Annotated in this window: 57 protein-coding genes, 2 tRNA genes, 1 other RNA gene and 3 pseudogenes (1 of these 63 running past the window's edge); 53 read left to right on the forward strand and 10 right to left on the reverse strand. The window is 27.2% G+C overall.

The annotated features are described in order from the left end of the window. The first annotated feature begins 235 nt into the window (after positions 1-235). From ASHG_RS01255 to ASHG_RS08825, 3 genes are all read left to right on the forward strand, one after another. Positions 236-2,041 carry a C40 family peptidase gene (locus tag ASHG_RS01255; protein ID WP_040396975.1) on the forward strand — a complete coding sequence of 602 codons (1,806 nt, stop codon included), beginning with the start codon at positions 236-238 and terminating at the stop codon, positions 2,039-2,041. Positions 2,042-2,089: 48 nt separating this feature from the next. Continuing rightward, on the forward strand, positions 2,090-2,890 hold the full coding sequence (locus ASHG_RS01260; protein ID WP_040396976.1) for a bifunctional 5,10-methylenetetrahydrofolate dehydrogenase/5,10-methenyltetrahydrofolate cyclohydrolase: 801 nt from the start codon (positions 2,090-2,092) through the stop codon (positions 2,888-2,890). A gap of 68 nt (positions 2,891-2,958) precedes the next feature. After that, on the forward strand, positions 2,959-3,954 hold the full coding sequence (locus tag ASHG_RS08825; RefSeq protein WP_084689270.1) for a lipid II:glycine glycyltransferase FemX: 996 nt from the start codon (positions 2,959-2,961) through the stop codon (positions 3,952-3,954). A 119-nt stretch (positions 3,955-4,073) separates the two neighbouring features. Here the strand turns inward: ASHG_RS08825 and tpx are convergent, their stop codons facing one another. Beyond that, positions 4,074-4,586, reverse strand: coding sequence for a thiol peroxidase (gene tpx, locus ASHG_RS01270; protein WP_040396978.1), 513 nt, complete (start codon positions 4,584-4,586; stop codon positions 4,074-4,076). A gap of 154 nt (positions 4,587-4,740) precedes the next feature. Here tpx and ASHG_RS01275 point away from each other — a divergent pair, with 154 nt between their 5' ends. The 12 genes and pseudogenes from ASHG_RS01275 to ASHG_RS01325 all read left to right on the forward strand — a co-directional run bounded on the left by ASHG_RS01275 (position 4,741) and on the right by ASHG_RS01325 (position 11,277). Further along, the gene (locus ASHG_RS01275) at positions 4,741-5,385 is read left to right on the forward strand and encodes a 50S ribosomal protein L25 (protein ID WP_040396980.1); all 645 of its coding nucleotides are present in this window, start codon (positions 4,741-4,743) and stop codon (positions 5,383-5,385) included. 94 nt (positions 5,386-5,479) lie between these two features. Then, the gene (gene tmk / locus ASHG_RS01280) at positions 5,480-6,109 is read left to right on the forward strand and encodes a dTMP kinase (RefSeq protein ID WP_040398346.1); all 630 of its coding nucleotides are present in this window, start codon (positions 5,480-5,482) and stop codon (positions 6,107-6,109) included. Further along, entirely contained in the window at positions 6,106-6,435 is a 330-nt protein-coding gene (locus tag ASHG_RS01285; RefSeq protein WP_040396981.1) for a cyclic-di-AMP receptor, read from the forward strand. Before tmk ends, ASHG_RS01285 begins: the two co-directional genes overlap by 4 nt. Position 6,436: 1 nt before the next feature. Continuing rightward, the gene (locus ASHG_RS01290) at positions 6,437-7,264 is read left to right on the forward strand and encodes a DNA polymerase III subunit delta' (RefSeq protein ID WP_040396982.1); all 828 of its coding nucleotides are present in this window, start codon (positions 6,437-6,439) and stop codon (positions 7,262-7,264) included. Beyond that, a pseudogene (locus ASHG_RS01295) lies at positions 7,239-8,055 on the forward strand (PSP1 domain-containing protein). Before ASHG_RS01290 ends, ASHG_RS01295 begins: the two are co-directional and overlap by 26 nt. A gap of 98 nt (positions 8,056-8,153) precedes the next feature. Then, positions 8,154-8,330 (forward strand): indolepyruvate ferredoxin oxidoreductase subunit alpha, encoded by a 177-nt coding sequence (locus ASHG_RS01300; protein WP_040396984.1) that lies wholly within the window; start codon positions 8,154-8,156, stop codon positions 8,328-8,330. A gap of 149 nt (positions 8,331-8,479) precedes the next feature. Next, positions 8,480-9,745, forward strand: a complete 1,266-nt coding sequence (gene uraA, locus ASHG_RS01305; protein ID WP_040396985.1) for a uracil permease — start codon at positions 8,480-8,482, stop codon at positions 9,743-9,745. 90 nt (positions 9,746-9,835) lie between these two features. Further along, positions 9,836-9,982: pseudogene (locus ASHG_RS08960) on the forward strand (ADP-ribosyltransferase); the annotation flags it as partial. An 8-nt stretch (positions 9,983-9,990) separates the two neighbouring features. Beyond that, a complete protein-coding gene (locus tag ASHG_RS01310; protein WP_040396987.1) occupies positions 9,991-10,218 on the forward strand; it encodes a hypothetical protein in 228 nt (75 codons plus the stop codon). Beyond that, positions 10,218-10,421: a hypothetical protein gene (locus tag ASHG_RS01315; RefSeq protein WP_040396989.1), complete on the forward strand. Its 204-nt coding sequence runs from the start codon at positions 10,218-10,220 to the stop codon at positions 10,419-10,421. The genes ASHG_RS01310 and ASHG_RS01315 overlap by 1 nt, the downstream gene beginning before the upstream one ends. A 125-nt stretch (positions 10,422-10,546) precedes the next feature. Beyond that, positions 10,547-10,939, forward strand: coding sequence for a type II toxin-antitoxin system HicB family antitoxin (locus ASHG_RS01320; protein WP_040396991.1), 393 nt, complete (start codon positions 10,547-10,549; stop codon positions 10,937-10,939). Positions 10,940-11,061: 122 nt separating this feature from the next. Beyond that, the gene (locus ASHG_RS01325) at positions 11,062-11,277 is read left to right on the forward strand and encodes a DUF6275 family protein (protein WP_051145858.1); all 216 of its coding nucleotides are present in this window, start codon (positions 11,062-11,064) and stop codon (positions 11,275-11,277) included. A 106-nt stretch (positions 11,278-11,383) separates the two neighbouring features. Here ASHG_RS01325 and ASHG_RS01330 read toward each other — a convergent pair. Further along, positions 11,384-11,459, reverse strand: a tRNA-Thr gene (locus ASHG_RS01330). A 137-nt stretch (positions 11,460-11,596) separates the two neighbouring features. Between ASHG_RS01330 and tuf the strand changes: the two genes are divergently transcribed. The 3 genes from tuf to ASHG_RS01345 all read left to right on the forward strand — a co-directional run bounded on the left by tuf (position 11,597) and on the right by ASHG_RS01345 (position 14,771). Next, the gene (gene tuf, locus ASHG_RS01335) at positions 11,597-12,793 is read left to right on the forward strand and encodes an elongation factor Tu (protein ID WP_040396993.1); all 1,197 of its coding nucleotides are present in this window, start codon (positions 11,597-11,599) and stop codon (positions 12,791-12,793) included. 63 nt (positions 12,794-12,856) lie between these two features. Continuing rightward, positions 12,857-14,128 (forward strand): putative glycoside hydrolase, encoded by a 1,272-nt coding sequence (locus ASHG_RS01340; protein WP_040396994.1) that lies wholly within the window; start codon positions 12,857-12,859, stop codon positions 14,126-14,128. Between the two features lie 13 nt (positions 14,129-14,141). Beyond that, the gene (locus tag ASHG_RS01345) at positions 14,142-14,771 is read left to right on the forward strand and encodes a transporter associated domain-containing protein (protein WP_040396996.1); all 630 of its coding nucleotides are present in this window, start codon (positions 14,142-14,144) and stop codon (positions 14,769-14,771) included. A gap of 53 nt (positions 14,772-14,824) precedes the next feature. On the opposite strand, the gene ASHG_RS01350 is transcribed toward ASHG_RS01345, so the two are convergent. Beyond that, the gene (locus ASHG_RS01350; RefSeq protein WP_040396997.1) at positions 14,825-15,670 is read right to left on the reverse strand and encodes an AraC family transcriptional regulator; all 846 of its coding nucleotides are present in this window, start codon (positions 15,668-15,670) and stop codon (positions 14,825-14,827) included. Between the two features lie 170 nt (positions 15,671-15,840). On the opposite strand from ASHG_RS01350, the gene ASHG_RS01355 reads away from it, so the two are divergent. Further along, a complete protein-coding gene (locus ASHG_RS01355) occupies positions 15,841-17,481 on the forward strand; it encodes a GlgB N-terminal domain-containing protein (RefSeq protein WP_040396998.1) in 1,641 nt (546 codons plus the stop codon). 19 nt (positions 17,482-17,500) lie between these two features. Here the strand turns inward: ASHG_RS01355 and cbpB are convergent, their stop codons facing one another. The 3 genes from cbpB to ASHG_RS01365 form a co-directional block, all read right to left on the reverse strand. Further along, complete coding sequence (gene cbpB / locus ASHG_RS01360) at positions 17,501-17,968, reverse strand: cyclic-di-AMP-binding protein CbpB (RefSeq protein WP_040396999.1); 468 nt, start codon at positions 17,966-17,968, stop codon at positions 17,501-17,503. Positions 17,969-18,039: 71 nt separating this feature from the next. Then, an RNA gene (gene ffs / locus ASHG_RS08830) (signal recognition particle sRNA large type) lies at positions 18,040-18,306 on the reverse strand. Continuing rightward, positions 18,306-18,396: transfer RNA gene (locus ASHG_RS01365), tRNA-Ser, on the reverse strand. The genes ffs and ASHG_RS01365 overlap by 1 nt, the downstream gene beginning before the upstream one ends. Positions 18,397-18,502: 106 nt before the next feature. Here ASHG_RS01365 and dnaX point away from each other — a divergent pair. The 5 genes from dnaX to hydF all read left to right on the forward strand — a co-directional run bounded on the left by dnaX (position 18,503) and on the right by hydF (position 23,939). Continuing rightward, complete coding sequence (gene dnaX, locus ASHG_RS01370) at positions 18,503-20,239, forward strand: DNA polymerase III subunit gamma/tau (RefSeq protein WP_040397000.1); 1,737 nt, start codon at positions 18,503-18,505, stop codon at positions 20,237-20,239. A gap of 12 nt (positions 20,240-20,251) precedes the next feature. Continuing rightward, positions 20,252-20,587 (forward strand): YbaB/EbfC family nucleoid-associated protein, encoded by a 336-nt coding sequence (locus tag ASHG_RS01375; protein WP_040397002.1) that lies wholly within the window; start codon positions 20,252-20,254, stop codon positions 20,585-20,587. Then, entirely contained in the window at positions 20,587-21,186 is a 600-nt protein-coding gene (gene recR, locus ASHG_RS01380; protein ID WP_040397003.1) for a recombination mediator RecR, read from the forward strand. The genes ASHG_RS01375 and recR overlap by 1 nt, the downstream gene beginning before the upstream one ends. A 189-nt stretch (positions 21,187-21,375) precedes the next feature. Then, a complete protein-coding gene (hydG, locus tag ASHG_RS01385) occupies positions 21,376-22,800 on the forward strand; it encodes a [FeFe] hydrogenase H-cluster radical SAM maturase HydG (protein WP_040397006.1) in 1,425 nt (474 codons plus the stop codon). Beyond that, positions 22,797-23,939: a [FeFe] hydrogenase H-cluster maturation GTPase HydF gene (gene hydF, locus ASHG_RS01390; RefSeq protein WP_040397007.1), complete on the forward strand. Its 1,143-nt coding sequence runs from the start codon at positions 22,797-22,799 to the stop codon at positions 23,937-23,939. Before hydG ends, hydF begins: the two co-directional genes overlap by 4 nt. A 25-nt stretch (positions 23,940-23,964) precedes the next feature. On the opposite strand, the gene ASHG_RS01395 is transcribed toward hydF, so the two are convergent. Then, complete coding sequence (locus ASHG_RS01395; RefSeq protein ID WP_040397008.1) at positions 23,965-25,761, reverse strand: ATP-dependent helicase; 1,797 nt, start codon at positions 25,759-25,761, stop codon at positions 23,965-23,967. 108 nt (positions 25,762-25,869) lie between these two features. On the opposite strand from ASHG_RS01395, the gene ASHG_RS01400 reads away from it, so the two are divergent. From ASHG_RS01400 to ASHG_RS01415, 4 genes are all read left to right on the forward strand, one after another. Next, positions 25,870-26,667, forward strand: coding sequence for a nitroreductase family protein (locus tag ASHG_RS01400; RefSeq protein ID WP_040397009.1), 798 nt, complete (start codon positions 25,870-25,872; stop codon positions 26,665-26,667). Positions 26,668-26,682: 15 nt separating this feature from the next. Further along, entirely contained in the window at positions 26,683-27,483 is an 801-nt protein-coding gene (gene map / locus ASHG_RS01405; RefSeq protein ID WP_040397010.1) for a type I methionyl aminopeptidase, read from the forward strand. Positions 27,484-27,744: 261 nt separating this feature from the next. Next, entirely contained in the window at positions 27,745-29,055 is a 1,311-nt protein-coding gene (gene brnQ / locus ASHG_RS01410) for a branched-chain amino acid transport system II carrier protein (protein WP_040397011.1), read from the forward strand. A gap of 258 nt (positions 29,056-29,313) precedes the next feature. Continuing rightward, positions 29,314-30,495, forward strand: coding sequence for an acetyl-CoA C-acetyltransferase (locus tag ASHG_RS01415; RefSeq protein ID WP_040397013.1), 1,182 nt, complete (start codon positions 29,314-29,316; stop codon positions 30,493-30,495). Between the two features lie 100 nt (positions 30,496-30,595). On the opposite strand, the gene ASHG_RS01420 is transcribed toward ASHG_RS01415, so the two are convergent. Both ASHG_RS01420 and ychF read right to left on the reverse strand, forming a co-directional pair. Then, positions 30,596-31,201, reverse strand: coding sequence for a thymidine kinase (locus tag ASHG_RS01420; RefSeq protein WP_040397015.1), 606 nt, complete (start codon positions 31,199-31,201; stop codon positions 30,596-30,598). A 7-nt stretch (positions 31,202-31,208) separates the two neighbouring features. After that, on the reverse strand, positions 31,209-32,306 hold the full coding sequence (gene ychF / locus ASHG_RS01425; protein WP_040397016.1) for a redox-regulated ATPase YchF: 1,098 nt from the start codon (positions 32,304-32,306) through the stop codon (positions 31,209-31,211). Between the two features lie 140 nt (positions 32,307-32,446). On the opposite strand from ychF, the gene ASHG_RS01430 reads away from it, so the two are divergent. The 10 genes from ASHG_RS01430 (at position 32,447) to ASHG_RS01475 (ending at position 46,232) form a co-directional block, all read left to right on the forward strand. Then, a complete protein-coding gene (locus tag ASHG_RS01430; RefSeq protein ID WP_040397018.1) occupies positions 32,447-34,216 on the forward strand; it encodes an aminopeptidase P family protein in 1,770 nt (589 codons plus the stop codon). Beyond that, on the forward strand, positions 34,216-36,063 hold the full coding sequence (uvrC, locus tag ASHG_RS01435) for an excinuclease ABC subunit UvrC (RefSeq protein ID WP_040397020.1): 1,848 nt from the start codon (positions 34,216-34,218) through the stop codon (positions 36,061-36,063). Before ASHG_RS01430 ends, uvrC begins: the two co-directional genes overlap by 1 nt. Before the next feature lie 10 nt (positions 36,064-36,073). After that, positions 36,074-37,006 (forward strand): HPr(Ser) kinase/phosphatase, encoded by a 933-nt coding sequence (gene hprK / locus ASHG_RS01440; protein WP_040397021.1) that lies wholly within the window; start codon positions 36,074-36,076, stop codon positions 37,004-37,006. 104 nt (positions 37,007-37,110) lie between these two features. Further along, a complete protein-coding gene (gene nifJ / locus ASHG_RS01445) occupies positions 37,111-40,641 on the forward strand; it encodes a pyruvate:ferredoxin (flavodoxin) oxidoreductase (protein WP_040397022.1) in 3,531 nt (1,176 codons plus the stop codon). Positions 40,642-40,802: 161 nt separating this feature from the next. Next, entirely contained in the window at positions 40,803-41,156 is a 354-nt protein-coding gene (locus ASHG_RS01450; RefSeq protein WP_040397024.1) for an Asp23/Gls24 family envelope stress response protein, read from the forward strand. Positions 41,157-41,163: 7 nt separating this feature from the next. Further along, positions 41,164-42,735 carry a DAK2 domain-containing protein gene (locus tag ASHG_RS01455; RefSeq protein ID WP_040397025.1) on the forward strand — a complete coding sequence of 524 codons (1,572 nt, stop codon included), beginning with the start codon at positions 41,164-41,166 and terminating at the stop codon, positions 42,733-42,735. A 5-nt stretch (positions 42,736-42,740) separates the two neighbouring features. After that, positions 42,741-44,720 carry an ATP-dependent DNA helicase RecG gene (locus tag ASHG_RS01460; protein WP_040397027.1) on the forward strand — a complete coding sequence of 660 codons (1,980 nt, stop codon included), beginning with the start codon at positions 42,741-42,743 and terminating at the stop codon, positions 44,718-44,720. Continuing rightward, positions 44,720-45,244 carry a 16S rRNA (guanine(966)-N(2))-methyltransferase RsmD gene (rsmD, locus tag ASHG_RS01465; RefSeq protein WP_148334109.1) on the forward strand — a complete coding sequence of 175 codons (525 nt, stop codon included), beginning with the start codon at positions 44,720-44,722 and terminating at the stop codon, positions 45,242-45,244. Before ASHG_RS01460 ends, rsmD begins: the two co-directional genes overlap by 1 nt. 12 nt (positions 45,245-45,256) lie before the next feature. After that, positions 45,257-45,763 (forward strand): pantetheine-phosphate adenylyltransferase, encoded by a 507-nt coding sequence (gene coaD, locus ASHG_RS01470; RefSeq protein WP_040397030.1) that lies wholly within the window; start codon positions 45,257-45,259, stop codon positions 45,761-45,763. After that, positions 45,750-46,232: an ATP synthase subunit B family protein gene (locus ASHG_RS01475; protein WP_040397031.1), complete on the forward strand. Its 483-nt coding sequence runs from the start codon at positions 45,750-45,752 to the stop codon at positions 46,230-46,232. Before coaD ends, ASHG_RS01475 begins: the two co-directional genes overlap by 14 nt. 21 nt (positions 46,233-46,253) lie before the next feature. Here the strand turns inward: ASHG_RS01475 and ASHG_RS01480 are convergent, their stop codons facing one another. Then, entirely contained in the window at positions 46,254-47,432 is a 1,179-nt protein-coding gene (locus tag ASHG_RS01480; protein ID WP_040397032.1) for a tRNA(Met) cytidine acetate ligase, read from the reverse strand. 138 nt (positions 47,433-47,570) lie between these two features. On the opposite strand from ASHG_RS01480, the gene efp reads away from it, so the two are divergent. The 15 genes and pseudogenes from efp to ASHG_RS01555 all read left to right on the forward strand — a co-directional run. Next, complete coding sequence (gene efp / locus ASHG_RS01485) at positions 47,571-48,128, forward strand: elongation factor P (protein WP_040397033.1); 558 nt, start codon at positions 47,571-47,573, stop codon at positions 48,126-48,128. Positions 48,129-48,138: 10 nt separating this feature from the next. Beyond that, positions 48,139-48,453, forward strand: a complete 315-nt coding sequence (locus ASHG_RS01490; protein WP_040397035.1) for an Asp23/Gls24 family envelope stress response protein — start codon at positions 48,139-48,141, stop codon at positions 48,451-48,453. Continuing rightward, on the forward strand, positions 48,453-48,842 hold the full coding sequence (gene nusB / locus ASHG_RS01495; RefSeq protein ID WP_040397037.1) for a transcription antitermination factor NusB: 390 nt from the start codon (positions 48,453-48,455) through the stop codon (positions 48,840-48,842). The genes ASHG_RS01490 and nusB overlap by 1 nt, the downstream gene beginning before the upstream one ends. Continuing rightward, on the forward strand, positions 48,843-50,021 hold the full coding sequence (gene xseA, locus ASHG_RS01500; protein ID WP_040397039.1) for an exodeoxyribonuclease VII large subunit: 1,179 nt from the start codon (positions 48,843-48,845) through the stop codon (positions 50,019-50,021). After that, a complete protein-coding gene (gene xseB, locus ASHG_RS01505; RefSeq protein ID WP_040397041.1) occupies positions 50,014-50,199 on the forward strand; it encodes an exodeoxyribonuclease VII small subunit in 186 nt (61 codons plus the stop codon). Before xseA ends, xseB begins: the two co-directional genes overlap by 8 nt. After that, positions 50,192-51,031, forward strand: a complete 840-nt coding sequence (locus ASHG_RS01510) for a polyprenyl synthetase family protein (protein ID WP_040397042.1) — start codon at positions 50,192-50,194, stop codon at positions 51,029-51,031. Before xseB ends, ASHG_RS01510 begins: the two co-directional genes overlap by 8 nt. After that, entirely contained in the window at positions 51,028-51,480 is a 453-nt protein-coding gene (locus ASHG_RS01515) for an arginine repressor (RefSeq protein WP_040397044.1), read from the forward strand. The genes ASHG_RS01510 and ASHG_RS01515 overlap by 4 nt, the downstream gene beginning before the upstream one ends. Beyond that, the gene (gene recN, locus ASHG_RS01520) at positions 51,481-53,172 is read left to right on the forward strand and encodes a DNA repair protein RecN (RefSeq protein WP_040397046.1); all 1,692 of its coding nucleotides are present in this window, start codon (positions 51,481-51,483) and stop codon (positions 53,170-53,172) included. Position 53,173: 1 nt separating this feature from the next. Continuing rightward, positions 53,174-53,713: an NUDIX hydrolase gene (locus ASHG_RS01525; RefSeq protein ID WP_040397048.1), complete on the forward strand. Its 540-nt coding sequence runs from the start codon at positions 53,174-53,176 to the stop codon at positions 53,711-53,713. Further along, positions 53,703-54,416: a segregation and condensation protein A gene (locus ASHG_RS01530; protein WP_040397049.1), complete on the forward strand. Its 714-nt coding sequence runs from the start codon at positions 53,703-53,705 to the stop codon at positions 54,414-54,416. Before ASHG_RS01525 ends, ASHG_RS01530 begins: the two co-directional genes overlap by 11 nt. Beyond that, entirely contained in the window at positions 54,409-54,948 is a 540-nt protein-coding gene (gene scpB / locus ASHG_RS01535; RefSeq protein ID WP_040397051.1) for an SMC-Scp complex subunit ScpB, read from the forward strand. Before ASHG_RS01530 ends, scpB begins: the two co-directional genes overlap by 8 nt. Further along, entirely contained in the window at positions 54,935-55,630 is a 696-nt protein-coding gene (locus ASHG_RS01540) for a pseudouridine synthase (RefSeq protein ID WP_040397053.1), read from the forward strand. Before scpB ends, ASHG_RS01540 begins: the two co-directional genes overlap by 14 nt. Before the next feature lie 4 nt (positions 55,631-55,634). Next, positions 55,635-56,857: pseudogene (locus ASHG_RS01545) on the forward strand (BaiN/RdsA family NAD(P)/FAD-dependent oxidoreductase). Beyond that, positions 56,850-57,500 (forward strand): (d)CMP kinase, encoded by a 651-nt coding sequence (gene cmk / locus ASHG_RS01550; protein WP_040397055.1) that lies wholly within the window; start codon positions 56,850-56,852, stop codon positions 57,498-57,500. The pseudogene ASHG_RS01545 and the gene cmk overlap by 8 nt, the downstream one beginning before the upstream one ends. Beyond that, positions 57,490-57,671 carry the beginning of a lysophospholipid acyltransferase family protein gene (locus ASHG_RS01555; protein WP_040397056.1) on the forward strand. 409 nt of this gene lie beyond the right edge of the window, so 182 of the gene's 591 nt are visible here — the first part of the coding sequence; it begins with the start codon at positions 57,490-57,492; its stop codon lies off the right edge, out of view. The genes cmk and ASHG_RS01555 overlap by 11 nt, the downstream gene beginning before the upstream one ends.

Consider the following 57,671-nt stretch of genomic DNA (forward strand, 5'->3'; position numbering starts at 1 on the left):
GTTTTTTTTGTAACAATTAAAATAAATTAATAAAAAAAGTAACGATAAACTAAAAAGAAATTGAAATTTTTTTATAAAAATTGGTTTTATTTAGAAAATAAAAAAATAAAAATAAAAAAATAAAAAAAAGTGTAATTTTTTTGTAACTAATTATTGACTTTTTTGTCAAAAAGATATATTATTATTCTAGATTTCATAACAGATGTAATAATTAATTATAAAGACGGAGGAAACAATGAGTAAGAAAAATATAGGATCGACAATAGGAGTGTTAGCTGCAGTAACAATCGGAGCAACAGCTTACGCTTCTACAATCAACAATTTAGATAAAGAAGACCAATCAAAGAAAGTTTTAGATAGTAGCGTATCTTATATAGATAAAGAATACGCATCAACTGCAAAAAAAGTTAAAAAAGATTATGCTAATGAAGTTAGTAATACTAAATTTGCAGAAAAATCTAAAAATAAAAAAGGTGAAAAAATATCTAAATCTAGAAATTTGGCAGATCCTACACTTTTTGAATCATCAAGTGAACAAGCTATAGTTGAAGCTGTAGATAAAAAAATAGAATCTAATAAAGAAGAAGATAATAAACTGGAATCTAATAAAGAAGAAGATAATAATGTAGTAGAAGAAGAAAAAACTGTAAATGAAGTTTTGGAAGAAAGTCCAATAATTGAAAAATTTGTTGCGGTAGATTCTTTAAATGTTAGATCATCAAAAACAGATCAAGAAAATAATGTAGTTGAAACAATAGCTAAAAATACTAAAGTTGTTGGAAGAGTTGAAGATGGTTGGTTGAAAACTGATAATGGTTACATAAAACTAGATTTCCTATCTGACATTGCTATTGTAGATGAAAAAGAAAATACAGAAGATGTTTTAGCTAAAGAAACAAAAGAAGACGAAGAAGCTAAAAAAATTGAACAAGCTAAAGCTGATGAAGAAGCTAAAAAAATTGAACAAGCTAAAGTTGATGAAGAAGCTAAAAAGGCTGAACAAGCTAAATTAGATGCAGAAGCAAAAAAAGCTGAAGAAGCTAAGGCTCAAGAAAACCAAGCTACAAGTTTTACTGGTTGGGTTAATACCGATGCATTAAATATTAGAAGTGGAGCAGATATGAATTCTAATGTAGTTGGAGCTCTTACTAAAGGAGATAAAGTATCTGGAACTCTTCAAAATGGATGGTTGAAAATAAATAATAATGGACAAGTTTCATTTGTATCAGCACAATTTATTTCTAACACAGAAGTTAAAAAACCTGTTGTAGAAAAGAAACAAGAAATAAAAGTTCAAAATAATGAAAAATCACAAACACCTGCTCCAGCAAAACAACAAAATACAGTTCAATCTCAAGCTTACACTGGTTGGGTTAATACAGCTGCATTAAATGTTAGAAGTGGAGCATCAACATCAAATAATATTATTGGTAACTACACTATGGGTGATAAAGTTAGTGGACAATTAGCTAACGGATGGTTAAAAGTAAATTACAATGGTCAAACTGGTTACATTAGTGCTAATTTACTTTCAAATTCTAAGGTTCAAAAACCACAAGAAGTAGTACAAAATAATACTAATAATAGAAATAACAACCAACAAAATAATAATCTACAAGCTGAACAAACAGTTACACAAACTAAACAACAAACTCCAGCACCACAAGCATCTGGAAGTGGACAATCAGTAGCAAATATAGCTGCATCTATGATTGGTAATCCATATGTATGGGGTGGAACAGCACCTGGTGGATTTGACTGTTCTGGATTAGTTCAATATGCTTATAGACAAGTTGGAGTTAACATAGCTAGAACTACTTATGGTCAAGCTGGTAATGGATATTCTGTTGGTCTTGGAAATTTACAAGCAGGAGATATATTATTATTCTCATATAACGGATCAATAGACCACGTAGGAATTGTAACAGATTCAAGCGGAAACTTTGTTCATGCATCTACACCAAGTACAGGTGTTACTACAGGAAATGTATATGATCCATGGTATAAAGCTGTATGCGTAGGAGCAAGAAGAATATTTTAAGAAAAATAAATTAAAAACACCCCTAGGGGTGTTTTTTTAGGTAAAAAAATGAATATAATAAATTCGTATGAAATTAAAAATAAATTAATTAAGAAAATAAGAGACAATAGAAAGAATAAAAAAATATTAATAATTAGTCAAGGGAAAAATTTATCAGTTTCACAATATAAAAATGCAATAATTAAAAGATGTAAAGAATTTGATATCCAATATTTAGATAAAAATTTTAGTGAAAGAGAAAATCACTTTGATATTATTAACTATTGTAGAAATCTAAAAAGTATAGATGGTTTTATAATACTTCAACCATTAGCAAAAAACACAAACTTAGATTTTTTACGAAATAATATGCCATTCTATGACTTAGATGGTTTTAAGTATGATTCTTTGGGTAAAATAATGGATAAAAATTTTGGAAATTTACCACAAACTGTAAGGTCAATTATTAAATTCATTGATTATATAGATGTAGATTTAGAAGGAAAAGATATTATTATTGCAAACTCTACAAATGTTATTGGTAAGCCTTTGGCTATGTATTTAAATTATAAAAAAGCTACTGTAACTTTGTTTAATTCCAAAACTATAAATCAAAAAGATAAAATTAAAAATTCAGATATTTTCATATCAGCAATTGGAAAGGCAAATTTTTATAACTCAGATTATTTTAAAGATGGACAAATAATAATTGACGCAGGTACAAGTTTTGTTGATGGAAAAATGTATGGAGATATAGATTATGACAGTATAAAAAAATTAGATATTAAAGTAGTTACTTGTAGAAATGGAGTAGGTTCTATTACTACTTTATCTTTAATTGAAAGATTACTATATAGCACTAATATTTAAAAAATCTGATTTTCAAGTATAGTAGTAAATACAATGATTTTTAATATTAATATATTTAAGGAGAAACAATGCCAATAGTAAATTCAGAAAAAGACTATAAAAGATATATAGATTATTTAAACAAATCTCCATACACTAAATTTTATCAAGATCCTTCATGGGCAAAGGTAAAAAATAACTGGACATGTGATTTTGTTTATGTTGAAGAACAAAATAAACAAATAGTAGCTGCAATGACAATAATAGGAATAAAAAATAGTAATGGGAAACATTTTTTGTATGCACCACGAGGACCTGTGTGTGATTTTACTGATTATAAACTTGTGGATAGATTAATTAAGGAAGCTGAACCTTTGAAAGAGAAATATGATGCATTTCTTTTAAGAATCGACCCAGAGTTTAAATTTGATGAAAGGTCGGTTTATGAATATAAGAAAATGGGTTATGATTTTAGATCTGTTTGTGATCCTATACATAGTTTTACTCAACCAAGATATAATATGATTATTGATTTATCTCTTGGTGATGAAGATAAAATTTTTAATGGATTTTCTAGTAATGGTAGATATGGTATAAGGAAATCAATAAGATCAAATATTATTACAAAGATGGAAACTAATGAAAAAACATTGGATATATTCTATGAGCTAACTAAAATAATGGCTGAAAGACAAGGTATAACCTTTAGACCAAAAGAATATTTTGAAAGACTAATTAAGTATATGAATGCTGAAATATTTACTGCTTATTTCGAAGATCAAGCTCTTTCATCTTCTATAGTTGTGCCTTATAAGGATAAATTAATTTATTTATATGCTGCTAGTTCAAATGAAAAGAGAAACTTTATGCCAAATTACAATATGTTATGGGAAGAGATAAAATTTGGTATTAAAAATAATTATAAAGAACTTGATTTAGGAGGAGTATTTAAACTAAATAAAGAAGATGGTTTATACTCTTTCAAGGAAAATTTCTGTCATCCAAATAAATACACAGCCTATATTGGTGAACTTGATGTTGTTTATGATAGGGATGCTTATAATGAATTTTTGAAAACTAAATAATTTTCTAGTAATTTTAAATATAATTATTTATCAAAGCAAGCTCATCTGAGTTTGCTTTTTTTGTATGAAAAAAATAGCTAGATTTCTCTAGCTATTCGTGATTTTAAAGATTTTATTTTTTATACTAATTTTTTTGCAGCTTCAAGTGCAGCTTTATAATCAGGTAATTCTGTATTTTGTTCTAGATATTCAACATGAGCTAATTTATTTTCTTTATCTACAACAAAAACTGCTCTGTTTTGTAATTTTAATTCTTTGATTAAAGTTGCATATTTTTCAGCAAAATCTAAGAAATTATAATCAGATACTGTTTTTACTTGATCTATTCCCTTTGCTGAACAAAATCTTGATTGAGCAAAAGGTAAATCATTTGATATTGTTATTATTGATACATCTGGGCTGATATCTGCTGCAGCCTTATTAAATTTTGTAGTTTGAATTTCGCATACTGATGTGTCAAGTGAAGGAACCACTGATAATATTTTTATTTTTCCTTCTTCTTCTTTGTAAAAATCATATTCTGATAGGTCATTATTTATTGCTTTAAAATCAGGAGCTATATCTCCAACTTTAAGTTCTTCGCCAATTACTGTGATTTCTTCTTCACCAAATTTTTTCTTTCTTTCTGTCATTTATACCTCCTAAATGAAAATTCTTTCTATATTTATATACCCAATTTTTATATTTTATTTATTTTTTTCAAATTACAATATTAACATTGTCAAATCATTTGAAATAAGGTATAATTAATCAGTATGAAATGTTAGATTATATAAGGAGGAGACAATGGCAGATATAGTTTTAAAATCAGAAAAAAGAGAAGCTGTCGGAAAAAATAAAGTTAATAAACTTAGACAACAAGCTATTGTACCAGGTGTTGTATATGGTAAAGATAAAGAAAATATAAATGTACAATTTACTTCAAGAGATTTTGAAAAAGTATTATCTCAAGCAGGTACAACTACAATTATTAATTTAGATTTAGATGGTGAAAAATTACCAGTACTTATTAAAGATTATCAAATGCATCCATTTAAATCACAATTTTTCCATGTAGATTTCCAAGCAATCAATGCAAAAGAAGCTATTAGAGTTACAGTTCCAGTTTACTTAAATGGAAGAGATGACATTAGGGTTGAACCTTCAGTATTAGTTCAAAATATTGATTCAGTAGATGTTGAATGTTTACCAATGTATATACCTCAATATGCTGAAGTTGTAGTAAATGATATGCAAATAGGAGATTCTTTCACAGTAACAGATTTAGATATTGCTAAAGATGACAATATTACAATCTTACTTGAAGATGATGAAGTTGTATGTTCACTTCAAGAACCTCAAGAAGAAGTTATTGCTGATGATGAAGAATCTGAAGATGCTTCTGAAGTTCCTACAGTTGATGAAACTGAAGAAAAATCAGACGAAGAATAAGTCTAAGAAACAAAGGCCGTTATGGTCTTTTTTTTTATAAATTTTTAATTTTATGAAATTTTTATCTTTTTACAATTTATTGTATAATAAAGACATGAATGGATTATTAATTGTATTTGAAGGTCCTGATGGTTCTGGAAAAACTACCGTATTGGAAAAGGTATATAATAAACTTTCAAATGAAGGTTATGATATTTATAAGTTTAGAGAGCCAGGTGGAACCGAAATTTCAGAAAAAATTAGAGAAATTATTTTAGATAATGACAATATAAAAATGTCTGATAGGTGTGAAGCCTTACTTTATGCTGCAAGCAGAGCTCAACTAATTGAAGAAAAATTAAGGCCTCTTTTGGAAAAGGGATCTATTATTTTATGTGATAGGTTTGTTTTAAGCTCTATGCTTTATCAAGGTATTGGAAGAGGGCTTGGTGTTGATGAAGTTAAAAAAATAAATGATTTTGCAATTAGTGAAATCAATGCAGATTTAACTTTATTTTTAAATATTGACTATAAAACTGGTATAGATAGAAAAAGGAAAAATTTTGTTTCTGACCGATTGGAAAATGAAGATGATTCTTTTCACAAAAAAACTTATGAGGGCTATATAGAATTATCTAAAAGATTTAAAGATGAAATTATTTCGATTGATGCTAATAAAAGCTTAGATGAAGTCGTGGATAATTGTTTAGATACAATAAAAAGATATTTAAAGGAGAAAAAATGAAACTTTTAATTGCTATAGTTCAAGATGCAGATGCAAATTTTTTGATGGATTCACTAACTGAAAAAAGATATAGAGTTACAAAGCTTGCTACAACAGGTGGATTTTTAAGGGAAGGAAATACAACCTTATTAATTGGTATAGAAGAAGAAAATCTTGAAGAAGTCAAAAAAATTATCGAAGATAATTGTAAAAAAAGGACAACTCAATCATCTGTTATAAATCCAACAGCAGATTCACCACTTCTTGCTACAAGTGCACCTGTTGATGTAAATGTAGGAGGAGCTACTGTATTTATTTTGGATGTTGACCAATATATAAGAATTTAATATGGAGATTTTAGAAAATCAAATAAAAAATAAAAGATTATCCAATGCCTATATCTTTGAGTCAAAAAACTCAACTTACAATATGGATATGGCATTGGAATTTTCTAAAAAAGTATTTGAATCTTATGGATTAGATACAATACTATCAGAAAGTTCTGATTTTGAAATTATTAAAAAAGATGATAAGGAAAAGAATATTAGTATAAAATCAGTTAGACTTATGATAAATGATATGTATCTAAGACCTAGTAATGGGATAATTAAGATTTATGTAATTGATCAAAGTGAAAATCTAAGCATAGAAGCATCAAATGCCCTTTTAAAAAGCATAGAAGAGGCTAAAGATTATATTATAATAATTTTCACAACTACAAATTATTATAATCTATTAAAAACAATTAGGTCTAGATGTCAAATTATAAGTTTTAATAGTAAAAAAGATAATGAACTTGTAGATAAAGAAAAACTATCTTATATTTTAAGTGAGATAATTTCTGGAAATCTGTCTTTTTATTATAAAAATAAAGATTTTTTTATTAAATCCAAAGATTATAAAGAAGATCTTTTTACGGAGATTTCAAATTGTTTTAATTATTTGATAAAATTAAAATATTATAGGGAAACTAATTTAGAAAATAAGAAAATTTTATTTTACTTAAAAAAAATAGAAAAATTACCTTTTGATTCTATTGATAGGATAATTAGAAAAACAGAAGAAATAACAAAAGGATTTAAAAATAACGTAAATTATGATATGGTAATCGACAATTTCGTTTTTTTTATATATAGAGAGGGGAAGAATATTGAAAGTAGTAGGAGTAAGCTTTAAAAAAGCAGGAAAAATATATTATTTTGATCCTTTAGATTTTGAATTAAATATGGATGATAAGGTGATAGTAAATTCTAATTCATGTCTTGAAATAGGTAATGTTAAAACACCTATAAAAGAAATAAGTGAAGATGAATTTGACCATGAACTTAGTCCAATAATTAGAAAAGCTGATCAAAATGATTTAATTGAAGATGAAAAAAATAAAATAGATGCTAAAGAGGCTGTAATAATATGTCAAGAAAAAGCAGATAAATTAGGACTTAATCTTCATGCAATAGAAGCTGAATTTACTTTCGATAGAAAAAAATTAATGATATATTTTTCTTCAAATAATAGAGTTGATTTTAGAAAACTTGTAAAAGAGTTAGCTTCTATATATAGAAATAGAATCGAACTTAGACAAATTGGAGTGAGAGATCATGCAAAATTGGTTTCAAGTGTAGGTTTGTGCGGTCAAAAATGTTGTTGTGCTAGATTTTTGAATGACTTTAAACCTTTATCTATAAAAAATGGCAAAAGAACAAGATATTACACTCGATCCAAATAAAATTTCTGGATTATGTGGCAGATTAATGTGCTGTTTATCATATGAAAATGATAATTACAAAATTGCCAAAAAAGCTATGCCCAAAGTCGGTGAAAAAGTTGAAACTAATGATGGTATTGGCGTAGTTGTTGAAAATAATTATGTAAAAGAAAAATGTAAAATAAGAGTAAAAATTGAAGAGGATGATACAGAAATAGAAAAGTCCTATTGTCCAAAAGAAATTAGGCAAATAAATAGATAAAAAGAATTTATTGAAATAGAAAATTGATATTTAATATCATTTGACATTAACTAATTTAACTACTATAATAATAATATAACAAATTAGGAGGTAATATTATGGCTTATAGAATAGATGAAAATACATGTATATCATGTGGATCATGTGAAGGTGAATGTCCAGTTCAAGCAATTGAACAAGGAGACGCATCATATGTAATCGACGAAGATGCTTGCATCGATTGTGGATCATGTGCAGCTGTTTGCCCAGTAGAAGCAATCTCACCAGCAGAATAAAAAATATACATATAAAAACAAGGACCCAAGATTTTGGGTCTTTTATTTTTCTTAAATTTATATTAAATATAGAAAATTTTTTATAAATTTTAATTGACAAGATATATTTTTTTTGCTAATATATCTCTTGATGTATAGGAGGAGGCATTATGAAAAATTCTAAAAAAATATATCATGTAGAAGATAAGTTACCATTTAAATTGTTGTTACCACTTTCAATCCAACATACATTTGCAATGTTTGGAGCAAGCGTATTAGTTCCTATTTTATTTAAAATAAATCCAGGAATTGTACTTTTTATGAACGGTATAGGAACATTATTATTTATATTAATTACTAAAAAGAAAGCACCTGCTTATTTGGGATCATCATTTGCATTTTTAGCACCAGGAACAGCTATTATTGCAAGTCAAGGATTTCAATATGCTCAAGGTGCTTTTATTGTGGTCGGACTTATAGGATGCTTACTGGCATTAATAATATATAAATTTGGCATAGAATGGATTGATGTGGTCTTACCACCTGCTGCAATGGGAGCAGTAGTAGCTTTGATAGGTTTTGAACTTGCTGGAAATACGGTTACAGGCGGATCAATCGGAGCAAATTTGATGACAGATTCTGCAAATTACAAAGATTTTATTGTATTTGCCATAACACTTTTTACTGCAATTATTGGTTCAGTAGCATTTAAAGGATTCTTTTCAACAATACCAATTCTTATAGCTATAGTTGTTGGTTATATCAGTGCAATATTTTTTGACATGGTTAATTTTACTCCAGTACTAGAAGCAAAATTATTTACCTTGCCAAATTTTTCGGTACCAAAATTTTCAGCAGAAGCTATACTTTCAATGCTTCCAGTAATACTAGTGATAACAAGTGAACATATTTCTCACCAAGTAGTAACAAGTAACATTATAGGAAGAAATTTATTAGAAGAACCAGGACTTCACAGATCAATATTTGCAGATAATTTCTCATCTGCGCTATCAGGACTTATTGGAGGAGTTCCAACAACAACATATGGAGAAAATATAGGGGTAATGGCTATAACTGGAGTTTATTCAGTACAAGTTATAGGAATGGCAGCAGTAATTTCAATAATCATGGCATTTTTTGGACCACTTGCAGCATTGATTCAAACAATTCCTGGAAATGTAATAGGCGGAGTTACATTTTTATTATATGGAATGATTGGAACAAGTGGAATAAGATTATTAGTTGATCAAAAAGTAGATTACTCAAAATCAATAAACCTAATCTTAACATCAGTAATATTTATAGCAGGCCTTTCAGGATTATCAGTAAAATTTGGATCAATCCAACTACAAGGAATGGTATTGGCATCAGTAGTAGCAGTATTACTATCAGCCTTTATGACCCTACTAAAAAAATTAAATTTAATAAATCAATAATTAAAACTACCAGCTTAGCTGGTAGTTTTAATTCTATAAATGTTAATAAAGAACTGAAAAAAAGCTTTTGCTGACGAAGTAAGAGAATATTTATTGGATATAAAAATACCAAAAGGAAGTAAGGTTTTATATATAGGTGAGAATACTGATTATGGCGTTAATGAATATGAATTATTATTATCAAATAAAACTAAATATAGGATTTTAAAAATCAAGAATGATAAAATAATTTTGTAGATTATTTTATGAGAAGAAAAATAAATGATATCATAAATAGTGCCTATAATGGTGATAAAATAACAAAAGAAGAGAAGAGTGAAATGTTTACTTACTTTAGACATATCCCTAATGCAAGAAAAACAGATGAAGAATTTGAGCTATATTGTAAAATGGCTGAAGATAAAGGTATTCCAAAGTCAGATAGAAAATCTGTTATAAGACCACTACAAGAAGGTAGAAAAACATTTAAATAATGAAACTTAAAAAATATTTTAATAAAAATGTAGAAATTACATTTAATGATAATGAGGTTTTAAAAGGTTACGTAGAAACTTATACTCCTAGCTATGATTCTGACGGTAAGGAAGAAGAGATTGCAATATTAACTATTGAGAAAAAATTTCCATTAGTTGGGATAAGTGAGAGCGAAATTAAAAAAATAGAAATAATAGATTAAGACCACTATCACTTGTTAGATATGCTTTTAAGTACAAAAATATGAAATAGCTATGAAGCAAATGTTAACAAAGGTATAGGGCTTTTATAAGCCCTAAGTTCTCTATTTAAAGAAAGGGTGATAGAATGGATAAAAATTATGTTACTTATGGTGCTATCCTCACAAAAGAAGAAGATGGTGGATATTCAATAGATATACCAGATATAGAAAATTGCTTTACATGTTCAGATACATTTGAGGAAGGTATAAGCATGGCACTAGAAGTTATAGGATTAGTTCTTTATGATTATAAAGATTATCCGAAAATGAATATTATTGACAAATCTAAATTAAAAGACAATCAAAAAGTAGTATATATAAATGTTTTTCTACCATATCAATTTTCTTTAACAAAAGAAGTGTATAAAAATAAGATGTTAACTTTACCAACTTGGCTTGAAATATTAGCAAAACAAAAAAACATCAATTTTTTAAGAGTTTTACAAGAAGGGTTAAAGGAAGAATTAAATATAAAATAATATTAGCGATTACATAAGTAGTCGCTTTTTTAGTGGATAAAAAAGAGATATAATGATAAAACACGAAGAATTTTTAAGATTATGTAAAATAAGTTTTAGAATATGAAAATAAAAGAGTAGATATGATAGAAGAAATAGATACAGATGATATATTTGCTGTTTATACTAGTAAAACTTTGCAAAATAGCAAATATTTAATGAGTACGCCAATAAAAGGTGCTTATTACTATGAATTTACCTACAACAAATATAGGGGAGAAATATATATGGTAATTATAAAAAGGTCGAAAATACATTTAGATGAGAGTGAAAAAAGAATAGTAGAATGCGTTAAATAATTCAATTGAATTTAAGAGATGGGGGAATTAAGAATAAATAATTTATACATTTTTATAGAATTTAATTCATTTCAAACGTTGAAAATCCAATAAATGGGCAAAAAAATGGAGCCACTTCCCAGGATCGAACTGAGGACCTCATCCTTACCATGGATGCGCTCTACCTACTGAGCTAAAGTGGCATATTCTTTAATATACTTCATTATAATATTTTTGCAAATTATTTTTAATTATTCATAATAGACGGTATAATACTAGTAATTGTAGTAAATTTATAAAATTTATGGTATAGTAATCTTATAATATTTAGGAGGAAATAATGAGTAAAGAAACATTTGAAAGAAGTAAACCACATATTAATATTGGTACAATCGGACACGTTGACCACGGTAAAACAACAACAACAGCAGCAATCACCCAAGCATTAAACAAAAAATATGGAACAGGTGAATTCATAGACTACGATAAAATTGATAAGGCTCCAGAAGAAAGAGAAAGAGGAATCACAATCAATACATCAGTAGTAGAATATGAAACAGAAAACAGACACTACGCACACATCGATGCTCCAGGCCACGCTGACTACGTTAAAAACATGATCACAGGAGCAGCACAAATGGACGGAGCAATCTTAGTAGTATCAGCTGCAGACGGTCCAATGCCACAAACAAGAGAACACATCCTACTAGCAAGACAAGTAGGAGTACCAAAAATAGCAGTATTCCTAAACAAAGAAGACCAAGTAGACGATCCAGAACTAATCGAATTAGTAGAAATGGAAGTAAGAGATTTACTATCAGAATATGAATTTGATGGAGACAATGCACCAGTAGTAGTAGGATCTGCATTAAAATCATTACAAGAAGGTGGAGAAGGCGAATGGTCAGACAAAATATTAGACCTAATGGAACAAGTAGACGAATACTTTGATATACCAGAAAGAGACAATGACCAACCATTCCTAATGCCAGTAGAAGACGTAATGACAATCTCAGGAAGAGGAACAGTAGCAACAGGAAGAGTAGAAAGAGGAACACTAAAACTTGGATCTACAGTTGAAATAGTTGGACTAACAGAAAAAACAAGAGAAGTAGTAGTAACAGGAATCGAAATGTTCCACAAATCACTAGAAGTAACAGAATCAGGAGATAACTGTGCATTACTACTAAGAGGAGTACAAAGAAACGAAATCCAAAGAGGGCAAGTAATAGCAGAACCAGGTTCAGTACATCCACACACAGAATTTGAAGGACAAGTATACGTACTAACAAAAGAAGAAGGTGGACGTCATACACCATTCTTCTCAGGCTATAGACCACAATTCTTCTTCAGAACAACAGATGTAACAGGAGACATCCAATTAGAAGAAGGAACAGAAATGGTAATGCCAGGAGACAACGCAACATTCAAAATCAAATTACAAAAACCAATCGCTCTTGAAGAAGGATTAAGATTCGCAGTAAGAGAAGGTGGAAGAACAGTTGCTTCAGGAGTTGTTTCTAAAGTAATTCAATAATAAAATATAGAGCGGGTCTTTTAGGCTTGCTCTTTTTTTTATTTAATTGAGCTAGGAGTTTACATGAAAAATAAAAAGTTATGTATTTTGTTTATTATAATATATGCAATTACATTTACTTCTTGTTCTTTAAATAATAAGAAAGATACAAGCGAAAAGAGTTATTCTTCAAATGAAAATATCATAGGTGAAAAAAATAATAAAAAAGAAAAAAAACCTCTAGGTGAACCTTACACTGTTGGAGTTACTCCTGATGATTATAATATGGATTATGATACGTCTAGACTTAAATCTTTAAATGAAAAAAAATCTAAGTATTACCCAGAAGAAGGAGTAAAGGGAGTTTATCTTAATACTTATACAGCAGCTAATCCCAAAGCTTTTAAAAAGATTATGGATTTATTAGATAATACCAAATTAAATACAGTTGTATTGGACGTCAAAGATGATTGGGGAAATATTACTTGCAAATTTGATACTGATAATAAAGACATTAAGTATGCAACAAGTGAAGTAATAGATGCTGAAGATTTTATAAATAAAATGCATGAAAAAGGGATTTATGTAATTGGTAGAATTACAACATTTAAAGATTCTGTAATCACTGAAAAACATCCAGACTGGGGATTTAAATTAGCTGATGGATCATTGTGGACTAATGGTCATGGTGAAGCTTTTATGAATCCATTTATGGATGAGGTTAGAAATTATGATCTGCAAATTGCAGAACTTGCAGCCAATGCTGGTTTCGATGAAATTCAATTTGATTATATAAGGTTTGCTGAAGGTTTTGAAACATTTCATGACAAATTAGATTATCCAAAAGGTAAATGGGAGAAAATAAAAATGAATGAAGGTGAAAAAAGGATTGATGCAATTACAAGTTTCGTGAAAGAGGCTAGGGAAATGCTTCAAGCATATGATACACCTTGCGGAATTGATGTTTTTGGATATTCTATGCAAGTTGGAAGAGCTGAAGGAATTGGACAAGATTTTAAAGAAATGTCAAATCAAGCTGATGTTATGAGTTCAATGATTTACCCTTCTCACTGGGGTTTATATTCTTTTGATATAGAAAAACCAGATTTAGAACCTTATGAATTAGTAAAAAGATATTTAAAAGAAGAACAAGAAGTTTTTTCTGAAATTGAACACAAACCTCAATCTAGACCGTGGATTCAAGATTTTACAGCTTCTTGGATTGGGGAAGGTAATTATATGGAATATGATGCAAAAGCTGTAGAAGATCAAGTTAAAGCCATTTATGATTCTGGTCAAAAAGAATTTTTGTTATGGAATGCAAGTGGTGATTATACAACAGGTGTAGAATACTAATTAAGTAGGTTTTATGGAAAAAAAATTAAAAGAAAAAATTGATGTAGGTATAAAAATAATAGAAATTATAATTTGTATTAGTATTTTATTTTCTTTGATTTTATCTGTTCCAAATTTAGTGCGTTATGCATTGGCTATAATTAAAACAGCTGATTTAAAGCAAAATTATGAATTATTAAATGAGTTTTTGAAACATGCTCTTTTAATTGTCGTTGGAATTGAGCTTATAGAAATGATACTTACAAAATCACATGAAGCTATACTTACATTGATTTTGTTTGTAATTGCTAGGAAAATGCTTTTATACTCTGTAGATTTAATTGATATTCTTATAGGGTCAATATCAATAGGATTAATTTTTGCAATAATTAAATTTGTTGTAAAAGATGATAAGTTGATGGCTAAAATTGACAACACTTATCCAGCCTCAGTACCAGTAAAAAAAATTAAAAATGAATATAAATTAGATATACCTCAAGATATGTCAAATACTTTGGGTGGATTAGTTTATGATATTGCAAAAATTGAAGGGATTGAAGAAATAAAAGAAAATACAAGGCTTATTTATGGACCTTATAAATTTAAAGTGATAAGTATGAAAGATGGTGTTATTCAAAGGATTAGAATTGAAGAAATGAAATAAGAATAATAAAGTAAAAAAAATCATTAGCAGCGAAAGGCTTGCTAATGATTTTTTTAAATTCTGTGATTTTTTCTAAATTGTGAAGGAGTTATTCCAACTTTCTTTCTAAAAACTTGATTGAAATAGGATTGTGAATTAAATCCTACAATTGAAGATATTTCTTCCATTGAATGATTTGTACTAATTAATAAATTTTTAGTGATTTCTATTCTTTTTAAAATCAAATATTCAATAGGAGTAACTCTATATGACTGTTTAAATTCTGAGATGAGGTGAAATTTATTCATATAAGCCATCTTGGATAGACTTTCTAGTTTAATATCTTCAGAATAATTATTATCAATGAAATTTTTTATATAATCAATTTGTTTGTTTATTTTAATATCATTAGTTATCAAAAATTCATCTTTGTATTTTCTTAGTAATTTTATAATAAATTCACTTGCCTTAGCATTTGCCATAGATTTGGCATAAATATCATTTGAATTAAATTCTTGATTAATCTCATTAAAACAATCAATAAAATATTTGTTGCTATTCTTAATCTTTTTATATATGTATTTATCTTCTTCAAGTTTTTCTTTATCATTAATATTTTTTATAAAAATACTATCAATTCTGAAAGAAATATAAAGTAAATTTTCATTTTCATTTGAATATATGCTATGACCTACATTTGAATTTATTATAAAGAAATCATTTTTGCTAGTATCTATAACCTTATCTTCAATAGAAAATATCCCTTTTCCATCTAATATATAGTAAAATTCAGTGAAAGGATGGAAATGAATTCTAGAGTTGATTTTACTAGATGATGAATTTTTTTTCGAGTAAAGTACTTTAAGGTAGATACTTTGTATACTTGTGTTATCGTTTTCGTTTTTATCTAAAATATCCATAAATTATGTTCCTTTTTCTTTTTACATGTATAATCATTATACAGAAAAAAGCACTTTACTACAAGATAAATTTTTATTTTTGAATTCTTTTAATGTGTTATAATGGTTTTAAGAAATAAATATTATCAATAATTATTTAGAATTATTCAAAAATATAGAAAGGAAATATGATGAATACTAGATCATATATAGAAGGAAAATCAAATGATTCATATACATTTTTCGGAAATCATAAAAAGACAAAAGACTCTTACATTTTTAGAAATTTTGCTCCGAATGCTAAAAATGTTTATCTTATGGGTGATTTTAATGATTGGAATGAAGAAAAACTAAGAAAATATTCTACTGGTGTTTTTTCAAAAACTATCAAAAATGTAAAAGAATTTGATAAATATCTATATGTTATAGAAGAATATAATGGAAATAAATTTTATAAACTAGACCCTTTCGCAAAACTTTGTGATTTGGAAAAAGAAGCTTCTATAGTATATGATAAAAAATATAAATTTTCTTATAAATTTAAAGAAAAAGAAAATCTTAATATATACCAAGTAAATTTTGAAAATTTAGATGAGAAGATTTTTGAGAATAGGGATAAAATGGTGAAATTTATCAAATATTTAAAAGAAAATAATTTTACATATATTAATTTTATGCCAATTTTTTCCAATAGATTTAAATATAATATAGGGTTTTCTACAAGCTCTTTCTTTACTCTAAATGAAAATTTTACATCAATTGAAAAATTCAAATTATTTATTGACTTTTGTCATAAAAATGATATAGGTATTATCTTGGATTTTGATATTGGTGAGTTTGATTCTTATAATAAATCATTAATAAAATATGATGGGACAAATCTATATAATTATGATTACGATGATATTTTATACAATTATCATGGTTCAATAAATTTAGATCCTAGTAAAAAAATTACTAAATCTTTTATTTTTTCTCTAATTACCTATTGGATAAATGAATTTAATATAGATGGTATAAAATTTGTTAATTTAGAAAATATGATATTTTGGCAAGGTGATAAATCTAGAGGATATAATGAGAATTGGATAAAATTTTTAAAAGATATTAATAATCATATTAATAGTTTAGGAAAAATTTCTATAGGATCTTTCTGTAATTTATGGAAAGATGAGTTTGATGAAAATCTAGGATTTTCATATATTTATGATAGAACTTTTTCAAAAATTATAAAAATAATGCAAAAAAATCCCTATGAAAGAAACAATTATTCAAAATTTGTGGAGAATTTAATTTGTGGAAATTATGATAATTATATCTTAGGTTTTGATTTTACAGATAGCTTAAGTGAAGGTGCAAGTCTTTGTATGAAGATTAATTCTAATGACAAGAAATACCAACAATTAAAGACTGTTTTTTTGTTATTATATAGCTTAAATTCTAAAAAAATTATCTTTTTAGAAGATGAGATAGGCTCACTACAAACTTTTGATATTAATAGAAAAGTAGATTTATATAATTTAAATGATAAAGAACTAGATTTTAATCAATTTTACAAGAAAATATCTAAATTTTATCTAGAAAATAGAAATTTATGTAAAAAAGATTCTAAGACAATAATTCTTGAAATTGAAGGATATTCCCTTTACGCATTTATAAGAAAATACAAAAAAGAAAAATATTTAGTTTTAATAAATCTTACAGATTTAGATTATAAAATAGATTTGAATTATAAAGTAGAAAAAATACTAACAAGTTTTGATAGAAAATATAAAGAAGATAATAAAATAAAAATTCCAGCTTTTGGATCTGGAATTTTTAGAATAAAATAAGCTATAAAAGATAAGTCTTTTATAGCTTTTTAATTAGCTTATATTCATTTTCAATATTATGGGCAATATTTGTAAATCTTTCTAAAATTGTTTTTCTTGTAATAATTCCTACAAAATAACCATTTCTGTGAGTGATACAAATAAAATTATTATTTACTATAAGTCTTAAAATATCTTCAAGATCAGAATCATCAAATAAAATTGGAACTACTTGATCCATTACTTCCTTTACCTTTGTTTGGGTAAGAATTTCTTCATTAAAAAAGGTAACATCTTCAGAAGAAATTACAATTTTTGAAATAGAAATTAAACCACGAACCCTATCATTATCATCTAACACTGGTATAGTTTGATATCCTCTATTTGATAAAACAAGAATTGCGTGGAGAAGGGTATCATTTTCTCTTAAAACAGCAACATCACTTGCTGGAGTAATAATATTTGCAGTAGGTTGATTAAATAATTTTTTTAAATTTTCTCCAATCATAATTTATCCTTAATTATTTTTAAAAAAATAGCCTTTTGTAAAAACAAAAGGCAATATAGAGTATATTATGTAAGCACACCCAAGCTCGTATAATAAAATTTATACGTTACTCAAACAGCCAGCTCATGATAGGTGACCTTACGGCACATAAAAAGATCTACTTAATGCTGCTACGTTCCCGTCCTGACATGGTTCATAGTTTTTTATTGCGTAAGACCCATCAATCAACACCGCTTATTTGAGGCAGACTATAATTTTTAAAATCCTAACTTGGGAATTCAATCCTGCTATAGCGGATTGCAGGTTACAGGGCACCGCTAACTCCCCATCTAGTGCATGGCGGAGAGCAAGGGATTTGAACCCTTGATACACTATCAATGTATACACGATTTCCAATCGTGCTCCTTAAGCCGCTCGGACAGCTCTCCATGCTTACAGATAAGAACTATACTTTAAATTTAAAAGATTTCAAATTATTTTTTAAATTATAAAATTTTTTTCACTATGGTATAATCTTTAAGGAAAGGAATAATTATGGCAAAAGCTTTATATAGAGAATATCGACCACAAAAATTTTCTGACGTTTTAGGTCAAGATAGAGTTGTAAATGTTTTAAAAAATCAAGTGAAATCTGGGCAAATTTCTCACGCATATTTATTTGCTGGAGAAAGAGGATGCGGTAAAACTACTTGTGCTAAAATTTTTGCTAAGGCAATTAATTGTCTTGATCCTATTGACTCATCACCATGTGGAAAGTGTGAAAATTGTAAATCAATTGAAGAAGAATCCACTATGGATATAGTTGAAATGGATGCTGCAAGCAATAGAAGAATAGATGATATTAGAAATTTAAAAGAAACAGTTGTTTATCCACCAAATAATTTAAAATACAAAGTTTATATAATTGATGAAGCTCACATGATAACAAGAGAAGCATTTAATGCTTTGTTAAAAATTATGGAAGAACCACCAAGTCATTTGGTTTTTATATTAGCAACAACAGAAATTGAGAAAATTCCAAAAACTATTTTATCAAGAGTTCAAAAGTTTGAATTTAATAAAATCTCTAGAGACGATATTATAAAACAGATTGATATTATTTTAAATGATAGAAAAGTATCTATGAGAGATGAGGCGAAAGATTTAATTGTTAAAAAAGCAAAAGGCGCAATGAGAGATGCTTTATCAATTTTAGATCAAGTATTATCTATAGAAAAAGATGAATTTTTACTTAAAGATGTAGAAAATATTTTAGGTGTAGTTAATTTTGAATCTTTGGATAAATTAGTAGATAATATATTTTCTTATAATCAAAAAGATTCATTAGAAATTCTTTTTAAAATGAAAGAAAATAATAAGGATGATCGAGACATTTTAGATGGTTTAATTGGCTATTTAAGAGATTTAATGGTTTATAAAACAAGCTTAAATAAAAAATACGTAGAAAATCTTGATTATATAGATCTTATAGAGAAAAAAATGGATAAAATTTCATCAGAAAAAATTGTATCATCTTTAGAAATCTTAAATGATTATTCAAATAGGATGAAAATATCAGATAATTCATCATTACTTATGGAGATGGCAATATTAAGATTAATAAACTTAAAAGATGAAGAAAATATATTGTCAAGAATTGAAAAATTAGAAAAAAATCAATCAACTGATAATATAGATATTATAAATAAATTGGTAGACAATAAATTAGAAAATCTAAATTCTTTAAATGTATTACAAAATAGAAAAGTAGAAAATGAAAAAAAAGATGAAAATATAAAACATCTTTCAAAAGAAAAAAATGATAATAATAGTAATACTGAAAATTTAGAAAATGAAATTGTCGAAAATTTACCTTCTGAAAATATAAGTAAAAATGATAAAAAAATGGTAGAAAAAGACATAGTAGCTTCTACTTATACTTTAGATAAAGATGAGGAAGAAATATTTTTAAGTGAATTTTTAAATTCATCTTCACCAATTTTAAAAGCCTTAATAAAAGCAGAAGGTTTTAATTATGATATTATAGATGATATTTTTACAATTTATTATTCTAATAATTTATATTACCAATTTTTGGATGAATCTAAACCAAAAATAAAAGATATTTTAAAATCAATGACTAATAAAGATTTTGAGGTTAGAGTTTCAACTATTGACAAAAAAAAGTCTAACACTAATAATAGTATAAGAGGATCAAAAAATGATCCAAATGATGATGTTATAGAAAAACTAAAAAAAGTCTTTAAAGAAGACTTAATGATTGAACAATAAAGGAGAAAAATAATGGCAAGAGGCGGATTTCCAGGCGGCGGAAATATGAATAATATGATGAAAAAAGTACAAAAGATGCAACAAGAAATGGCTAAGGCTCAACAAGAAATTGAAGAAAAAGAATTCTCTTCAACAGCAGGTGGTGGAGTAATAGAAGCTGTAGTAAATGGAAAAAAGGAAGTTCTTAAGATAAAAATAGACGAAGATGTAGTTGATCCAGAAGATACAGAAATGTTAGAAGACCTTGTAGTTGCAGCTGTAAATGATGCTTTGAAAAAAGCTGACCAATATACACAAAAAGAAATGGGAAAATTAACAGGAAATATTAATATTCCTGGATTAATGTAATGGCTTTGTATCCTGAAAGTTTAATTAAACTAATAGAACAATTTCAAAAATTGCCAACTATAGGAAAAAAAAGTGCTGAAAGACTTGCTATGAGTATAGTTGGTAAAGATATTGAAAGTGTTGAGGAATTTTCCAAGTCTTTAATGGAAGTTAAATCCAAAATTCATCCTTGTAAAATTTGTGGAAATTTAACAGAAGATGAAATTTGTGGAATCTGCAAGGATGTTTCTAGGGAAGAAAATATAATTTGTGTAATAGAAGATGTAAGAAACTTATATGCTATTGAAAAATCTTCAGTTTTTCATGGTAAATACCATATATTAGGTGGACTTATTTCTCCATCAGATAATGTCAAGGCAGAGGACTTGTCGATTGATAAATTGTTGGATAGAATTGATAAAGAAAATATTAAAGAAGTAATTTTGGCGATTTCATCGACAATTGAAGGAGAAACAACATCCTTATTTTTGGCACATTTATTAGAAAATAAAAATGTTAGGGTTTCTAAGATTGCATCAGGAATTCCAGTTGGTTCAAATTTGGAATATTTTGATCAGCTTACTCTAGAAAAAGCTTTGGAAGATAGAAGAGAAATTTAATTATATTAGAAATTCCTAGACGATTTGTGATATAATATAAAAGAATTAAAGGTAAGTTTTTAAATAAAATTTATCTAATAATTTTTTTGAAAAAACTTTTAAAATTTAGTGGAAAAATTTAAAGCTGAATATAAAACTTAACAAAACCATCCTTAATAGGGTGGTTTTTAAATCTTAAAGGAGAAAAAAATGGCAAAATATGATGTGAAATCAAAAAATGCGGAAGAATTTATTAATCATGAAGAAATTCTTGAGTCATTAGATTACGGAAGAAATCACAAAAATGATAGGAAATTAATTAAGGAAATTTTAGAAAAAGCAAAAAAAGCTCATGGACTTAGCCATAGAGACGCTTTTGTTTTGTTATCTTGCCAAGAAGAAGACTTAAATGAAGAAATTTTTTCATTGGCAAAAAAATTAAAGGAAAAATTTTATGGAAATAGGATAGTTTTGTTTGCACCTTTATACTTATCAAATTATTGTGTAAACGGATGCTTGTATTGCCCATATCATGCAAAAAATAAAACAATTCCAAGAAGAAAATTAAGTCAAGATGAAATAAGAAAAGAAGTGATTGCCCTACAAGATTTAGGACACAAAAGACTTGCTCTTGAAACTGGTGAAGACCCTGTAAATAATCCTATTGAATATGTACTAGAATCAATCAAAACAATTTATTCAATAAAACACAAAAATGGATCTATAAGAAGAGTTAATGTAAATATAGCAGCAACTACCGAAGAAAATTATAAAAAATTATTAGATGCAGAAATAGGTACATATATTTTATTTCAAGAAACTTATAATAAGAAAAATTATGAATTACTTCACCCAACAGGTCCAAAACATGATTATAATTATCATACAGAATCTATGGATAGGGCGATGAGTGCTGGAATTAATGATGTTGGTTGTGGAGTTTTATTTGGACTTCAATCTTATGAATACGAATTTGTTGGTCTATTAATGCATGCAGAACATTTAGAAGCTCGATTTAATTGTGGTCCACATACAATTTCTGTTCCAAGAGTTCAACCGGCAGATGATATAGATCCTGACGAATTTGACAATTCATTGAGTGATGAAATGTTTGAAAAAATTGTAGCTTGTCTTAGACTTGCTGTTCCTTATACAGGAATGATAATTTCTACAAGAGAATCTAAAAAAGTTAGAGAAAAAGTATTAGATCTTGGAATAAGTCAAATTTCTGGAGGATCAAAAACAACAGTTGGTGGTTATTCAGAAGATATTGGAGATGTTAAAGGCTCAAATCAATTTGAACTTGCTGATAATAGGACCTTAGATGAAGTTGTTGATTGGCTATTAAATATGGATTATCTACCATCATTTTGTACAGCTTGCTACAGAGAAGGTAGGGTTGGAAAAGACTTTATGAAAATAGTAAAAGATCATGGAATAGGAAATATGTGCCAACCAAATGCTATTTTAACTTTAGATGAATATTTGACAGATTATGCAAGCGAAAAAACAAGAAAAGATGGCAGAGCTTTAATAAATAGAGAAATTGAAAAAATTCAAAACCCAGATCTTCGTGCTAATACAAAAAAATGGATCGATGAAATTAGGGATGGAAAAAGAGATATACACGTATGATAGCATATAATTCAGAAAGAGTTAGCCTTGCCTTATTGGGTAAGACTAATTCTGGAAAATCATCATTTTTAAATTTTATAAGTGATCAAGATGTTTCTATTGTTTCAAATCAAAAGGGAACTACGACAGATCCTATAAAAAAATCTATGGAAATTCATGATTTTGGTCCGGTTTTATTTTTTGATACAGCAGGATTTGATGATGATACAAATTTATATGAAAAAAGAATAAAGAAAACAAAAAAAGCCATAGAAAAAGCTGATATTTTGCTTTATTTTCTATCAATAGACGATAAAGTTGAAGAAATTTCTGCCTTAAAGGAAAAATATGATAAGATAATTTTTATAGCGACTAAACAGGATTTAGAAATTGGAAATGACTTGGTGGAAAAATTTAAAGCTTTTTCTCCACTAGCTATAAATATAAAAAATAATGACGAGAGGGAGAAATTTTTTGATAAAATCAAATCAATTTATAAAATTGAAGATAATACTATAACAAAATCTCTTGTAAAAGAAAATGACTTGGTTTTATTGGTTATTCCTCAAGATGCCGAAGCACCAAAATATAGACTTATCAAACCACAAGTTATGACAATAAGAGAAATTATAGATAAAAATGCAAGTGCAGTTTCTACAAATCTTAAAAATTTAGAAAACACCCTAAATTCTTTTAATAAAAAACCAGACCTTGTTATAACAGACTCTCAATATTTTAAAGAAGTTTATAATATTTTGGATAAAGATATAAAACTAACTTCATTTTCTGTATTATTTTCAGCTTTTAAGGCTGATATAAATTATTATATAGAATCAGTAAAAAAACTTGATCAAGGGGCAAAAAAAATACTCATTGCAGAAGCTTGTTCACATCCACCAATCTCAGAAGACATTGGAACTATAAAAATTCCAAAACTTTTGAAAAAAAGGTATAAGGATATTGAAATCGACTTTCAAAGGGGAGAAGATTTTGAAAATATTGAAAAATATGACCTAATAATCCAATGCGGAGCCTGTATGTTTAATAAAAAATATGTGTTGGAAAGAATCAAACAAGCTAAAGAAAAAAATATTCCTATGACAAATTATGGGATAGTTATAGCTTATTTAAATGGAATTTTAGATAAGGTTTCAATATAAAAAGCCTTGAGCAAATGCTCAGGGCTTATTTTTTTATAATATCCAAACTTGTGGTGTAAAATTTGGAAGGATAAACTTTTTTATTATTTCTATTTTTTAAGGTTAAAATATATAGTCTATCTCTTGCTCTTGTAAGGCCTACATAAAAAATTCTTCTTTCTTCTTCTAGTCTTTCAAAATAATTTTCTTCATCCATGATTAGTGGAAATTCATTTTTTATCAAATCAATTATAAAGACCTTATCATATTCTAATCCCTTAGAAGAATGGATGGTAGATAAAGATAAATTTGTCTTTATTAAAGATTTAGATTTTTTTTCTAAAATTTTTATCTTTTCATAAACTTCATCTAAAGATTTACATGATTTAGTAAAGTATCTTAGACTTTCTATATAAATATCTTTATTTACGGTTTCTTCCATATATTTTCTGCTTTTCATATTTATATATGAATTATAAGATAGACTTTTATATATAAAAGAAATTTTCTTTTCTATATCTAGTTTTCTAATATGTCTTAATTTTTTTTCTATATTAAAAAGTGCATCCTTTTTGTAATCTTCAATGTTACTATTTTCAAAAAAATCAAAAATATTTTCATTTATTGCCTTGTGATTTATAGTGTCAATATCTTCTTTTGAAAGATAGGTTGAAATCTTATAATAAATATCCGAAAAAATTTCTATATTATTAAAATCTTCAGAAAAGTTGATTATATTAACCATATCTGTAAAAATCTTCGATTCAAAAAAATCTAAAATATTTGAATTTATAGAAAAATCAATATTTTTATCTAATAGATAAGAGCTTAAAGATATAGCTGAAATATTATTTCTAAATAAAATACCTGTACTCATATCTTCTAAATTTTTAATTATATAATCATATTCCTTGCTAAAATTTTTGAATTCCTTAAACTTTATTTGATCATTAAAATCTCTACTTATCTTATAATTTTTCTTGTACCTATTTTTATTTTGTGCAATAAAAGAACTTGCCAAAGAAATAATTTTTTTACCAGATCTATGATTTGTATCAAGACTAATTATTTTTGCTTCCTTATAAATTTTTTTGAAATTTAGAAGATATTTTGGATCTGCTGCCCTAAAAGAATAAATAGATTGGTCATCATCAGCTACTACTAGAAGATTATTTTCTGGATATACAATTTTTTCTAAAATTTTAAATTGTAAAAGAGAAGTATCTTGACCTTCATCAAGTTGAAAATATTTATATTTATTTTTTATTGACCTTAATAAAGACTCATCATCTAATAATTCTAAGGCATAAACTTGCATATCATCAAAATCAAGTAGGTGTTTTTGCTTTTTTATTCTTTCATAGGTTTGATAAATTTCTTTTATTTTTGAAATTTCTACTTTATTTAGGTAGGAAGTATCCAAAAGAGAATTTTTCATAAAAGAAATTTTTTGAAAAAATAAATTTAAATCTTCCTTAGAAATTTTCTTTTTATTTAAATCCTTATAAATTTCACCGACCAAAGTATATTTATTATAAATTTTTTCATCTTCTATTAGATTTAATTGTCTATTATATCTTTTTAAGTAGTTTCTTATAATTAAATAACAAAAAGCATGGATAGTCATAAAATTAGTCTTATCACTATCAAATCTTTTTTTCATATCATTTGCTTGAATTCTAGAAAATGTTAAATTTAAAATTTTAGATTGGTCAATTTCTTTTGATAAGATTTTTATCCTTTCCAAAAGAACTGTTGTTTTCCCGCTTCCAGGAATTGCCAAAACCAACATTGGACCGTTCTTGTGATTTTCTGCTTGTAATTGTTTGCTTGTAAATTTCATATTTATATTTTATCATATAAGTATGAGCCTAGTTAACTACATAGATTATTAATAAAATATATTTATTAACTTTCTAGTTAAGGTATAATATTAAAAACGGGAGGAATTATGTTAACTACAAATTTTTTAAAAACAAGAACTTCTACTAGAGATTTTAAAGATCATAATGTAGACGATGAAAAAATCAAAAATATTTACCAAATAATAAGTGAACTTGAAAATAAATTTGGTGAAACAGATTTACATTATCAAGTAAATAAAAAAGGTGAAGAAGTATATTTCAAATTGAAAGGTAATGCTGGTTATAAGGGGGTTATGATAAAAGCTCCTTTATATGTTGGACTTGATATTACAAATAATAATGAGACAGCTTTAGTTAAAGGATCATATGGTCTTGAAGAATTAATTACAAAATTAAATGAATTAGGTCTTGGATCTTGTTATGTAACTGTAAGTGGAGTTAGTGATGATATTTTAAATTCAGCTTTTCCTAATTCTCAAGGAAAAATCATGTCAATTCTTGCAATTGGTGAAGCAGTAAACGAAGAATCTAGAGAACATAGATTTGATGATAGAAAAGGAATAAATGAATTTGTATTTATAGATAGTCTTGACCATAAAGCAAGTGTTGATGAACTTTCTCAAAGAGGACTTGACGATTTGTTCTCATATTTAAGATTTGCACCATCATCTTATAACTCACAACCTTGGAGATTTGTATTAAAAGATAATTTAGTAAATTTATATTTAGAAGATTACAAAGATGAAGCGAATTTGGTTGATGCTGGAATAGTTATGTATTATTTCGATCAACTAACAAAAGAATTATCTATTAATTCATTATGGGAAGTTGAACCAAAATTAGATGGTTCAAAATTCCAATTTATTGCTCAAAAAGAATTATAAGTTGAAGGAATTTTAATGATAAGACTTTACACACAAAAAGATATAGAAAAGATGTATGGAGCTTCAGAAATACTTTGCCAAACTCATCTTGCAATAAGAGAAATAATTAGACCAGGAATAACAACAAAATTCCTTGATGAATTTGCAAATAAATTTATAAAATATAAAAATGCAAGGCCTGCTCAATTAGGTTATCAAGGATTTCCTTACACACTTTGTATTTCTGTAAATGATGAAATATGCCATGGTTTTCCTTCAGATTATGTCCTAAAAGAAGGAGATGTTGTTTCTATTGACAATGTTATAGATTATAAGGGAGGACTTGCAGATTCTTGTTGGACATATAAAATTGGAAAACTAAATGAAGAGAATGAAAAATTAGTTGATGTTAATTTGAAAGCTCTTTACAAAGGAATAGAAGCTGCAAAACCAGGAAATAGAATTGGCGATATAGGTCATGCGATTCAAGAATTTGTTGAAGGCGAAAATGGTTTTTCTGTTATTAGAGATTTTATTGGTCATGGAATTGGCAAAGAAATGCACGAAGATCCTCAAGTTCCACACTATGGAAAAAAAGGATTTGGTCCAAGAATAGAAGAAAATATGGTATTTACAATTGAGCCAATGATTGCACTTGGGGATTGGAAATCAAAAATGGATTCTAATGGTTGGACTGCAAGAACAAAAGATGGATCTGTTTGTTCACAATTTGAACATCAATTAGTAATAAGAAAAGATGGGGCAGAAATAATAACTGATCAGGATAAATTTTCTTTAACAGAAGAAGATAAAAATTTTATAGAAGAGTATAAATAGGAGAGAAATCTCCTATTTTTATATATTTAGAATTATAAAGAATAAATGGCTGTTTTATCATAATTTTATAAAAATATACTGTAATATTCGATAAATATACTAAAAAATAATCCTTAAATATTCAAAATATTTTATATAATTAGCAAAAATATCATATCTGATAATAAAAAATATAAAAAAAATTGAAAAAAATTAAAAAAAGACTTAATAAGTAACCAAAAAAATGGTAGAATATAAAATATAGTTTAAGTAGGAGGAATTATGGATATTATAGTAATTGGATTTGCATTATTTGCAATGTTTTTTGGTGCAGGAAATTTAATCTTTCCACCAATGTTAGGATACATATATGGAGATAATTGGTTATTAGCTTCAATAGCTTTTACAATAGTTGGGGTTGGTTTAACATTAATAGCTGTAATAAGTATGGCCAAAAGAAAAGGAAATATTTTCACCTTCACATCTTTAGCTGGTGATAAACTTTCTAAAACTATTATTTTAATTATAGCTTTATGTATAGGACCACTTGGGGCTATACCAAGAACAGCTGCAACAAGCTTTGAAATGGTAGAATCAGCTGGATTTAATATTAATATTTTAGTATTTACTTTAATATTTTTTGCTTTATCATTATTTTTATCTTTATCTAAAAATTCAGTGGTAGATTTAATCGGGAAATTTTTAACTCCACTATTGTTAATATCATTATTAATTATGATAATTGTTGGTATGCTAAATCCTATAGGAGATACAAAAAATGTAGATATGGCTTTAAAAACTATATTTTCAAATTCAATGCTCGAAGGTTATAACACGATGGATACATTGGCAGCCTTAGCATTTACACCAATAATTGTAGAAAGTATTATAAAAAAAGGATATAAAAATGATTTGCTAAAAAAGACAATAGAAGCTTCACTAATAGCTGTAATAGGCCTTGCCTTTGTTTATATCTCTCTAACTTTTTTAGGATCAAGTGCATCAAAAAGTATTGACACTGATTCAAGAGTTAGCTTGTTAAATTTTATTTCTGCAAGTATTTTAGGAAATAAGGGGAAATTTGTCTTGTTAATTGCAATTATTATGGCATGTTTTACAACTTCCATAGGACTAATTTCATCTATTTCAAATATTTTTGTAGAATTTTCTAAAAATAAATTGAAATATAAACCGGTTGCTTGGATAATTGCTATAGTTTCCTTATTGTTGTCAGTTTTAGGAGTAGAATCTATAGTTAGACTTACAGGACCTTTCCTACAATTTGTTTATCCATTAGCAATTTTATTAGTTTTCTTTAATCTAATAGGTAAAAATTCTATAGATAAACTTGTAATTAGAAATTCTTTTATTGTTGTAACTATAGTTTCTTTGATTGATGCTTTAATTAGCTTGATAGATATATTAATTGATATGTTTAAAATAGATTTTTCAATTTTGTCAACAATTGAAATGTTATTAAAAAATATTATTAGTATAATATCTTTAAATATAGTAGATTTTCCTTGGATTTTTCCTTTTATAGTAACAATAATAATTACAATATTTTATATTAAGATAGTAAAAAATAAATAATTAAAGGCGCTGTTGTTAAATAATGAATATATATTTACTAGACTTAGAAAAGTAAGTTCATTAATATGCAACAGCTTTTTTATTAAATTTTTGCATTTATAATTTTATCCTGTATATTCTTATTGAAGATATATATATTTTAGTAAAAGGATTTCAAAAAAAATCTGGAAAAATGTTTGATAATTTTTTAACTACATGTTATAATCTTATTGTAAGTTAAGATAACAAATTATCAGATATAAATTGAAAGGGGAAATTATGACAAGAAAAGTAGTAATTGCAAGTGCAGCTAGAACTCCAGTTGGTAGTTTTGGTGGTGCTTTAAAATCACAAAGTGCAGTAGATTTAGGAGTAGTTGCAGCTAAAGCAGCTATTGAAAGAGCAGGAATCAAACCTGAAGATGTTGAAGAAACTGTTTTAGGTTGTGTTTTACAAGCAGGACTTGGACAAAATGTAGCTAGACAAATTTCATTAGGAGCAGGAATTCCTATAACTACTCCAGCAATGACAATAAATAAAGTTTGTGGATCAGGACTTAGAACTGTTTCACTTGCTGCTCAAATGATTTTAGCAGGAGATGTTGACGTTGTTCTTGCAGGTGGTTCAGAAAGTATGTCAAACGCTCCATTCATATCAAATGAAGCTAGATGGGGAGCTAGAATGGGCAACAAAAAATTTGTTGATGAAATGATTACTGATGGTCTTTGGGATGTTTACAATGATTATCACATGGGTGTTACAGCTGAAAATGTAGCTGAAAAATATGGGATAACAAGAGAAATGCAAGATGATCTTGCAGCTGTAAGCCAACAAAGAGCAAGCAAGGCTCGTGCTGAAGGAAGATTTAAAGATGAAATCGCTCCAGTAGAAATTAAAGATAGAAAAGGAAATGTTACAGTTGTTGAAGATGATGAATACATTAGAGATGGTGTAACACAAGAAGGAATTTCAAAATTAAGACCAGCATTTATAAAAGATGGTACAGTTACAGCAGCTAACGCATCTGGAATTAATGATGGAGCAGCTTGTCTTGTAGTTATGAGTGAAGAAAAAGCAAAAGAATTAGGCGTTAAACCACTTGCTACAATTGTAAGCTACGCTTCTGCAGGAGTTGATCCAAAAGTTATGGGAACAGGCCCAATCCCATCAAGTAAAAAAGCTCTTGAAAAAGCTGGATTGAAAGTTGAAGATCTTGACTTAGTTGAATCAAATGAAGCTTTCGCCGCTCAATCATATGCTGTAAGAAATGAAATGGGATTTGACCCAGAAAAAACAAATGTAAACGGTGGAGCAATAGCTATAGGTCACCCAATCGGAGGATCTGGAGCAAGAATTCTTACTACACTTTTATTCGAAATGCAAAAAAGAGATTCTAAAAAAGGTCTTGCAACACTTTGTATAGGTGGAGGAATGGGAACAGCTCTAGTAGTTGAAAGATAATAATTTTATATATAAAAAATAAGGTTGCTATAAATCAATAGCAGCCTTTTTTGTTTGTAATTATAAAACTTAAAAAAATAAAACTACTCAAAATGAGTAGTTAAATTTGATCTATTGATATTTGATTTTTTGTTTTTTCTCTTTCCTTCATTTTTCTATTGTAACATGACCTACAAAGTGGTTCGTACGAATCTTGAGCTCCTATTTCTATCCTATCTTCATTATAAGATTTTCTAAATGATACCCAGGCATCCTCGCCGCAAGAGGCGCAAATTGCGTGGTGTTTTATTAACTCATCAGCAATTGGCATAAGTTCTTTTACTATTTCAAATGGTCTTGCCTTATAATCCATGTCAAGTCCTGAAACTACAATGGTTATGTGAGATTTCATAAGCTTAACAAAATAATCTACAATTTCTGATGGATCGTCAGGGAAAAATTGTATCTCATCTATTCCTATTGCATCAATTTGGTTGTTTTTTGAGTATTCAAAAATGTCCTTAATTGAATTTATTTTTATAGCGTCAAGCTCTAGGTTGTCATGGCTAACTATTTTTTCATCCTTATGTCTTGAGTCAACAGATGGTTTGAATGCAACAGTCTTGTAACCTGCGATTTTCATCCTATATAATTCACGCCAAAGAGAAGTTGTTTTTCCAGAAAACATAGAACCTGTGTGAACAATAAGTTTAGCTTGTTTTTTCATATTTCACCTAAACATTAAATTTGAAATTAGTAATATCACCATCTTTCATAACATAATCTTTTCCTTCCATACGAAGTTGACCATGTTCTTTTACTTTTGTCATATTACCATATTCTTTAAGTGTTTCAAAACTTACTATCTCAGCTTTTATAAATCCTCTTTGAATATCTGTATGGATCTTTCCAGCAGCATCTACAGCTTTTGTACCATTTGTAATTGTCCAAGCTCTAGTTTCATCTTCACCTGTAGTTAAGAATGAAATTAAATTTAAGGTCTTATATGAATCTCTAATTACTTGATCACAGCCTGACTCTTCTAGACCAATCATTTCCAAAAATTCTTTCTTTTCTTCATCACTTTCAAGTTCAGATATTTCTTGTTCAATCTTTGCACTTACCACAGAAACTTGAGCATTTTCTTCCTTTGCAAATTCTCTAACTTTTTGAACAAATTCATTATCATCCCCATTGTTTGCTACATCACTTTCATCAACATTGCAAACATAAATTATTGGTTTTGCAGAAAGAAGTTGGTAAGTTTTAAGAAGAGCTTTTTCTTCATCGTGTAAATTTAATACTCTTGCAGATTTTCCTTCTTCCAAAACTTCTTTTATTCTTTTTAATAACTCAACTTCGCTTCTTGCAGATTTATCTGATTTTGCTACTTTTTCCCTTTTTGCTAAAACTTTTTCTACAAGTTCTAAATCAGATAAAATAAGTTCGAAATTTATTGTTTCAATATCTCTTAGAGGGTCAATTTTTCCATCAACATGGGTTACATTTGGATCATTAAAACAACGTAAAACTTCAACTATTGCATCTGTTTCTCTAATGTTTGATAAAAATTTATTTCCTAAACCTTCACCCTTGCTTGCTCCTTTTACAAGTCCTGCTATATCGTAAAATTCAATAGCAGCAGGAACTATTTTTTTTGAATTATGCATTTTTGCAAGATAATCAACTCTAGAATCTGGTACATTTACAAGTCCTACGTTTGGATCGATTGTGCAGAAAGGATAATTTGCGATTTCTGCACCAGCTTTTGTAATTGCATTAAATAAAGTTGATTTACCTACATTTGGTAGGCCAACTATTCCTAATTTCATTTAATCACTCTTTCTTTAAATTATTTTTATTCTTTAATATAGCATTAATTATTATATAGAAATAGCTTAAAAAAATCAATTTTTAAATTTTCCAACAATGGTATAATATTTTATAAGATTAGAAAAATAAAGGAGAAAATATGAATATTGATAAAAAACTAGAAAAGCTTAGGGAGTTAATGGCTAGTAGAAAAATAGATGCTTACATTATTAATACTGCTGATCCTCATCAATCTGAGTGTATTAGCGATTATTATAAAACTCGTGAATTTATTTCTGGTTTTACAGGCTCAGCTGGAGTTTGTGTAGTTACAAAAGATAAGGCAAGACTTTGGACAGATTCTAGATATTTTTTACAAGCTGAAAATGAATTAAGGTTTTCAGAGTTTGAAATGTATAAAGAAGGTTTTGATGAAGATCCAACTATGGAAGAATTTTTATTAGAAGAAGTTGGTGAATTTGGAAAAATTGGTTTTGATGGAAATTGTTATTCTGTAAAGGAATATAAATCTTTAAGTGAAAATATGGCATCTCGTGCATTAGTGTATGATATAGATTATATTTCACAAATTTGGGAAGATAGACCAAGCCTTCCTAAAGAAAAAGTATGGGTTTATGATCAAAAATATGTAGGTGAAAGTCTAGAATCAAAGATAAATAGGCTTAGAAATGAGCTAAAGAAGAAAGATTGTGACTATAATTTTATTGGATCTCCAGAAGATATTTGCTATATATTAAATATTAGAGGAAATGATATAGGATATACTCCTGTAGTCTTATCTTATTTATTAATTTCAATGGAAGAAATTCATTTGTGTATTGACCAAGATAAACTGGATGAGGATGTTAAGAATTATTTAAAAGAAAATAAAGTTAAAGTCCATTCATATGATTATATCTATACCTTATTAAAAAATATAAAAGGTAAAAATAGGATTTATATTGATCCTGAAAGAACTAATGTAGGAATTTTTGATGCTATTAATTCAAATGTTAGGATTACTAATGGAATTAATATATCTACACAAATGAAAGCTATAAAAAATGATATTGAATTAGAAAATGAGAAAAAAGCATATATTATAGATGGAGTTAGTTTAGTTAAATTTTTTAATTGGGTTGAAGTTGGAACAAGTACAGGATCTTTGACAGAGCTTATAGCTAGCAAAAAATTGCAAGATTTAAGAAAAGAAAATGAATCATATATAGAAGACTCCTTTGAAACAATTGCAGGTTATAAAGAAAATGGGGCTATAGTTCACTATGAACCAACATCACTTTCATCAAAAACTTTAGAAGAAAAATCTTTTTTATTAGTAGATTCTGGTGCACATTATAAGGAAGGAACTACTGATATTACAAGAACAATAGCTCTTGGAGAATTAACTGACGAAGAGAAAGAAGATTACACCTTGGTTTTAAAATCTCATATTGCCTTGATGAGTGCAAGATTTAAAGAAAAAACAAAAGGTCAAAGACTTGATGCTATAGCTAAATATCCGTTGTGGAAAGCTGGTAAAGACTTTTTCCATGGAACAGGTCATGGGGTAGGTTTTTGTTTAACAGTCCATGAAGGACCAAATAATATTTCCCAATTTAACGATATTGAACTTTTAGAAAATATGACGACATCAATAGAGCCGGGTTTATATATAGCTAATAAACATGGGGTAAGATTAGAAAACGAAGTTTATGTAAAAAAAGATTTGGAAAATGAATTTGGTAAATTTATGAAATTTGAATGTCTAACTTATGTGCCATTAGATACTAGACCAATAAATATTGAAATGCTAGACAAATGGGAAATAGAATGGATAAATGAATATAATAAAAAATGTCAAGAAATTTTATCACCATATTTAGAAGGAACAGATTTAGAATATTTAATAGAAAGATGTAAAGAGATTTGATGAATAATCAAATAAAAGACAAACTAAAAGAATTACCAGATTTACCAGGCGTTTATATAATGAGAAATAGCAGTGACGAAATAATATACGTCGGAAAGGCTATTAATCTTAAAAAACGTGTAAGTCAGTACTTTGATAATAACCAAAACAAGGGTAGAAAAGTGCTGGCTATGGTTAGTCATATAAATTATTTTGAATATATAATTGTAGAAAATGAGGTAGAGGCACTAGTATTAGAATCAAATCTAATAAAAAAGAATAGGCCTAAATACAATATTGTTCTAAGAGATGACAAGCAATATCCCTATATAAAAATTACAAAAGAAAAATTTCCGAGAATTCAAAAGATAAGGAATGTAAAAAAAGACGATGGATATTATTTTGGCCCATATCCAGATGCTTATGCAGTAAACGACGCGATAGAATTATTTCACAGTTTATATCCATTTAGAACTTGTAATTTAAACTTTGATAAGGGGCAGCAATTAGACAGGCCATGCCTAAATTATTACATTAATAGATGCAATGGTCCATGTATAGGAAAAGAAAATGAGAAAAAATACATGGAGAATATTGAAAAAATCAAACATTTCTTAGAAAATAAATCAAATGAAATACCAAATTTAGTTATCGAAAAAATGAATAAAGCAAGTCAAATGCTAGATTTTGAAAATGCAGCAAAATATAGAGATTATCATATGGCTTTATCAACAATTTCTCAAAAACAAAAAGTTACAACAACAAATGGAGAAGATATAGATATAATTGCTATGTCAAAAGGTCTATTTTATGTAACAATGCAGGTATTTTTTATGAGAGATGGAAAAATAGTTGACAGACAACATTTTATAATAAAAGACGATTACAGAGAAAAAGATTCAAATATAATGGCATCATTTATGAAACAGTTTTATCTTAATCTTATGTATATTCCAAAGGAAATATTAGTTCATAAATTACCATCTGAACTTAAAACATTAAACTCATTCATAGAAAATAAAAAAGGCAGCAAAGTTTCTATAAATTGTCCCAAATTAGGAAAGAAAAAAGAACTTGTGAATATGGCTTATAGAAATGCTAGCGATATGATGAGAAAATATGAAAAAAGAATTGAAGAAAAAGAAAGAAAAAAACACAGTGGCCTAAATGGTTTAAAAGAAATCTTAAATTTAAAATCAATTGGAAGAATAGAAGCTTATGATATATCTAATACATCGGGAGTACAATCAGTTGGATCCATGGTAGTATTTCAAAATGGAATTGCTGAAAGAAAAGAATATAGAAAATTTAAAATCAAAACAATAGAAGGACCTGATGATTATCATTCTTTAGAAGAAGTATTAACAAGAAGATTCAAAAGAGCAAAAAAGGAAATAAAAAATAATAATACCTATACAGGATTTGGAAAATTACCAGACCTAATCTTAATGGATGGAGGTAAGGGTCAGGTAAAATCAGCAAAAAAAGTACTAGATGACCTAAACTTTCCTATAGAAGTTGCAGGACTTGTAAAAGACGATAAGCATACAACTAGAGCAATTATCTACGAAAATGAAGAAATTCCAATAAAAAAACGAGATCCAGTTTATAAACTGATCTATGAAATTCAAGAAGAAGCTCATAGATTTGCTATAAATTATCACAGGAAACTAATGGGTCAAACAATGAAAAAATCAGAATTAGATAATATAGATGGAATAGGAAAAAGAAAAAAAGAAAATCTTCTTAAGCATTTTAAAACCATAAAAAACATCAAAAAAGCAAGCGTGGAAGAGCTTATGGAAGTTGAATTAATAGGAAAAAACCAAGCTTTAGAGATAATAAAATATTTCAAATTAAATAATTAAAGAGGAAAAAATGGGAAAAAAAACAAGCGTGAAATTAAAAAGTGTAGTCGAGGAACTTGGTTTAGAAATAGTTCATAAATCAACAGATTATGAAGATGTGATTTTGCACAGTCCTGATATAAATAGACCAGGTCTTCAATTGACGGGATATTTAGAAGAATTTCCTTATAAAAGATTACAAATTATAGGAAGTGTTGAATATACTTACTTGACAAGTTTAGACAATAGAATGCAATATGAGAGATTTAGAGGTATTTTGTCATATAAAATGCCAGCAATACTTTTTTCATATAATGCAGGTTTGCCAAAAGATATCTTAGATCTTGCAGATTATTATGATATAACAATTCTTCGATCAAAATTACCTACAACCAAATTAACATCTATTATTTCTCAAGAATTAGAATACATTTTTGCAGATAGAACTCAAGTTCACGGTGAATTACTAGAAGTATTTGGTGTTGGAGTTTTAATTAAAGGACAAAGTTCTGTTGGAAAAAGTGAAACTGCACTTGATCTTGTAAATAGAGGCCATAGACTTGTAGCTGATGATGTTGTTGAACTTGCATCATATGATAATAAAGTAGTTGGACAGGCTCCAGAAAATATAAGACATTATACAGAAATTAGAGGTCTTGGAATAGTAGATGTTAGAAGGCTTTACGGAACAGGATCTGTAAAAGTCTCAACAGAAGTCGATCTAGTAATTGAACTTGAACATTGGAGAGAAGACTATGAATATGATAGGCTTGGACTTGATGATCATTATACAGAAATATTAAACGTAGAAATTCCAAAAATACTAATCCCAGTAAGAGCAGGAAGAAATTTAGCTATGATTATAGAAGTAGCTGCAATGAACCAAAGAGAAAAATCAATGGGCTACAATGCGGCAAAAGTTATGACGGAAAATTTATTTAAGGAAAGTGGCAATGATAATTAATTTGTGAAAACATTTGATATTTACTTGACTAATTGCGATAATATGATTATAATTTTATATAGTGTTAACGATAATTGATTCATATAATTTTTAGGAGGTCTTAAATGACAATTAAAAGAGCTATGAAGACTATGGATGGTAATACAGCAGCAGCTCACGTATCATATGCGTTTACAGATGTTGCAACAATCTATCCAATAACACCTTCATCACCAATGCCAGAAGCAGTAGATGTTTGGGCAGCAAACGGTAGAAAAAATATTTTCGGTAGACCAGTTGAAGTAAAAGAAATGCAATCTGAAGCTGGTGCAGCAGGAGCAGTTCACGGAGCACTTGCAGCGGGAGCACTTACTACTACATACACAGCAAGTCAAGGATTATTATTAATGATCCCAAATATGTACAAAATTGCTGGAGAAAGATTACCAGGTGTTTTTCATGTTGCAGCAAGAACTTTAGCAACTCACGCACTTTCAATTTATGGTGACCATTCTGATGTAATGTCAGCAAGACAAACAGGTTTTGCTATGCTTTGCTCAGGATCAGTTCAAGAAGTAATGGACTTATCACCAGTAGCTCACTTAGCAGCAATTGAAGGAAGAATACCTTTCTGTAATTTCTTTGATGGTTTCAGAACAAGCCATGAAATTCAAAAAATTCAAGTTTGGGATTATGATGATTTAGCTCCATTAGTAGATATGGAAGCTGTAGATAGATTCAAAAATGAATCATTAAATCCAGAAAGACCAAAAACAATAGGTACTTCTGAAAAGAATATCTTCTTCCAAAGAATGGAAGCTTCTAACCCAGCTTATACAGATATTATTGGAATAACAGAAAACTACATGAACAAAATTAACGAATTAATTGGTACAAATTACGGATTATTCAATTATTATGGTGCTGATGATGCTGAAGAAATCATTATAGCTATGGGTTCTGTTTGTCAAGCAGCTGAAGAAGCAATTGATAAATTAGTAGAAGATGGTAAAAAAGTTGGTATGGTAGAAGTTCACCTTTATAGACCATTCTCAAAAGAACATTTATTAAAAGCTATACCAAAAACAGTTAAGAAAATCGCTGTACTTGATAGAACAAAAGAAAAAGGTTCAATTGGAGAACCATTATTATTAGATGTTAAATCAGCTTACTATGATGTAGAAGACAAACCACAAATCATAGGTGGTAGATATGGATTATCATCAAAAGATACAATTCCTGCAGATATTGAAGCAGCATTCAATAATTTAGCTGGTGAAATGAAAGATGATTTCACATTATCAATCAATGATGATGTTACAAATAAATCACTTGAAAGAACTGACTTAAGAATCAGACAAGAAGGAACAAGTAGATGTAAATTCTGGGGATTCGGATCAGACGGAACAGTTGGAGCTAATAAACAAGCAATCAAAATAATTGGTGATAATACTGACATGTATGCACAAGGATATTTTGATTACGATTCTAAAAAATCTGGTGGACTTACAGTTTCACACTTAAGATTTGGTAAAAACCCAATTAAATCAACATATTTATTAGATGAAGCTGACTTTATATCATGTTCAAAACCAGCATATGTTAATCAATATGACCTATTAGAAGGATTAAAAGATGGCGGAAGATTCTTATTAAACTGCCCATGGTCTGAAGATGAACTTGATAAACATTTACCAGCACACATGAAAAGATATATTGCAGAACATAATATTGAATTTAATATTATCGATGCATCTCATATAGCTGCAAATATTGGACTTGGTTCAAGAACAAATATGATCATGCAATCAGCATTTTTCAATCTTGCAAATGTAATTCCTATAGATGAAGCTGTTAAATACTTAAAAGATTCTATTGTTAAATCTTATGGTCATAAGGGTGACGATATTGTAAACATGAACTACAAGGCTGTAGATCAAGGAATTGACGCTGTAGTTAAAGTAAATGTTCCAGAATCTTGGAAAGATGCAAAAGATGAAGTTAAAGAAGAAAAAGAACTTCCAGATTTCATTAAAAACATTGTTAAACCAATGATTGAACAAAAAGAAGACGAACTTCCAGTTTCAGCTTTCAAAGATAGTACAAACGGAGACTTTGAACCAGGTACAACAAAATACGAAAAGAGAGGAATTGCTCTTAATGTACCAGAATGGCAAATAGATAATTGTATCCAATGTAACCAATGTTCTTATGTTTGTCCACATGCTGTAATTAGACCATTCTTAGTAACTGAAGATGAAAAAGCTAATGCACCAGAAGGATTTGAAACTAAAAAAGCAATTGGTAAGGGTATGGATGGATATGACTTTAGAATCCAAGTTTCTCCACTTGATTGTACAGGTTGTGGAAACTGTGCTGACGTATGTCCAGCTCCAAAGAAAGCTCTTCTAATGAAACCTTTTGAAGAAGAAGTTGAAAAAGAAAAAGATAATTGGGAATATGCTCATGAAGAAGTTGGATACAAAGAAGATGTTATGGATCCAACAACTCTAAAAGGATCTCAATTTAAACAACCATTACTTGAGTTCTCAGGTGCTTGTGCAGGTTGTGGTGAAACACCATACGCTAAACTTGTTACTCAATTATTTGGTGATAGAATGTATATAGCAAATGCAACAGGATGTTCATCAATCTGGGGAGCATCATCACCAGCTACACCATATACAACAAATTCTTGTGGACAAGGTCCAGCTTGGGGTAACTCATTGTTTGAAGATGCTGCAGAATATGGTTATGGTATGAAACTTGCTGCTGATTCAAATAAATTACTTCTTGAAACATATATGAATGAATTCAATGAATTAGGAAGTGACTCTGAATTAAGTGAAGCATTCAAAGCTTGGTTAGATGGAAAAGAAGATGTCAAAGCATCTAAAGAAGCAACAGCAAAAATCCTTAACCTTGAGGATAAAGCAAAATCAGTTAGTGATGAAAAAGCAAAAGACTTACTTCACAAAATTTATGCACTAAAAGATTATATGATCAAAAAATCTGTTTGGATCTTTGGTGGTGACGGATGGAGCTATGATATTGGATTTGGTGGAGTAGACCATGTACTTGCAAGTGGAGAAAACATTAATATCTTAATTTTCGATACAGAAGTTTACTCTAATACAGGTGGACAATCATCTAAAGCGACACCATTATCAGCAGTAGCACAATTCGCTGCATCTGGTAAAAAGGTTAGAAAGAAAGACCTTGGTCTAATGATGACTTCATACGGCTATGTTTATGTAGCACAAGTTGCTATGGGTGCAAACCAAAATCAAACAATCAAAGCTATGAAAGAAGCTGAAAGCTATGATGGACCATCTCTAATCATCTGCTATGCACCATGTATCAACCACGGTATAAGAATTGGTATGGGTAAATCTCAATTTAGAGAAAAACAAGCAGTTGATGCTGGTTACTGGCACTTATGGAGATTTGATCCAAGACTTGCTGAAGATGGAAAGAATCCATTCCAATTAGATTCTAGAGAACCTAAGGAATCATTCCAAGAATTTATCCAAGGAGAAGTTAGATACTCTTCACTTAAGAGATCATTCCCAGAAACAGCTGACCAACTTTATCAAGAAGCAGAAAAAGCTGCAAAAGATAGATACGAAACATATAAGAGATTAGCTGGAAAATAAGATAAATTAAATAAATATTAAAAAGGATGAGTCTTCTCATCCTTTTTTTGTGTAAAATTTTATAATAAAAAAGAATATAATATTTAAATCTCAACAAAATTATAATAATTAACTATTTATGGTATAATATTTTATATATTTAAAATAAAATGGAGGAGTTTATGGCAATTAAGTACAAAAACAATTACGGTAAAATTAGTATTTCAGAAAAAGTAATTGCAGATATTGCAGCATCTTCTGTTATGGAATCTTATGGTGTAGTAGGTTTAGCTAGCAGAAGTACAAAAGATGGATTATATAAACTTTTAGGTATAGAAAACATGAATAGAGGCGTAAAAGTTCTTAGAAATATAGATGGATCTGTAACTATAGACATATCATTATTTTTAAATTATGGTGTAAGAATTGCAGTTGTATGTCAAAACATCATTGAAAATGTAAAATATAATATTGAACATTCTTTAAATGTTGGTGTATCAAGTGTTAATATTTTAGTTCAAGGGATTAGAAGTTAGGTGAAAAATGAAAAAAATCGATAGTAAAAAGTTTAAAAGTATTATTATTAAGTCTTTTGAACTTCTTAATGAAAAAAGAGATGTTGTTGATAGTTTAAATGTATTTCCTGTACCTGATGGGGATACTGGTACAAATATGACTATGACAATGAAATCCGGAGTAGAGAAAGTAAATCAAATAGAATCTCAGTCTTGTTATGATATCGCAAAGGCTTTAAGTCAAGGTACTTTGATGGGAGCTAGAGGAAATTCAGGTGTTATATTGTCACAACTTTGTAGGGGTATGTCTAAATCTCTAAAAGGTAAAGATATTATAGATGGACAAAGCATAAAAGAAGTCTTTGCAACTGCTAATAAAACTGCTTATAAAGCAGTTATGAAACCAACAGAAGGTACAATTTTGACAGTTTCTAGACTTATGGCAGAAGAAGCTGAAAACTCTTTTGAAAATAATATTGATATTGATAAATATTTATATAAAATTATAGCAGCTGGTCATAAGGCATTATTGGATACACCAAATTTACTTCCTGTTCTAAAAGAAGCCAAGGTAGTTGATTCTGGTGGTCAAGGATTAATGTTTTTATTAGAGGGTGCTTTAAAAGCTATTAATGGAGAAATAAATATAGAGACAGATTTATCTGAAATCGAAATTGAAGATTTGCCTTCTAAAGAATTTAATGTAGACTTGTCCATTAGCATAGATGAAGATGATAAAGATAATTTGATTAAAAAAATTGAAGATGTTTCAACATCTTTAACTAATGACTTTGATAATGGCATTTTAAATTTATCTTTTGATTGTGATAGTATAAAAAATCTTATAGAAATTGTAAGTGATTTTGGACAAATATTATCTATGAATGTTGAAAATACAGACCCTGAAGTTATTAATAATGTTAAATTAAATAAAAAACCTTCTAAAAAGTATGGTTTTATTGCAGTTTCTAGAGGTGAAGGTTATGATAAGGTGTTTGAAAGTTTGAATATTGATAGAATTATTTCAGGTGGACAAACTATGAATCCTTCTACAGAAGATATTTATAAAGCAATTGAAAAAGTTGATAGTGAAAATGTAATAATTTTACCAAATAATAAAAATATCATTATGAGTGCTAAACAAGCATGTGAATTATCAGATAAAACTTGTAGAGTAGTTGAAACTAGATCTATACCTGAATCTTTTTCTGCACTTTTATCTTTTGATGAAGATGAGTCATTAGAAGATAATATGGAAAATTTCAATGATGCTATTGAAGATGTTAGGGTTTTGGAAGTTACTATTGCGGTTAGAGATACAAATGTCAATAATGTCGCAATTAAAAAGGATGAATATATAGGTATCGTAGATAATAATATTGTTACAAGTAAGAGTTCTATTGAAAAAACTGCTAAAGAAACATTATTAAAAGCAGTTGATGATGATACTTCATTGATTACAATATATTATGGTGAAGATATTAGTGATAGAGAAGCTAAAAAACTTCAAAAATTTGCTCAAAAGAAATTTAAAGACAGCGATGTTGAATTGATTTATGGTGGACAACCTCTTTATTATTACACAATTACTTTGGAGTAAATTAAATGGATCTTTTAGATCTTAAGGGTTTAGGAAAAAAGAAAAAAGAATATCTAGAAAAGCTATCAATTTATAAGGTAGAAGACTTATATAATTATTACCCTAGAGAATATGAGGATAGGTCAAAAAAATTTGATTTATCCCAAACTCTTGATGGGAATAAACATTATTTTGAGTGGAAAATTGAATCGAAAGTCTACACAAATTATAGTAATAAGTTTTCGATTTCATATCTTTATGCTAGTGAAAATGATAAAAGAATAAAGATAGTTTTTTTTAATGACAAATTTTCACCAAGAAAACTTAAATTAGGTAATACTTATAAGTTTTTTACAAAAGTTATTAGGAGTGGTTATGAGTATGAATGTCATAATCCAGAATTTGGTGATATTAACAATGATAGAATTGGTAACATTGTTCCAATATATCCACTTACAAAATCTATTACTAATAAGAATTTATCAGAATTTATTGAACAAGCCTTGAATTTTTTTGATAAAGATGAAATATTACTTGATTATGATATAAGTAAAAAATTTAATTTTTCTGATAAACTTTCTAATTTAAGAGAAATTCATTTTCCAACTAGTCTTGAGAGTTTGAAAAAAGCAAAGTCAGAGATTAAGATTGTTGATTTTTTAAAAGAGCTGATTTTTATCTATGCTATGCAAAAGGAAAATTCATATCAAGACTTAAAACTAAAATATGATTTGGATAAAATTTTAGATAGTTTAGATTTTGAGCTTACCAAAAGTCAATACAATTCTCTTACTGAAATTTTAAATGATTGTACTAGTTCAAGTATTATGAACAGACTTTTGTGTGGAGACGTAGGTAGTGGAAAAACAATTGTAGCTATTACTTCTATGATTATTTTCTCTCTTAATTCCTACCAAACTTGTATGATGGTTCCAACTGAAGTTTTAGCAATTCAACAATATGAAAAAAATAAAAACTTAATTGAAAGTTTTGGTTTGAAGGTTGAATTATTAACTTCTTCTACAAAAAATAAAGATCTTGTTAAAGAAAAGATTAAAAATGGTCAAATTGATATTGTAATGGGAACACATGCATTGATAGTTGAAGATGTAGAATTTAAAAATTTGAAATTGATAGTTGCTGATGAACAACATAGGTTTGGTGTTAGACAAAGACAAGCTTTATATGAAAAAGGTAATAAGGCAAATTATCTTACAATGACAGCAACTCCTATCCCTAGAACATTATTTTTGAAAATGAAAAATTTATTAAGTTTATCACAAATTACAGAATTACCAAAAGGTAGGGGTCAAGTTATTACTGAACTTGTACTTTTATCAATGGAAGATACTCTAATTTCTAAGATAAAAAAATTTATAGATGATGGAAGACAGGTTTATGTTGTAAGTGACTCCATAGACAGCGATGACGATAATTCTGTTGAAAACTTGTTTAAACGATATAAAAAGAAGTTTAAAAATATAAGAATAGAAAAGCTTCATGGAAAACTCAAACCAGAAGAAAAAGAAAAAATTTTAAAAGAATTTTCTGAAGGAATAATTCATATTTTAATCTCTACAACTGTAATTGAAGTAGGTATAGATGTTTCTAATGCGAATTGCATGGTGATTTATAATGCTAGTAATTTTGGTCTATCCTCTCTTCATCAATTAAGGGGTAGAATTGGAAGAGGAGCCCATAAATCTTTTTGCTATTTAGTAAGTAAAAAGGTTGATGAAAGAAGCAAATTAAATATTATAAAAAATTCTAATGACGGATTTGAAATTGCTAAAAAAGATTTGAAATTAAGAGGTGGGGGTAAGATTTTATCTACGATTCAACATGGAAGAAATCTAGATGAAATTAATTATTTTAATTTGAAAGAAGAAGAAATTAATCTTTGTTTTAAAATTTTTGCCTACCTTAAAGAAACAAATTTTGAAGGTGTTAATTTTTCCTATTTGGAAAGATATTTTAATATAGATAAAAGGATAGTGCTTAACTAATGAGAGTAGTTGCAGGAAAGTATAAAGGATTTAATTTAAAATCTCCAAAAGCAAATAATTCAAGACCTACTGATAATAAGGTAAAAGAGGCAGTTTTAGCGATGCTATATCCTTACAAAAGTAATTTTACTGCCCTAGATTTGTTTGCCTGTACAGGACAAATGGGGATAGAATTTTTATCTCATGGTGCCAAAGAAGTTGTTTTTGGAGAACTTAATAATTCTAATTATAAGATATTAAAAGAAAATTTAAGAAAAATTGATTGTAAAAATGCATATGCTATAAGGGGAGATTTTAGAAAAGTTTTAGAAGTACTACATAATCAAAATAAAAGTTTTGATTACATATATTTAGATCCTCCTTATAAAGAAGATTATTTAAAAATTAGTATGGAGACTTTATTAGACTATCATTTATTAAATAATAATGGTATAATAATAAGCGAATCAGATAGGAATATCGATTTTTCTCATATGGAAAATTTACAATTGATAAAAGAAAAAAATATGGAAGGAAAATCGTAAAAGTTTATTGCTATGAAAGTGATATATCCAGGTAGTTTCGATCCTATTACAATCGGACATTTAGATATTATAAAAAGACTCGATCAAATGTTTGATGAGGTGGTCGTTGCTATATTAATAAATGAAACCAAGCACTCTCTTTTTTCAATTAAAGAGAGAAAACAATTAATAGAAGAAGAAATTGAAGAAAATAAACTGGAAAACGTAAAAGTAAAAACATTTGAAGGTTTATTAGTTGACTTTGCAAAAAAAGAAAATTCTAAAACGATAGTTAGGGGAATAAGGGCAGTTACAGACTATGAGTATGAAATTAATATTGCTCAATTTAATAACAAGCTTTACCCTGGATTAGAAACGATATTTTTGCTTTCTGACCCTAAATTTTCGTTTATAAGTTCAAGCGGAATAAGGGAGCTAGCTAGTTTTGGTGGAGATGTATCTAAATTTGTATCAAAAAATGTAAAGAAAGCTATATATGAAAAAAATAAACTAGGAGGAAAAAATAATGGCAGATATTAATGAACTTATTGATGAAATTGAAGATATAATGGACAATGCTAGTTCAGTTCCATTTTCAAGAAAGGTTTCTGTTGATCCGGATGAAATTTTTGAAATTGTTAGGGATATGAGAGACTCATTGCCAACAGAAATTAAAAATGCTCAATGGATTAATGAAGAAAAAGATAGAATTTTACAAGAGGCTGAAAATGAAGCTAGATCAAAAGTTGATAATGCAAATAATGAAATAAAAAATTTCAAAGAACAAGCTAAAAGTCAATATCAAAGAATGATTTCAGAACATCAAATAACAGCAGAAGCAAGACAAGAAGCTCAAAGAATTCTTGAAGACGCTAATATACAAGCAAATAAAATAAAACAACAATCATATCAATATGTCGATCAATTGTTCTCTAAATCTTGTGATAATTTCAATCAATTAGCTCAATCACTAGAAAAAAATAGAAAACATATTTTAAATCAAAAATAAGATATAAAGTAAAAAATCCTCTTATAAATCAGAGGATTTTTTTAGTACTATTTTTTGTGTGAAATCACTATTTAGATTTCTATTAATCAATAAAGAATAGAGATTTGATGATCTAATCATTTGATCATATATGATTTTTTCATCATTTTTAATTTTGTCTTCATCTTTTTTTTGAATTATTACTGAAAGCTTTGTATTTTTTAAAAGTTTTGTAGACTTTTCATTAAAAGCAAGAACCTTAATGAAATTTATATCTATATCATTAAAATCTATAGTGTTTTCTAATAAATAATTAATTATGAGTCTCTTTATTCTAGATTCAGTAAATCTATAACTACTTGCATTTTTAATAAAATTATTATAAGTAGAATTATTTATAGCAAGTTTTTTTAAATAATTGTCTAAACCTTCTTCATAGCATAATATTTTATTCATGTCTTTATTATCAATTAAGATTTTGTATCTAAATAATTCATATATTTTTTCCATAGTTGGAAAAGATTTATATTCATTTTGAAATTTCATTATATTTTCATATGAACAAGGTGGAAGGTAAGATCTTAAATTTGTTTTACTTATATTATTTCTAATTGCAGTCGATGATGCGTAAGTATTATTATTTAAGCTTATATCCCTATTTAAAGATTTAATTCTTTTTATTGGAATGGCCTTAATATTGGAATTTATATTTTTCATTGCTCTAATATATTCCAAAGCTAGAATATTATTAGCTGAGAAAAAATTATCATTAATAGCGTAGGATTTGGAAGCCTCATAGGAAGCTTTTGAATAAGACATTCCTTTATTTAAAAGTTTTTTTATTTTTTCATTTATTAATTTATCATTATTCAAAATATTGTTAACAGAATTTAAAAAATCATTCTTGCTAATATTTTCTATACCAAATGCCAGATAGTCTACCTCTAGTTTATCTAAAATTTCAATATTTTTTCTAGCAAATAAATTCGCAGCTTGTAATGTGACAAAAGAAGGCATTTCTATTATTAAATCTGCAGAAATAAGCGCAGAATTGGCCCTTTTATATTTATCTATTAAACTTGGCTCACCTCTTTGAACGAAATCACCACTCATTATAGAAATTATAATATCAGCATTTGAAATTTTTTTAGCTTTTTTTTGTATATAGTTGTGACCATTATGAAATGGATTGTATTCCGATATAATTGCTAATTTTTTCATAATTACTCCTTAATATATTATAACAAATAAGATAATTGAGTGAAAAAATATTTTTGGTTTTTACATATTTTTACATAATAATTTAAAAAATTATTTAATAGTGGTATAATATTAGAAAAAGACCGATTAGGAGGATGTATGATATCAGCAAATGATTTAAGAAAAGGAATTACTTTTGAATATGATGGAGATGTTTATCAAGTAATAGATTTCCAACATGTTAAACCAGGAAAGGGTGCAGCTTTTGTAAGGGCAAAAATTAAGTCTGTAATGCAAGGCGGAAATAAAGATGTAACTTTTAATCCAAATGAAAAATTTGAACAAGCAATTATTTCAACAAAAGAAATGCAATACTTATACAATGACGGACAATTATATTATTTTATGGATCCAGAAACTTTTGAACAAATTCCTGTAGATAAGGATGCAGTTTCAGAAGCTATTCCTTATATTAAGGAAAATGATACTGCAACAATGAGATTTTATAAAGATAATCCTTTTTCAATTGAGGCGCCTAATTTTGTAGAGCTTGAAGTTGTAAAAACTGAACCCGCAATTAAAGGTGATACAGCTACTAACGTAACAAAGCCTGCAGAAGTTGAAACAGGAGCAGTTATAAATGTACCAGTTTTTGTAAATGAAGGAGATGTTATAAAAATTGATACAAGAAAAGGGGAATATTTATCCAGAGTGTAAAGGAGAAATAATGGCAAGAGCATTTAAATATGGAAGTGTAAAAATTGCTAATGAAACCATAGAAGTTATAGCTAAACAAGCTTGTAATGAAATAAATGGTGTAATAGAATCAAAAACAAAATCAAGTAAAGAAGCTAAAAAGGATACTAAAGTTTCTATAGTTAATGGTTTTGTAATTATTGATTTGAATTTAGTTATTAGTGCTGACGTCAATGTTAGAAAAACAATAAAAAATGTACAAGAAAATGTTAAAAGACAAGTAGAAACTATGACAGGCTTATCTGTAAAGAGAGTAAATGTCGAAGTAAATAGTTTAGTAATATAATGAACAGAGCAAATCAAAGAGACTGGGTCTTTAAATTAATATTTGAAAATCAAATAGAAAGTCCTAATGATATAAATCAAGCTATTATAGACCATGAATTGAATTTGAATAAAGACTCTTTTTTATACCAATCATTAAAATCTTATTTAGAAAATTATGAAAATATTGAAAAAACTATTGTAGATCAAATTGGTTCATCATCATTGAATAGACTTGCAAAAGTAGATAGATCAATATTGTTTTTGAGTGTTAATGAGATAAAATATTTAGATGTACCAGTAAGTGTTTCTATTAACGAAGCTGTAAATATATCAAAACAATATTCTACAAGCGATGGCTATAAGTTTATTAATAGCGTTTTAGGAAAAATTGCAGAAAAGAGTAACTAATTGAAATCTTTGAGTGTTAAACAATTTAACCAATATATAAAGACTTCTTTTAAACTTGATCCCTTATTTCAAAGTATAAGTATAAAAGGTGAAATAGCTAATTATAAAATTTCTCACAATCATATATATTTTTCATTAAAGGAAGAAGATGAAATTATTGATTGTGTAATTTATTATTATGAAGATAAGGATTTGGGAGATTATAATAATGGAGACGAAGTTATTGTTGAAGGTAATTTAATATACAATAGCTTTATCTCCAAAATTTCTATTTCAGTAAATGAGATAAAAAGCAAAGGATTGTCTGAAGATTTTTTGAATTTTTTAAGATTAAAAGAAGATTTTTATAAAAGAGGTTATTTTGATGACGAAAATAAAAAATCTATAGTAGCATATCCTAAAAATATTGGATTAATCACATCAGATAAGTCAGCTGCAATTGTTGATTTTATTTCAGTAATAAATAAGGAAATGTCTGATATAAATATTTATTTGTATCCAGTTAAGGTTCAAGGACAAAGTGCAAAAAATGAAATTATTAATGCAATAGAAATTTTAGATAAAAAATCTTTAGATGCCATAGTTATAACTAGAGGCGGAGGAAGTAAAGAAGATCTTAAAGTTTTTAATGATAAAGATATTGTAGAAAAAATATTTTCATCAAAATCTCCAATTATTTCAGCAATAGGACATAAAATTGATTTATCATTAGCAGATTTAGTAAGTGATTTGTCATTACAAACACCAACAGAAGCTGGAACTTATTTAGTAAGAAATTATAAGAAATTAAGGGATGATATAGATTTACTATATATAAATATTAAAAAGACTTTAGATAGAAATATTGAATTAAAAGAAATAAAGCTTAATAATTTAAGAGAAAAGTTAGAATTTTATAATATTGAAAATTTGATAGAAAAAAAATCAAATGATTTAAATGCATTATTTGATAAGTTAAAAGAAGTTATGAATTATAATTTAAAGCAAAAAGAAAATGACATTTCTAATTTAAAATATAGGCTAGATTCAATAAATTCAATTTTAGAGATAAAAAAGAAAAGTATTTATATAAAAGATTTGGATGATAATTTTATTTTTTCAAAAAATACTCTAAAAAATAAGGATAAGGTAAAAATTGTATTTGGTGATGGAGAAGTGAAAGCTGAAATTTATGATTAATGATACATTTGAAGAAAATTATAAAAAAATGGAATCTTTGTTGCATGATTTAGAAAATAACAAAGACAATATTGATAAAAGCCTTGAAATTTATAAAGAGGCAAAAGATATTTATGAAAAACTTAATAAAAAAATGAATGACTACAAAGCAAAGGTTGAAGTAATTAATAATGACTGAGATGAATAAAGAAGAATTTGAGAAAATTTTAAAAAACGACAAACTTATTATAGATAAAGCTTTTAAAGAAAAATTTATAGATGATAATCCTTTAAATGAAGCTTTATATTATGCTACGGATTCAGGAAAAAGAATTAGGCCAGTTATTTTTATAGAAACTTGTAAAATGCTTTTGAATGAAGACATTAATGAAGATATTATTCAGGCTGCTTTGTCTTTAGAAATGATTCATGCTTATTCCTTAGTACATGATGATATGCCTTGTATGGACAATGATGATTATAGAAGAAATAAATTTACTGTCCACAAAAAATTTGGCGAAGATATTGCTATTTTAGTAGGGGATAGTCTTCTATCATATGCTTTTGAAAATCTTTTAGACTTGAGTATTAAAGACCAACGTTTTCTTAAGCCTGCAAGATACTTAGCAAATGCATGTGGAAAAGATGGAATGATCAAAGGACAAGTTTTTGATATAAAAGCAAGTAAAAATGAAGATCTTCCATATATATTAGATGTTTATAAAAATAAAACATCTAGATTATTTATGTCAGCAATTATGATGGCGGGTTTGTATTCACAATTAGATGAAAAAAGTCTTAGAAAACTTGAAGACTATGCTTATTATTTAGGAATGGCATTTCAATTACAAGATGATATTTTGGACAAATATGATGAGAAAGAATTAAATATTTTATCTTGTCTTTCTATGGAAGATTCAAAAAAATTATTACTGGACTTTAATAAAAAAGCTAAAGAAAATATTAAAGATTTTAACAACAATGATTTTCATATATATTTAATTGATTATTTAACAGAGAGGATCAAATGAAAAAGTATACTAGACAAAGACTTATTTTAGATATAATTCAAAATAATGAGGTTAAAACTCAAAGTCAACTTTCAAGATTATTAAGAGATCAAGGAGTTGATGCAACTCAAGCTACAATTTCTAGAGATATAAAAGAACTTAGAATTTCAAAAGTTCAAACTGATGATTATGAATATAAATATACTGTAATAGATACTGTATACGATTCATTAAATGAAAGAATGGAAAAAATATTTAAAGAATCGGTACTTTCAGTAGAAAGATCATATCAATTAGTTGTAATAAAAACTATATCATATACAGCTACTGTTTGTGGACTATTTATAACAAATGCAAAACTTGAAAATATAGGTGGAATAGTTACAGGTCTTGATACTATATTTATTACACCTAAAAATATTGATGATATAGATGACTTAATTGAAACTTTAAGAAGTATGGTGAAGTAAGTGTTAGCTGAGTTATTTATTAATAACTTTGTAATCATCAAAAGAGATCATTTATTTTTTGATAAAGGATTTAATGTTTTTACTGGAGAAACGGGTTCAGGTAAAAGTTTAATTCTAGATGCTATTAATATTGTTCTAGGAAAAAGAGCAAATAAAGATGTCATAGGAAAATTTGACGATAAAACAATAATAGAAGCTGTTTTTGTTGTAGATAAAAATACACTTAAAAAATTAGAAAGTAAAGATATAACTTTTGACGATAATAAGCTTATAATTACTAGAACTATATCACAACAATCATCATCAATTAGACTAAATAATAGAGCTACAAATTTATCTTTAGTAAAAGAGATATCACCCTTATTAATTGATATTTATAAACAAGGTGATTCTAATGTTTTTATGGATAAGGATAATTACTTAAATATAATAGATTCCTATAAAAAGAATGATGAATCAATTTTATTAATAAAAGAAATAAAATATTTATATAATGAAAAATATAAATTAATTAAAAAATTTGAAAATTTTGATCTTTCACAAGAAGAAGTTTCAAGAGAAAAAGAACTTATTAATTATCAAATTGATGACATTGAACAAATAGATTTAGAAAATATAGATGAAGAATCAATATATCAAGAATTTAAAAAATTAAATTCAATAACAGAGCTTAGAGAAAATATTGAAAAAAGTGAAGAGCTAATATCATCATTTGATTATGATCAGGGTACAATCAGCTCTCTTTTAGCGAGCCTATCTTCAAATTTATCAGAATTTTCATCAATTGATGAGAGAATTGATGAAGTAAATGAAAAAATAGAAACAGTAATAGATTTAATAAATGAAGTTTATTCAGATCTTGAAAGTTATAAAGATACTTTGGATCAAAACCCAGAAAGATTATATGAACTTGAAATGATAAATCAAAAACTTTTTGATTTAAAAAGAAAATATGGTAATAATATAGAAGATATTCTAAAGTATTATCAAAAAATAACATTAAGATTGAAAGAGCTTGAAAAGGTATCAGAATTAAAGAAAAATATAAAAAATGATATTCAAAAAATAGACTCTAAATTATATGAAAAGTCAAAAAAATTATCTGAAATTAGAAAAAATAAGTCAAAAAGTCTTGAGATAGAAATAAAAAAAGAAATTCAATCATTAAATATTAAAAATGGTGATTTTAATGTTTTATTTAAAGAAAAAGAAAAAATAGATTCAAATGGTATTGATAATGTAGATTTTTTGATAAAGACAAACAAGGGAGAGGATTTAAAATCATTATCTACAACTGCATCTGGGGGAGAAATTTCTAGGATTGTTTTATCATTTAAAAAAATATTTGCAGATTATGATAAAATTGATACTATGATATTTGATGAGATTGATCAAGGTATAAGCGGTAGAACAGCACAAATAGTTGGTGAAAAAATTCTTGATCTTTCGAAAAAAAGACAAATAATTGCAATTAGCCATTTACCTCAAATTGCATCCTTATCAACAAATCATATCTTAATTGAAAAAAATGATGAAGAAAATTTGACAATTTCAAAATCAAAAAATATAAAGGATATAGAAAGAACTAAAGAAATAGCTAGATTATTAGCAGGTGTTGATATTACTGACAAAACAATGGAATCAGCAAAAGAGATGCTAGAAATGGCTGAAAATTTAAGAAAAGGAAATTAGTATGGATAATTATGAGAAAACAATAAAAGTTGATAATATTTATGAAGGCAAAATTCTTTCGCTCAGAGTTGAAACTGTTGAAATGCCTGATAAAAAATATTCCAAAAGAGAAATAGTTGACCATATGAAGGGAGTAGGAATTATAGCTTTTGATGGTGAAGATTCAATTTATTTAGTTCGACAATACAGAAAGGCTGTTGATGAATTTACCCTAGAAATTCCTGCAGGTTTGGTTGAATCTAACGAAAAACCAATAGAAACTGCAAGAAGAGAATTACAAGAAGAAATTGGATTTATGCCTTTAGATATTGAATATTTGTTTGATATGCATGCATCACCAGGATTTACAAATGACAAATTATCATTCTTTTTGGCAAAAAATTTAGAAGAGTCAAAACTAGAAGAAGATGAAGATGAATTTTTGGAAAGAAAATCATACAAAATTGATGATGTCTATAATATGGTAATAAACGGTGAAATTACTGATGCAAAAACCATAATAGCAGTTTTATATGCAAAAAGATTGATTGATGAAAAATAATAGTTTAAATATAGATTTAGAAGTTTATACAGGACCATTTGATGTCTTATTAAAACTTATTGAAAAGCAAAAAGTAGATATTTATGATATAAAAATAGAAGATATAACAAGCCCTTATATGGAGGCAATCAATGAAATGGATATTCCTATTGACCAATTAAGTGAGTTTATTTATATATCTTCTATTTTGTTGTATATAAAATCTAGAAAACTTATGCCCAAAGAAGAAGACGATACTATTGAAGAAGATTTTATTTCATATTTAATTGAATATAAAAAAATTAAGAGTGTTGAGAATGATTTTAAAATATTAGAAGAAGAATCGAGAAAATATTATAGCAAATACCAAGAAGACTTTTCTAAGTACAAAAATGAAGATGAAATAATTAGTAAAGATGTAAATATTTTAAAAAATGAGTTTGTAAAATTGTTAAAGGCTTATAATAATGAGAAAACCGAAAAACCTGACCTAATAAAGACAATAAAAAGACTTGATGTAAATGATTATATTTTAAAAATTAGAAATACTCTTAAATTTTCTACATCTATTAGGTTAAATTCAATTATTAATGAAATAAAATCTAAAGCATCCTGTATAGGGACATTTTTGGCACTTCTTGAGCTAGTTAGGTTAAAAGAAATTTATTTGAAAGAAGAAAAAATAAATGAATTTTTAATTATAAAAAGGGAAAAAGATGAATAATTATTATTTAAAGGGAATTATTGAAGAAATTTTATATATTTGGGGAGATCCTATAGATATAGATGATTTGTCAAGGATAATTTTTGATGCTGAAAAATCTGAAATAAGAAGTGCTATTGAAGAAATTATGGCAGAAAGAAATGAAAAATCTAGTGGACTACTATTAAAAAAATATGAAAATAAATATCAATTTTCTACAAGAGCTGAGCATGAGAAATATATTTCAAATATAGTAAAAAAATCAGACAAAAAGTTATCTAATTCTTCATTGGAAACTCTATCAATCATAGCTTACAAGCAACCTATAACACGAGCTGAAATTGATAAAATTAGGGGAGTTAAATCTCAATCGACAATTGATAATCTTATAGAGAAAAAATTGATAAAAGAAAGTGGAAGACTAGATAAGATAGGAAAGCCAATTATTTATGCTACAACCGATTTATTTTTAAAATATTTTAATATTTCAACTCTCGATGATTTGCCAAAAATAGATGAAGAACTTTTGGGAGAGATAGATGAGAATCAATAAATATATAGCAAAATCAGGTCTTGCATCAAGAAGAAAAAGTGAAGATTTTATAAAAAAAGGTCTAGTTTATATAAATGGAAAAAAATTGGAAGATTTATCTTACCAAGTTAAGAAAAATGATCTAGTAAAAGTTAATGGAAAAGTTATAGAAATAAAAGAAAAATTTTATTATAAACTTAACAAACCTACTGGATTTATTTCTTCAAACTATGATCCTCACAATAAAAAAGACTTAAATAATTTGATAAAAATTGATCAGAGGTTTTTTTGTGCAGGTAGACTTGATAAAGATTCCCATGGTTTAATGTTAATTACAAATGATGGAAAAGTTACAAATAAAATAATTCATCCAAGTAAGGAAATAGAAAAGACCTATATAGTTAAAGTTGATAAATTACTTAATAAAAATGAAGAATATATTTTTAAAAATGGTATAAAATTATCCAAAAAAGAGATAACTTCTGGTGCAAATTTAAATTTACTAGATAAAAATAGAAAAATATATGAGGTTATAATTCATCAAGGATTTAATAGGCAAGTAAGAAGAATGTTCTTATACTTTGGATCAATTGTAACTGATTTAAAAAGAATAAAAATTGGAGAAATCGAACTTGGAAATTTAGAAAATGGAGAATACGAAAAACTTGATAAAAGAGAAGTTGAGTATTTAGAAAGTTTATAGGAATATGGATATAGCAATCATAGGGGCAGGAGCTGCAGGTGTTTTCACTGCAATAAATGCCAAAAATAAAGAAAATAATGTATGTATAATTGAAAAAAATAACAAAATAGGAAAAAAATTATTTATAACAGGTAAGGGCAGATGTAACATTACAAATGCCAAATTTTTTGATGAATTTCTTGAAAATATTGTAGTTAATAAAAAATTCATGTATTCATCGTTCACGAACTTTGATAATTATGCCCTAATGGATTATATGGAAAATAAGGGTTTAAAACTTGTTGTTCAAAGAGGGGATAGAGTATTCCCAAAAAGTGAAAAATCAAATGACGTAATAAAATTTTTTGAAAAATTAATTATAAAAAAACATATAGACTTAAAATTAAATGAAAATGTAGAAAAAGTAAAAAAAATGAAAAAGAAAAATTTATAATAAAAACAAATAAAGATTCTTATGTCTTTGATAAAGTTGTTATAGCAACTGGGGGTCTTTCTTATCCCTTAACAGGATCAACTGGAGATGGATATAAATTTGCAAAAGAATTTTCCCATAATATCATTGAGACAAAGCCAGCTTTGTGTCCAATAAAATTTAAGGATGTAGATTTAGATTCATTAAATGGAATATCTTTAAAAAATGTTTCATTAAATGTTGAAACTGATAAGAAAAAATTAAGTGAATTTGGAGATATGTTAATTGGAAAAAAATTTATAACAGGACCAATAGTGCTTACCATGTCATCTTTAATAAATAGAAGTAAAATTAAGGAAATTTATATTGACTTAAAACCTGCCTTGGATTTTGAAAAATTAGATAATAGATTATTAAGAGATTTTGAAAATGATCCAAATAAAGATATAGTAAACATATTGAAAAAACTCCTATTAAATGCTTTTGTTGAGATTGTTTTAAAAAGAGGAGAAGTTGATTTTCACAAAAAAGCAAATCAAATTACAAAAGAAGAAAGGTTTAAATTAATAGAAGAAATAAAAAAGTTTAAATTAGAATATGATGGCCTAAGCGATGTTAAAAATGGAATAATAACATCAGGTGGAGTTGATTGTAAAGAAATAAATCCTAAAACAATGGAATCAAAAAAAGTTTCAGGCTTATATTTTGTAGGAGAAGTTACTGATGTAGATACTTTAACTGGAGGATATAATTTGCAAATTGCCTTTTCTGAGGCTTATGCTTGTGCTGAAAATTTAAGGAGTATTGATGAGTAATTATATAATAGCATTGGATGGTCCAAGTGGATCAGGAAAAAGTACAATAGCAAATTTATTAGCAAATAAATTAAAAATTTCATATTTAAATACTGGATCGATGTACAGGGCATTGACCCTTTATTTTTTAGAAAATAATATAAAAAAATCGGATACTATAGACATAAAAATTCTTAAAAAAATAAATATAGATATTAATGAAGATAAAGTTTTTTTAAATGGAAAAGATGTTAGTCAAGAAATCAGATATAAAGAAGTCACAGAAAATGTATCTTGGGTCTCATCAATTCCAGTTGTAAGAGAATATTTAGTAGAACTGCAAAGAAATATTTCAAAGAATAAATCGATAATTTTAGATGGGCGTGATATTGGAACTGTTGTCTTTCCAGATGCAAAATATAAATTTTATCTTGATGCATCATCTTTCGTTAGAGCAAAAAGACGTTTTGAACAAAATGAAATAGATAAAAGTTTTGTAGAAATAAAAAAAGATATTGAAAAAAGAGATTATTTGGATTCGCATAGAGAAGTTTCTCCACTAAAAAAAGCAGAAGATGCGATAGAAATAGATTCTTCTGATTTAACAATTGATCAAACAATTGAAAAAATTTTGGAAAAAATGGATAAAGAAGATGTTTTATAGGTTTATTTATTTTTTGATTAGGATAATAGCAACACCACTATTTAGGATTAGAGTTCATGGTATTGAAAATATACCAAAAGATGAAAAATATATAATATGTGCAAATCATAAATCTTTTTTTGATCCTATTTTTGTTGCTCTTGCTATTAATAGGCAGGTTCATTTTATTGC

The organism is Anaerococcus senegalensis JC48 (genome assembly GCF_000321005.1).
Taxonomy (GTDB): domain Bacteria; phylum Bacillota; class Clostridia; order Tissierellales; family Peptoniphilaceae; genus Anaerococcus; species Anaerococcus senegalensis.

What these genes read in the sequence shown, in the direction of transcription:
- rsmD (WP_148334109.1), top strand. Translation starts at nt 44,720, where the DNA reads ATGAGAGTAGTTGCAGGAAAGTATAAAGGATTTAATTTAAAATCTCCA.
- nusB (WP_040397037.1), top strand. Translation starts at nt 48,453, where the DNA reads ATGAACAGAGCAAATCAAAGAGACTGGGTCTTTAAATTAATATTTGAA.
- ASHG_RS01300 (WP_040396984.1), top strand. Translation starts at nt 8,154, where the DNA reads ATGGCTTATAGAATAGATGAAAATACATGTATATCATGTGGATCATGT.
- nifJ (WP_040397022.1), top strand. Translation starts at nt 37,111, where the DNA reads ATGACAATTAAAAGAGCTATGAAGACTATGGATGGTAATACAGCAGCA.
- ASHG_RS01355 (WP_040396998.1), top strand. Translation starts at nt 15,841, where the DNA reads ATGAATACTAGATCATATATAGAAGGAAAATCAAATGATTCATATACA.
- ASHG_RS01275 (WP_040396980.1), top strand. Translation starts at nt 4,741, where the DNA reads ATGGCAGATATAGTTTTAAAATCAGAAAAAAGAGAAGCTGTCGGAAAA.
- uraA (WP_040396985.1), top strand. Translation starts at nt 8,480, where the DNA reads ATGAAAAATTCTAAAAAAATATATCATGTAGAAGATAAGTTACCATTT.
- ASHG_RS08825 (WP_084689270.1), top strand. Translation starts at nt 2,959, where the DNA reads ATGCCAATAGTAAATTCAGAAAAAGACTATAAAAGATATATAGATTAT.
- ASHG_RS01340 (WP_040396994.1), top strand. Translation starts at nt 12,857, where the DNA reads ATGAAAAATAAAAAGTTATGTATTTTGTTTATTATAATATATGCAATT.
- ASHG_RS01400 (WP_040397009.1), top strand. Translation starts at nt 25,870, where the DNA reads ATGTTAACTACAAATTTTTTAAAAACAAGAACTTCTACTAGAGATTTT.
- recR (WP_040397003.1), top strand. Translation starts at nt 20,587, where the DNA reads ATGGCTTTGTATCCTGAAAGTTTAATTAAACTAATAGAACAATTTCAA.
- ASHG_RS01475 (WP_040397031.1), top strand. Translation starts at nt 45,750, where the DNA reads ATGGCAGATATTAATGAACTTATTGATGAAATTGAAGATATAATGGAC.
- hydG (WP_040397006.1), top strand. Translation starts at nt 21,376, where the DNA reads ATGGCAAAATATGATGTGAAATCAAAAAATGCGGAAGAATTTATTAAT.
- ASHG_RS01290 (WP_040396982.1), top strand. Translation starts at nt 6,437, where the DNA reads ATGGAGATTTTAGAAAATCAAATAAAAAATAAAAGATTATCCAATGCC.
- ASHG_RS01430 (WP_040397018.1), top strand. Translation starts at nt 32,447, where the DNA reads ATGAATATTGATAAAAAACTAGAAAAGCTTAGGGAGTTAATGGCTAGT.
- hydF (WP_040397007.1), top strand. Translation starts at nt 22,797, where the DNA reads ATGATAGCATATAATTCAGAAAGAGTTAGCCTTGCCTTATTGGGTAAG.
- uvrC (WP_040397020.1), top strand. Translation starts at nt 34,216, where the DNA reads ATGAATAATCAAATAAAAGACAAACTAAAAGAATTACCAGATTTACCA.
- ASHG_RS01460 (WP_040397027.1), top strand. Translation starts at nt 42,741, where the DNA reads ATGGATCTTTTAGATCTTAAGGGTTTAGGAAAAAAGAAAAAAGAATAT.
- hprK (WP_040397021.1), top strand. Translation starts at nt 36,074, where the DNA reads ATGGGAAAAAAAACAAGCGTGAAATTAAAAAGTGTAGTCGAGGAACTT.
- ychF (WP_040397016.1), bottom strand. Translation starts at nt 32,306, where the DNA reads ATGAAATTAGGAATAGTTGGCCTACCAAATGTAGGTAAATCAACTTTA.
- ASHG_RS01490 (WP_040397035.1), top strand. Translation starts at nt 48,139, where the DNA reads ATGGCAAGAGCATTTAAATATGGAAGTGTAAAAATTGCTAATGAAACC.
- cmk (WP_040397055.1), top strand. Translation starts at nt 56,850, where the DNA reads ATGAGTAATTATATAATAGCATTGGATGGTCCAAGTGGATCAGGAAAA.
- efp (WP_040397033.1), top strand. Translation starts at nt 47,571, where the DNA reads ATGATATCAGCAAATGATTTAAGAAAAGGAATTACTTTTGAATATGAT.
- tpx (WP_040396978.1), bottom strand. Translation starts at nt 4,586, where the DNA reads ATGACAGAAAGAAAGAAAAAATTTGGTGAAGAAGAAATCACAGTAATT.
- ASHG_RS01525 (WP_040397048.1), top strand. Translation starts at nt 53,174, where the DNA reads ATGGATAATTATGAGAAAACAATAAAAGTTGATAATATTTATGAAGGC.
- ASHG_RS01350 (WP_040396997.1), bottom strand. Translation starts at nt 15,670, where the DNA reads ATGGATATTTTAGATAAAAACGAAAACGATAACACAAGTATACAAAGT.
- scpB (WP_040397051.1), top strand. Translation starts at nt 54,409, where the DNA reads ATGAATAATTATTATTTAAAGGGAATTATTGAAGAAATTTTATATATT.
- coaD (WP_040397030.1), top strand. Translation starts at nt 45,257, where the DNA reads ATGAAAGTGATATATCCAGGTAGTTTCGATCCTATTACAATCGGACAT.
- ASHG_RS01375 (WP_040397002.1), top strand. Translation starts at nt 20,252, where the DNA reads ATGGCAAGAGGCGGATTTCCAGGCGGCGGAAATATGAATAATATGATG.
- ASHG_RS01450 (WP_040397024.1), top strand. Translation starts at nt 40,803, where the DNA reads ATGGCAATTAAGTACAAAAACAATTACGGTAAAATTAGTATTTCAGAA.
- ASHG_RS01530 (WP_040397049.1), top strand. Translation starts at nt 53,703, where the DNA reads ATGAAAAATAATAGTTTAAATATAGATTTAGAAGTTTATACAGGACCA.
- ASHG_RS01315 (WP_040396989.1), top strand. Translation starts at nt 10,218, where the DNA reads ATGAAACTTAAAAAATATTTTAATAAAAATGTAGAAATTACATTTAAT.
- ASHG_RS01510 (WP_040397042.1), top strand. Translation starts at nt 50,192, where the DNA reads ATGACTGAGATGAATAAAGAAGAATTTGAGAAAATTTTAAAAAACGAC.
- cbpB (WP_040396999.1), bottom strand. Translation starts at nt 17,968, where the DNA reads ATGATTGGAGAAAATTTAAAAAAATTATTTAATCAACCTACTGCAAAT.
- xseB (WP_040397041.1), top strand. Translation starts at nt 50,014, where the DNA reads ATGATTAATGATACATTTGAAGAAAATTATAAAAAAATGGAATCTTTG.
- brnQ (WP_040397011.1), top strand. Translation starts at nt 27,745, where the DNA reads ATGGATATTATAGTAATTGGATTTGCATTATTTGCAATGTTTTTTGGT.
- ASHG_RS01395 (WP_040397008.1), bottom strand. Translation starts at nt 25,761, where the DNA reads ATGAAATTTACAAGCAAACAATTACAAGCAGAAAATCACAAGAACGGT.
- ASHG_RS01345 (WP_040396996.1), top strand. Translation starts at nt 14,142, where the DNA reads ATGGAAAAAAAATTAAAAGAAAAAATTGATGTAGGTATAAAAATAATA.
- ASHG_RS01285 (WP_040396981.1), top strand. Translation starts at nt 6,106, where the DNA reads ATGAAACTTTTAATTGCTATAGTTCAAGATGCAGATGCAAATTTTTTG.
- ASHG_RS01325 (WP_051145858.1), top strand. Translation starts at nt 11,062, where the DNA reads ATGATAGAAGAAATAGATACAGATGATATATTTGCTGTTTATACTAGT.
- ASHG_RS01420 (WP_040397015.1), bottom strand. Translation starts at nt 31,201, where the DNA reads ATGAAAAAACAAGCTAAACTTATTGTTCACACAGGTTCTATGTTTTCT.
- ASHG_RS01415 (WP_040397013.1), top strand. Translation starts at nt 29,314, where the DNA reads ATGACAAGAAAAGTAGTAATTGCAAGTGCAGCTAGAACTCCAGTTGGT.
- ASHG_RS01255 (WP_040396975.1), top strand. Translation starts at nt 236, where the DNA reads ATGAGTAAGAAAAATATAGGATCGACAATAGGAGTGTTAGCTGCAGTA.
- dnaX (WP_040397000.1), top strand. Translation starts at nt 18,503, where the DNA reads ATGGCAAAAGCTTTATATAGAGAATATCGACCACAAAAATTTTCTGAC.
- tmk (WP_040398346.1), top strand. Translation starts at nt 5,480, where the DNA reads ATGAATGGATTATTAATTGTATTTGAAGGTCCTGATGGTTCTGGAAAA.
- ASHG_RS01540 (WP_040397053.1), top strand. Translation starts at nt 54,935, where the DNA reads ATGAGAATCAATAAATATATAGCAAAATCAGGTCTTGCATCAAGAAGA.
- ASHG_RS01515 (WP_040397044.1), top strand. Translation starts at nt 51,028, where the DNA reads ATGAAAAAGTATACTAGACAAAGACTTATTTTAGATATAATTCAAAAT.
- ASHG_RS01310 (WP_040396987.1), top strand. Translation starts at nt 9,991, where the DNA reads ATGAGAAGAAAAATAAATGATATCATAAATAGTGCCTATAATGGTGAT.
- tuf (WP_040396993.1), top strand. Translation starts at nt 11,597, where the DNA reads ATGAGTAAAGAAACATTTGAAAGAAGTAAACCACATATTAATATTGGT.
- ASHG_RS01455 (WP_040397025.1), top strand. Translation starts at nt 41,164, where the DNA reads ATGAAAAAAATCGATAGTAAAAAGTTTAAAAGTATTATTATTAAGTCT.
- ASHG_RS01260 (WP_040396976.1), top strand. Translation starts at nt 2,090, where the DNA reads ATGAATATAATAAATTCGTATGAAATTAAAAATAAATTAATTAAGAAA.
- ASHG_RS01480 (WP_040397032.1), bottom strand. Translation starts at nt 47,432, where the DNA reads ATGAAAAAATTAGCAATTATATCGGAATACAATCCATTTCATAATGGT.
- ASHG_RS01320 (WP_040396991.1), top strand. Translation starts at nt 10,547, where the DNA reads ATGGATAAAAATTATGTTACTTATGGTGCTATCCTCACAAAAGAAGAA.
- map (WP_040397010.1), top strand. Translation starts at nt 26,683, where the DNA reads ATGATAAGACTTTACACACAAAAAGATATAGAAAAGATGTATGGAGCT.